At 70.7% G+C, this 56,753-nt stretch carries 48 protein-coding genes, 2 rRNA genes and 3 pseudogenes (2 of these 53 cut by a window edge); 12 read left to right on the forward strand and 41 right to left on the reverse strand.

All coding sequences use genetic code 11. The features are described from left to right. Positions 1-270 carry the beginning of an amino acid ABC transporter permease gene (locus ACY0PA_RS11105; protein ID WP_473084477.1) on the reverse strand. It extends 597 nt beyond the left edge of the window, so the window shows 270 of its 867 coding nt (coding positions 1-270); the start codon lies at positions 268-270; its stop codon lies off the left edge, out of view. A gap of 506 nt (positions 271-776) precedes the next feature. Between ACY0PA_RS11105 and ACY0PA_RS11110 the strand changes: the two genes are divergently transcribed. Beyond that, positions 777-1,724, forward strand: a complete 948-nt coding sequence (locus ACY0PA_RS11110; protein WP_473086289.1) for an ABC transporter substrate-binding protein — start codon at positions 777-779, stop codon at positions 1,722-1,724. A 29-nt stretch (positions 1,725-1,753) separates the two neighbouring features. Here ACY0PA_RS11110 and ACY0PA_RS11115 read toward each other — a convergent pair whose 3' ends face one another. Beyond that, the gene (locus ACY0PA_RS11115) at positions 1,754-3,109 is read right to left on the reverse strand and encodes a DUF5685 family protein (protein ID WP_473084478.1); all 1,356 of its coding nucleotides are present in this window, start codon (positions 3,107-3,109) and stop codon (positions 1,754-1,756) included. A gap of 289 nt (positions 3,110-3,398) precedes the next feature. Between ACY0PA_RS11115 and ACY0PA_RS11120 the strand changes: the two genes are divergently transcribed. Beyond that, positions 3,399-3,851 (forward strand): cell division protein SepF, encoded by a 453-nt coding sequence (locus ACY0PA_RS11120; protein ID WP_399970429.1) that lies wholly within the window; start codon positions 3,399-3,401, stop codon positions 3,849-3,851. Between the two features lie 56 nt (positions 3,852-3,907). On the opposite strand, the gene ACY0PA_RS11125 is transcribed toward ACY0PA_RS11120, so the two are convergent. Beyond that, the gene (locus ACY0PA_RS11125) at positions 3,908-5,539 is read right to left on the reverse strand and encodes an MFS transporter (RefSeq protein ID WP_473084479.1); all 1,632 of its coding nucleotides are present in this window, start codon (positions 5,537-5,539) and stop codon (positions 3,908-3,910) included. Between the two features lie 259 nt (positions 5,540-5,798). On the opposite strand from ACY0PA_RS11125, the gene ACY0PA_RS11130 reads away from it, so the two are divergent. Both ACY0PA_RS11130 and ACY0PA_RS11135 read left to right on the forward strand, forming a co-directional pair. Further along, entirely contained in the window at positions 5,799-6,956 is a 1,158-nt protein-coding gene (locus ACY0PA_RS11130; RefSeq protein WP_473084480.1) for a hypothetical protein, read from the forward strand. Between the two features lie 271 nt (positions 6,957-7,227). Further along, positions 7,228-8,256, forward strand: coding sequence for a phosphatase PAP2 family protein (locus tag ACY0PA_RS11135; protein ID WP_473084481.1), 1,029 nt, complete (start codon positions 7,228-7,230; stop codon positions 8,254-8,256). Between the two features lie 114 nt (positions 8,257-8,370). On the opposite strand, the gene ACY0PA_RS11140 is transcribed toward ACY0PA_RS11135, so the two are convergent. After that, positions 8,371-8,586, reverse strand: coding sequence for an I78 family peptidase inhibitor (locus tag ACY0PA_RS11140; RefSeq protein ID WP_473084482.1), 216 nt, complete (start codon positions 8,584-8,586; stop codon positions 8,371-8,373). A 411-nt stretch (positions 8,587-8,997) separates the two neighbouring features. Here ACY0PA_RS11140 and ctaD point away from each other — a divergent pair. Beyond that, positions 8,998-10,680 (forward strand): annotated as a pseudogene (gene ctaD / locus ACY0PA_RS11145) (aa3-type cytochrome oxidase subunit I); the annotation flags it as partial. On the opposite strand, the gene ACY0PA_RS11150 reads toward ctaD, so the two are convergent. From ACY0PA_RS11150 to ACY0PA_RS11165, 4 genes are all read right to left on the reverse strand, one after another. Beyond that, a complete protein-coding gene (locus ACY0PA_RS11150) occupies positions 10,580-11,623 on the reverse strand; it encodes a helix-turn-helix transcriptional regulator (protein ID WP_473084483.1) in 1,044 nt (347 codons plus the stop codon). The pseudogene ctaD and the gene ACY0PA_RS11150 sit on opposite strands and share 101 nt — an antisense overlap. 59 nt (positions 11,624-11,682) lie before the next feature. Then, complete coding sequence (locus ACY0PA_RS11155) at positions 11,683-12,555, reverse strand: hypothetical protein (protein ID WP_473084484.1); 873 nt, start codon at positions 12,553-12,555, stop codon at positions 11,683-11,685. After that, on the reverse strand, positions 12,552-13,820 hold the full coding sequence (locus ACY0PA_RS11160) for a glycosyltransferase family 4 protein (RefSeq protein ID WP_473084485.1): 1,269 nt from the start codon (positions 13,818-13,820) through the stop codon (positions 12,552-12,554). Before ACY0PA_RS11160 ends, ACY0PA_RS11155 begins: the two co-directional genes overlap by 4 nt. Positions 13,821-14,101: 281 nt before the next feature. Further along, on the reverse strand, positions 14,102-14,701 hold the full coding sequence (locus tag ACY0PA_RS11165) for a transglycosylase family protein (RefSeq protein WP_473084486.1): 600 nt from the start codon (positions 14,699-14,701) through the stop codon (positions 14,102-14,104). A 393-nt stretch (positions 14,702-15,094) separates the two neighbouring features. On the opposite strand from ACY0PA_RS11165, the gene ACY0PA_RS11170 reads away from it, so the two are divergent. Further along, positions 15,095-15,922: a hypothetical protein gene (locus tag ACY0PA_RS11170; RefSeq protein WP_473084487.1), complete on the forward strand. Its 828-nt coding sequence runs from the start codon at positions 15,095-15,097 to the stop codon at positions 15,920-15,922. A gap of 229 nt (positions 15,923-16,151) precedes the next feature. Next, on the forward strand, positions 16,152-16,469 hold the full coding sequence (locus tag ACY0PA_RS11175; RefSeq protein ID WP_473084488.1) for a hypothetical protein: 318 nt from the start codon (positions 16,152-16,154) through the stop codon (positions 16,467-16,469). Between the two features lie 8 nt (positions 16,470-16,477). Here the strand turns inward: ACY0PA_RS11175 and der are convergent, their stop codons facing one another. The 6 genes from der to ACY0PA_RS11205 form a co-directional block, all read right to left on the reverse strand. Further along, on the reverse strand, positions 16,478-17,950 hold the full coding sequence (gene der, locus ACY0PA_RS11180) for a ribosome biogenesis GTPase Der (RefSeq protein ID WP_100598999.1): 1,473 nt from the start codon (positions 17,948-17,950) through the stop codon (positions 16,478-16,480). Positions 17,951-18,031: 81 nt separating this feature from the next. Continuing rightward, a complete protein-coding gene (locus ACY0PA_RS11185) occupies positions 18,032-18,721 on the reverse strand; it encodes a lysophospholipid acyltransferase family protein (protein ID WP_442802645.1) in 690 nt (229 codons plus the stop codon). Next, on the reverse strand, positions 18,679-19,383 hold the full coding sequence (gene cmk, locus ACY0PA_RS11190) for a (d)CMP kinase (RefSeq protein ID WP_473084489.1): 705 nt from the start codon (positions 19,381-19,383) through the stop codon (positions 18,679-18,681). Before cmk ends, ACY0PA_RS11185 begins: the two co-directional genes overlap by 43 nt. 112 nt (positions 19,384-19,495) lie before the next feature. Next, positions 19,496-20,581, reverse strand: a complete 1,086-nt coding sequence (locus ACY0PA_RS11195; RefSeq protein ID WP_473084490.1) for a prephenate dehydrogenase — start codon at positions 20,579-20,581, stop codon at positions 19,496-19,498. After that, the gene (gene aroH, locus ACY0PA_RS11200; RefSeq protein ID WP_100599003.1) at positions 20,578-20,940 is read right to left on the reverse strand and encodes a chorismate mutase; all 363 of its coding nucleotides are present in this window, start codon (positions 20,938-20,940) and stop codon (positions 20,578-20,580) included. Before aroH ends, ACY0PA_RS11195 begins: the two co-directional genes overlap by 4 nt. A 130-nt stretch (positions 20,941-21,070) precedes the next feature. Further along, complete coding sequence (locus tag ACY0PA_RS11205; RefSeq protein WP_473084491.1) at positions 21,071-21,487, reverse strand: YidB family protein; 417 nt, start codon at positions 21,485-21,487, stop codon at positions 21,071-21,073. A gap of 188 nt (positions 21,488-21,675) precedes the next feature. Between ACY0PA_RS11205 and ACY0PA_RS11210 the strand changes: the two genes are divergently transcribed. Continuing rightward, entirely contained in the window at positions 21,676-22,422 is a 747-nt protein-coding gene (locus tag ACY0PA_RS11210; protein ID WP_473084492.1) for a nucleotidyltransferase domain-containing protein, read from the forward strand. Here ACY0PA_RS11210 and ACY0PA_RS11215 read toward each other — a convergent pair. The 13 genes and pseudogenes from ACY0PA_RS11215 to ACY0PA_RS11275 all read right to left on the reverse strand — a co-directional run. Beyond that, positions 22,348-22,557 (reverse strand): annotated as a pseudogene (locus ACY0PA_RS11215) (nucleotidyltransferase domain-containing protein); the annotation flags it as partial. The gene ACY0PA_RS11210 and the pseudogene ACY0PA_RS11215 overlap by 75 nt on opposite strands. Further along, positions 22,530-22,730 (reverse strand): hypothetical protein, encoded by a 201-nt coding sequence (locus ACY0PA_RS11220; protein WP_473084493.1) that lies wholly within the window; start codon positions 22,728-22,730, stop codon positions 22,530-22,532. The gene ACY0PA_RS11220 and the pseudogene ACY0PA_RS11215, both read right to left, overlap by 28 nt. Before the next feature lie 3 nt (positions 22,731-22,733). Then, entirely contained in the window at positions 22,734-23,738 is a 1,005-nt protein-coding gene (locus ACY0PA_RS11225) for an ADP-ribosylglycohydrolase family protein (RefSeq protein WP_473084494.1), read from the reverse strand. Beyond that, the gene (locus tag ACY0PA_RS11230; RefSeq protein ID WP_473086290.1) at positions 23,735-24,466 is read right to left on the reverse strand and encodes an NUDIX hydrolase; all 732 of its coding nucleotides are present in this window, start codon (positions 24,464-24,466) and stop codon (positions 23,735-23,737) included. The genes ACY0PA_RS11225 and ACY0PA_RS11230 overlap by 4 nt, the downstream gene beginning before the upstream one ends. A 104-nt stretch (positions 24,467-24,570) precedes the next feature. Beyond that, positions 24,571-25,791, reverse strand: coding sequence for a pseudouridine synthase (locus tag ACY0PA_RS11235; protein ID WP_356280071.1), 1,221 nt, complete (start codon positions 25,789-25,791; stop codon positions 24,571-24,573). Between the two features lie 12 nt (positions 25,792-25,803). Continuing rightward, the gene (scpB, locus tag ACY0PA_RS11240; RefSeq protein WP_473086291.1) at positions 25,804-26,448 is read right to left on the reverse strand and encodes an SMC-Scp complex subunit ScpB; all 645 of its coding nucleotides are present in this window, start codon (positions 26,446-26,448) and stop codon (positions 25,804-25,806) included. Positions 26,449-26,453: 5 nt separating this feature from the next. Then, positions 26,454-27,557 (reverse strand): segregation and condensation protein A, encoded by a 1,104-nt coding sequence (locus ACY0PA_RS11245; protein WP_473084495.1) that lies wholly within the window; start codon positions 27,555-27,557, stop codon positions 26,454-26,456. A gap of 16 nt (positions 27,558-27,573) precedes the next feature. Then, entirely contained in the window at positions 27,574-28,125 is a 552-nt protein-coding gene (locus ACY0PA_RS11250; protein WP_473084496.1) for a hypothetical protein, read from the reverse strand. Continuing rightward, a complete protein-coding gene (locus ACY0PA_RS11255; RefSeq protein ID WP_100599009.1) occupies positions 28,110-29,279 on the reverse strand; it encodes a ParA family protein in 1,170 nt (389 codons plus the stop codon). Before ACY0PA_RS11255 ends, ACY0PA_RS11250 begins: the two co-directional genes overlap by 16 nt. A gap of 346 nt (positions 29,280-29,625) precedes the next feature. Next, the gene (gene ald, locus ACY0PA_RS11260) at positions 29,626-30,741 is read right to left on the reverse strand and encodes an alanine dehydrogenase (protein WP_473084497.1); all 1,116 of its coding nucleotides are present in this window, start codon (positions 30,739-30,741) and stop codon (positions 29,626-29,628) included. Between the two features lie 144 nt (positions 30,742-30,885). Continuing rightward, entirely contained in the window at positions 30,886-32,925 is a 2,040-nt protein-coding gene (locus ACY0PA_RS11265; RefSeq protein WP_473084498.1) for a tetratricopeptide repeat protein, read from the reverse strand. 239 nt (positions 32,926-33,164) lie between these two features. Then, positions 33,165-33,794, reverse strand: a complete 630-nt coding sequence (locus tag ACY0PA_RS11270) for an NUDIX domain-containing protein (RefSeq protein WP_473084499.1) — start codon at positions 33,792-33,794, stop codon at positions 33,165-33,167. 111 nt (positions 33,795-33,905) lie between these two features. Further along, complete coding sequence (locus ACY0PA_RS11275) at positions 33,906-35,579, reverse strand: CTP synthase (protein WP_473084500.1); 1,674 nt, start codon at positions 35,577-35,579, stop codon at positions 33,906-33,908. Between the two features lie 456 nt (positions 35,580-36,035). Here ACY0PA_RS11275 and ACY0PA_RS11280 point away from each other — a divergent pair, with 456 nt between their 5' ends. Together ACY0PA_RS11280 and ACY0PA_RS11285 are read left to right on the forward strand one after the other, a co-directional pair. Next, complete coding sequence (locus ACY0PA_RS11280) at positions 36,036-37,844, forward strand: glycoside hydrolase family 15 protein (protein ID WP_473086292.1); 1,809 nt, start codon at positions 36,036-36,038, stop codon at positions 37,842-37,844. Positions 37,845-37,969: 125 nt separating this feature from the next. Further along, complete coding sequence (locus ACY0PA_RS11285; RefSeq protein ID WP_473084501.1) at positions 37,970-39,640, forward strand: PucR family transcriptional regulator; 1,671 nt, start codon at positions 37,970-37,972, stop codon at positions 39,638-39,640. A 243-nt stretch (positions 39,641-39,883) separates the two neighbouring features. Here ACY0PA_RS11285 and ACY0PA_RS11290 read toward each other — a convergent pair whose 3' ends face one another. The 6 genes from ACY0PA_RS11290 to ACY0PA_RS11315 form a co-directional block, all read right to left on the reverse strand. Further along, the gene (locus ACY0PA_RS11290; protein ID WP_473084502.1) at positions 39,884-41,053 is read right to left on the reverse strand and encodes a glycosyltransferase family 4 protein; all 1,170 of its coding nucleotides are present in this window, start codon (positions 41,051-41,053) and stop codon (positions 39,884-39,886) included. Between the two features lie 164 nt (positions 41,054-41,217). Further along, a complete protein-coding gene (locus tag ACY0PA_RS11295; RefSeq protein ID WP_473084503.1) occupies positions 41,218-41,997 on the reverse strand; it encodes a hypothetical protein in 780 nt (259 codons plus the stop codon). Between the two features lie 6 nt (positions 41,998-42,003). Continuing rightward, complete coding sequence (gene recN, locus ACY0PA_RS11300) at positions 42,004-43,731, reverse strand: DNA repair protein RecN (RefSeq protein WP_473086293.1); 1,728 nt, start codon at positions 43,729-43,731, stop codon at positions 42,004-42,006. Between the two features lie 185 nt (positions 43,732-43,916). Continuing rightward, positions 43,917-44,822: an NAD kinase gene (locus tag ACY0PA_RS11305; protein WP_473084504.1), complete on the reverse strand. Its 906-nt coding sequence runs from the start codon at positions 44,820-44,822 to the stop codon at positions 43,917-43,919. Further along, entirely contained in the window at positions 44,819-45,634 is an 816-nt protein-coding gene (locus ACY0PA_RS11310) for a TlyA family RNA methyltransferase (protein WP_384250983.1), read from the reverse strand. Before ACY0PA_RS11310 ends, ACY0PA_RS11305 begins: the two co-directional genes overlap by 4 nt. A gap of 7 nt (positions 45,635-45,641) precedes the next feature. Beyond that, on the reverse strand, positions 45,642-45,935 hold the full coding sequence (locus tag ACY0PA_RS11315) for a hypothetical protein (RefSeq protein WP_473084505.1): 294 nt from the start codon (positions 45,933-45,935) through the stop codon (positions 45,642-45,644). A gap of 42 nt (positions 45,936-45,977) precedes the next feature. On the opposite strand from ACY0PA_RS11315, the gene ACY0PA_RS11320 reads away from it, so the two are divergent. After that, positions 45,978-46,325, forward strand: coding sequence for a sterol-binding protein (locus tag ACY0PA_RS11320; RefSeq protein WP_473084506.1), 348 nt, complete (start codon positions 45,978-45,980; stop codon positions 46,323-46,325). On the opposite strand, the pseudogene ACY0PA_RS11325 reads toward ACY0PA_RS11320, so the two are convergent. The 4 genes and pseudogenes from ACY0PA_RS11325 to ACY0PA_RS11340 form a co-directional block, all read right to left on the reverse strand. Further along, a pseudogene (locus ACY0PA_RS11325) lies at positions 46,309-47,203 on the reverse strand (ABC transporter ATP-binding protein). The gene ACY0PA_RS11320 and the pseudogene ACY0PA_RS11325 overlap by 17 nt on opposite strands. Further along, positions 47,200-48,228, reverse strand: coding sequence for a FecCD family ABC transporter permease (locus ACY0PA_RS11330; protein WP_473084507.1), 1,029 nt, complete (start codon positions 48,226-48,228; stop codon positions 47,200-47,202). Before ACY0PA_RS11330 ends, ACY0PA_RS11325 begins: the two are co-directional and overlap by 4 nt. After that, positions 48,225-49,268, reverse strand: coding sequence for a FecCD family ABC transporter permease (locus tag ACY0PA_RS11335; protein WP_473084508.1), 1,044 nt, complete (start codon positions 49,266-49,268; stop codon positions 48,225-48,227). Before ACY0PA_RS11335 ends, ACY0PA_RS11330 begins: the two co-directional genes overlap by 4 nt. A gap of 164 nt (positions 49,269-49,432) precedes the next feature. After that, positions 49,433-50,461 carry an HAD hydrolase-like protein gene (locus ACY0PA_RS11340; RefSeq protein WP_473084509.1) on the reverse strand — a complete coding sequence of 343 codons (1,029 nt, stop codon included), beginning with the start codon at positions 50,459-50,461 and terminating at the stop codon, positions 49,433-49,435. 72 nt (positions 50,462-50,533) lie between these two features. Here ACY0PA_RS11340 and ACY0PA_RS11345 point away from each other — a divergent pair, with 72 nt between their 5' ends. After that, positions 50,534-51,823 (forward strand): DUF1015 domain-containing protein, encoded by a 1,290-nt coding sequence (locus ACY0PA_RS11345; protein ID WP_473084510.1) that lies wholly within the window; start codon positions 50,534-50,536, stop codon positions 51,821-51,823. Between the two features lie 127 nt (positions 51,824-51,950). Here the strand turns inward: ACY0PA_RS11345 and ACY0PA_RS11350 are convergent, their stop codons facing one another. The 4 genes from ACY0PA_RS11350 to ACY0PA_RS11365 all read right to left on the reverse strand — a co-directional run. After that, positions 51,951-52,778 carry a tetratricopeptide repeat protein gene (locus ACY0PA_RS11350; RefSeq protein WP_473086294.1) on the reverse strand — a complete coding sequence of 276 codons (828 nt, stop codon included), beginning with the start codon at positions 52,776-52,778 and terminating at the stop codon, positions 51,951-51,953. Next, positions 52,670-54,022: a hypothetical protein gene (locus ACY0PA_RS11355; protein ID WP_473086647.1), complete on the reverse strand. Its 1,353-nt coding sequence runs from the start codon at positions 54,020-54,022 to the stop codon at positions 52,670-52,672. Before ACY0PA_RS11355 ends, ACY0PA_RS11350 begins: the two co-directional genes overlap by 109 nt. A gap of 145 nt (positions 54,023-54,167) precedes the next feature. Beyond that, positions 54,168-54,284 (reverse strand): 5S ribosomal RNA (rrf, locus tag ACY0PA_RS11360). Between the two features lie 140 nt (positions 54,285-54,424). Further along, positions 54,425-56,753: ribosomal RNA gene (locus tag ACY0PA_RS11365) — 23S ribosomal RNA — on the reverse strand; it runs 795 nt beyond the window's last position.

Below are 56,753 nucleotides of genomic sequence, written 5' to 3' on the forward strand. Positions count from 1 at the left end.
GAGCGCCATGACGAGGGCGGTCAGCCAGAGGGTGAGTCCGAGTCCGCGCAGGACGGACGCCGATGTGAAGTAGTCGGCGACGACGTCCCACTGGAAGGCGTCGTTGCGGATCACCGAGCCCGCGGCGAGCGCGAGGAGTACGAGGACGACGGCGGCGGTGAGCCACTGGCCGGTGCGGGGCCGGCGGACGATGCGGGGCTGCGCCTCACCGGCGTCGGCGGGCGGTCCGGCCGCGGGAGGCGCGGTCTTTGCGAGTGTGTTCGAGGACATGCGAAGGCTCCGTGGGCACTGGAATCCAGCACGGTGTTGCCTTCACACGGAACATGCGGACCGAGCCCCTCAGCAGCGGTCCCTCACCGAGAGTACGGGGCTCGCTCCGCTCGCTGTCAAGGCTGTCCAGAGTGTGAGCTGTGCGTCTCAAGTGAGTTGACGCGGAAACGTATGCCTGTTCCACTTGGCCCATGCATCCGCAGCAGTGGCTGGTCACGCGCTCCCACATCGACTTCGGTCGAGTGTGGTCGGCGTCCTGTTGATGCCCTTCTGACGCCCGCTGCGCGTCTGTTTCTCTCTTCTCCACGCTTCCTGACGCTCGCCGCGTTCTGAGCGTTTCTGCGTTTTCTGCGTTTTCTGCGTTTCCCGGTGCGCCCAAGTGCGCGCACTCGTCCGCGCCTTCACACACCCACGCGTCCTCGCGTACCCCTCCCCTCTTTCTCTCATCACCCCTGCGTGCTTGTTGTCTTCGAAGGGCAGAACTCCACGCCATGCGTACGATTTTGATGACCCGTCAGCGCATTCCGGCCGCATTCGCGCTGATCACCGCGGCCACCCTGGCGTTGGCCGGCTGCGGCTCCGGCGACCCCGGAGCCTCCGCCGGCGGCGCCGCACCCGCGGGCAAGAGCGACAAGATCCCCACCACCGACGTGGTGAAGGCCGTCAGGAAGGACGCGGCCGCGGCGAAACTGCTGCCCGCCGGCGTTCGAGCGAGCGGCAAGCTGACCGTCGGCGCCTCCATCGGCGGCACCCCGCCCGGCGCCTTCTACCTGGAGGACGGCCGGACCGCCGCCGGCCAGGACATCGACTTCGCCGACGCCGTCGCCAAGGTCCTCGGGCTGAAGCTGAAGCGGGAGGCCGCCGGTTTCGAGGCGATCCTTCCCGCGCTCGGCAGCGGCAAGTACGACCTGGGCACAGGCAACTTCGGCGTCACGGACGAGCGGCGCAGGACGATCGACTTCGTCACGTACATCAATGACGGCCAGGGCTTCGCCGTGCGCGAGGACAGCGAGCTGAAGAAGGTCACGGACCTCAGGCAGCTGTGCGGCCTGAACGTGGCGACCGGCGCGGGCACCACCTTCGAGGCGACCCTGGAGGAGAACAAGCACCTCTGCACGGACGCCGGGAAGAAGGCGTACAGCGTGAAGACGTACGCGGACCAGAGCGCGATCTGGTCGTCCCTCCAGCAGGGCAGGTCCGACGTGGTGATGAGCACCATCAACGGGCTGCGGTACGCCGTCGCCCACCAGCAGGGGCTGAGGTTCCTCAACGAGTACCACCGCCTCGACGTCGGCTTCGCCTTCAAGAAGGGCACGAAGCTGGCGCCTGCGTTCCGGGCGGCGGTGAACAGGCTGATCGCCGACGGGACGTACGACAAGATCCTGAAGAAGTGGGGCACGAGCGAGTCCGCGATCGAGAAGTCACAGATCTCACCGCCCGAGATCAAGGACTGACGCCGGGCCCCGGACCCGGAACCGAGGCCTCAACAGTCGCAGCAGGAACAGCACTCACAGCATTCGCAGATGGAGCACGCCTCGCAGCAGCTGCAGTCGGTCGAGCAGCAGTCGCTGCACCAGCCGTCGCGCTTCTTCCGGGACCAGGGCCCCTCGAACTCGTCGGCACAGCACACCTTGCAGGTGCAGCAGAGCCCGATCGCCGCGGCGCACCCGGCGAGAAACCCGCGCTTGCCGGGCTTCGGCGGCTGAAAGGACGGCCCCCCACCGAAGCCGCCGGGCCCGCCCGGACCACCGGGACCGCCCTGCCCGCCGCCGTACGGATTCTGCGAGCCGTACGGCCCGGAGGACCCGGGTGGCACATACGGGCCCGATCCGGTGGGCACCCAGGGGCCGGGCGCACCCGGGCCCTGCTGCGGGCTGGACGCCGTCGGTGCGTGCGCGCCGTGTGAGGGGCCGGCTCCGTGAGAGGGATCGGTGCCGTGAGAGGGATCGGTGCTGTGGGACGCGTCGGCGCCGTGCGCGCAGCCCGACGTGCCGAAGGCGCGGTCGACCGAGCGGCGCAGTTCGTGGACGAGCAGCAGATGCGCGAGCGTGCCGTCGACGAATTCGGCCTCGCGCAGGGCGAGACGGATGCCGCGCAGTGCGTCGTCGGCGAGGCGGCGCGCCTCGGCGAGGTCCGTGCCCGTCGCCGTGAGCGGGTTCCAGGAATCCGACGCGGCGTCAGCTTCCTTGTCTTCCACGGCGTCCAGGAGGTGTGCGAGCCGCCCGAAGAGCCGGCCCGCCTCGGCGAGCGGCGCCGCGTTGCCGGGGCGTCCCGCGAGGACGGCGGTGTGCGCGAAGGCGGCGGCGGTCGCCGTCTCGGTCGGCTCGGTGACCGTGAGCACCGGGGTTCCGAGGCCGGCGAGCGACTCGATCCCGATCTGGCGCTCCACGGCGTCGACCAGGACGGCCGTATCGAACCCCACGTCAGAACCCGTACGGGACCCGGCCTTTCCCCACTTCGTGGCCACCCGGCGGGCCGCCGCGGCCACCGGCCTGCGGGCCAGGAGGCCGTCGCCGTCGGCGACGTGGTCGCGGACCTTCGCCGAGGCGAGGACCAGTGAGACGGCGGCGGCGAGCCGGGCGCCCTCGCCCTGCGCGACGGAGGCGGTGCGCATCCCGCGCAGTGGACAGGGCCCCGCCGTGCGCCGTCCCCCGGCGGCATGTTCGGCCTGAGCCTCCGTCAGAACCGAGATCAGCAAACCGTCGTAGTTCGTGACAACCCTCGCGAACTGCCCGTGGTCACCACGAAGCGCCAGGCAGAGTCCGCACAGATGAGCCATCCATTGCGCTGTGAGCCCCTCGCCGAGACGATGACTGCAGGGCCTGACTATTCCGAACAAGACGACTCCCCCGAGGGTCCTGAAGACGTAAGCTGCGGCATCGTATCGAGGTGCCGTTCACCCGTACGCACCGGTCGTCACCCGTACGCCGCGAAGAATCATATTTCACTCACTGTCAGCAGCCGTACGGGATACGACCCTTGGGATTCATGGGACAGCGCCGTGTTGACTCTGCACCAGTAGCGTCACGAAACCCCCGCGCGCCGACTATCCACTTGGCGCACCATCCGCATCATGGACGACCATAGGGATGCGAAACGCAGAGGAACCGCTGTGAGAGGAGGCGTCCATGGGATCGGTGCGCAAGGCGAGTGCCTGGCTTGGCCTCGTCGACGACAACGATGACGAGCGTTACTACGACGGCTACGACGACGACAGGGTCGAGGGGTCCGAGCCCCAGACCGGCGCCGCCTGGGTCACGGACCCGCGGGTGAAGGTGGCGGCCGACACCGCCGAGGAGCAGGGCCGCCGGATCGGCACGGTCACCCCGGACGGATTCCGGGACGCCCGTGGCATCGGCGAGATGTTCCGGGAGGGTGTCCCGGTCATCATCAACCTCACGGCCATGGAGCCCGGGGACGCCAAGCGCGTCGTCGACTTCGCGGCCGGGCTCACGTTCGGGCTGCGGGGTTCCATCGAGCGGGTGGCGAACCGGGTGTTCCTGCTGAGCCCTGCCGACACGCAGGTGGTCAACGGCGAGGCGGAGAGCCGTCCGACGGACGGCTTCTTCAACCAGAGCTGAGCGTCACGGGTGGGTAGGGCCCGGCCCCTCGGCCGGGTCACCGCCCGCGGCAGCCGTCACGCGACAGTCGACTCCACGCCGACCCGCTCGGGACCGCGCTGGGGCCCGATCTTCGCCGTGCCCTCAGCGTCCTGCGGGGCAGCGGCTTCGCACTCCATCCGCTTGGGCAGCCGCAGCGCGGCCAGCGCCCCGAGCAGCAGGAGTCCGGCGCTGACGAACAGCGTCACGTGCAGTCCGTGGACGAAGGCGACCCGGGCGGCGCTGCGCAGCGCCTCACCGGCGGTGCCGCCGAGCCGCGTCGCGACCTGGTACGCCTCGCCGAGCGAGTTGCCCGCGTGGGCGCTCGCGGATCCGGGCACTCCGGTGACCCGGGCGATCCCGGGTGCGTACGCGGCGTTCATCACCGAGCCGAGCAGGGCGATGCCCATGCCCGCGCCGAGCTGGTAGGAGGTCTCCCCGATCGCCGCGGCGCCGCCCGCGTCCTCCGCCGAGGCCTCGCTGAGCATCGACTCGTAGGCACCGAAGAGTGTGGTCTGCAGGCCGAAGCCGAGAAGGATGAAGCCGAAGGTGAGCAGCGACGGCCGGTCGTGCTGTCCCATCGGCGTGAGCATGAGCACCGCGGCCGCGGTGAGTACGAAGCCGGCCGAGACCATGCGCCGCGGTCCGAAGCGGCGCAGCTGGGCCGAGCCGAGAACGCCCGCAGCCATCGCCGCGAAGGTGAGCGGCAGCAGCCGTACGCCAGTCTCCAGAGGGCTCAGGCCAAGTACGAGCTGGAGGTACTGGACGGCGATGAGCTCCAGGCCGACCAGGGCGAGCATGGCGAGGACGATGCAGCCGACCGCGGTGGAGAAGGCGGGCCTCGCGAACATCTTCATATCGATGAGCGGGTGCTCGCGGCGCTTCTGCCGCCGCACGAACACGATCAGCACGGCCGCGCCGACGAGGAGGGGGCCGACGGCGGACGGGTCGAGCAGGTCGCGGTCGACGCCGAGCCGCTTCACGCCGTAGACGACACCGAGCATTCCGACGGCCGCCATGAAGGCGCCGACCACGTCCCAGGGCCCGCCGGAGCGGCCCTTGGACTCGGGAAGTATGAGACGGCCGAGGGGCAGCATGACGGCCATCAGCGGGATGTTGATCAGGAAGACCGAGCCCCACCAGAAGTGCTCGACCATGAAGCCGCCGAGTACCGGTCCGGTGGCGGCGCCTATCGCGGCGACCGCGGACCAGACGCCGATCGCGACGGCCCTCTCGCGCCGGTCGGGGAAGACCGCGCGCAGGATCGACAAGGTCGCGGGCATGATCATCGCGCCGCCGACGCCGAGCAGCGCGCGGGCCAGGATCAGGATGTGCGGTGTCGAGGCGAACACGGCGAGTGCGGAGGCCACGCCGAAGAGGCCGTATCCGAGGAGCAGTACGCGTCTGCGGCCGACACGGTCGCCGAGCGTGCCGAAGAGGATCAGGAGCGCCGCGCAGATCAGCGGATAGGCGTCGACGATCCAGAGCAGCTGGACGGCCGAGGGGCGCAGGTCCTGGGTGACGGCGGGGACGGCGACGTGCAGCACGGTCGCGTCGAGGGCGACGAGCAGCAGGCTGGTGCACAGAACGACGAGGACGACCCAGCGATTGGCGCCTGGCCCGGCGGTCCGCAGGCGAGAAGGCGCGGTGGCCGTGGTCGTCCCGGACATATGCGTACCTCCCAGTGGTCCCTCGCGCTCGGCGGATCCGCGGGGTGGGGACTTCCCCGCGGTTGCGGCCGGAAGGAGCGGACTCCCGTGCCCACGCAACGATTGGCGAGTGAGCCGCCAGAGTACGCGAGTCCATTGCGGTGACACGTGGCGGACCTCTCATGTGCTCGGCCGCGGAGTGTGGCGTACGCCACGCTCTGCTCCCGGACCACGCGCCGGGCGTGCGGTCCGGTTGCGCCCGGCGCCGATAATCGACGCCGTGACCGAAGTCGACCTGCAAGAACCGCGGAGCGCGCCGGCCCGGGTGACCGGTGCGCTGCGCCGCGCGGCGCCGGCGCTCCTTGCCTATGCCGGGGTGCGCGCCCTGGGCCTGGTCCTGCTCGCCGTGTGGAGCGCGGCGCAGGGGAAGAGCCCGCACACGCTGCTGACCGCCCGCTGGGACTCGCTCTGGTACACCCGCGTCGCCGATTTCGGCTACGGCTGGGAGGTGCGCCTGCCGGACGGCACGGTCCACTCGAACCTCGCGTTCTTCCCGCTGCTGCCGTGGCTGGAGCGGCTGGTGTCGGCGGTGAGCCCTCTGTCCTACGCGGACGCGGGCCTGGTGGTGAGCTGGCTCGCGTCGCTCTGCGCGGCCTGGGGGATCTTCCTCGTGGCCGAGCTGCTGTACGGGCGGCGGGCCGGCGTCTGCGCGGTCGCGCTGTGGGCGGTGCTCCCGGTCGGGATCGTGCAGTCGATGGCGTACAGCGAGTCACTGTTCACGGCGCTCGCGGCCTGGTCGTTGTACGCGGTGCTGACCGGACGGTGGGTGAGCGCGGGGCTGCTCGCCTCGCTCGCGGGTCTGACCCGGCCGGTGGGTGCGGCGGTGGTCACCGCGCTCTGGGCGACGGCCGTGGTCCAGGTCGCGCGCGAGAAGAGGATCTCCTGGCGCATGGCCGTCGGCGTGCTGCTCGCCCCCCTGGGCGCCGCCGCGTACGTCTTGTGGGTGGGGCATCGCACGGGGGGCGGCCTCCTCGGCTATCTCGACGTCCAGGGTCAGTGGGGCAACGGCTTCGACGGCGGTCTCGCCTTCGCGCGCTTCGTCGGCGACAAGTTCACGTCGTTCCCCTCGGCGCTCGCGGGGCTCGGCCTGATCGTCGGGGTCGCGCTCGTCATCTGGCTCTACGTGCTGTGCGTACGGCGAGGTCAGCCGCTCACGCTGCTCGTCTACTGCGGGATCGTCGTCGCGCTCGCGCTGTGCGCGTCGGGTTACTTCGGCTCGAAGCCGCGGCTGCTGCTGCCCGCGTTCCCGCTCCTGTTGCCGGTCGCGGTGGCGCTCGCCCGGCTGCGCACGAGCAGATCGGCGGCGGCACTCGGCGGCGTGGCCGTGGCGTCGGCGGTGTACGGGGCCTTCTGGCTGAACGGGTCGGGGCCTCCTTGACCGACCTGGTCGGCCCGGCGGGCCCGGGGAGGCCCGTCCGATCGCGGCGGGTGATCGGACAGGAAATTCCAGGGAAGCCGTCGGTGAACGAATTCGGGCGCGCCGAAAAACGAATGCGCGAAATGATCAATGTAATTGAAGGCAACGCTTCGGTCGGATAGTGATATCCGCAGGAATAAACGCCCCGCTGAGAGCAATCCCACATCACATCGTCATCACAAACCGAGTGATTCGGCCGGGTTCGGCACTCACCCGCTGTAGCGTCCATTGGGTGCGTACCGAACGAAACCTCACCCGTCTGGAGCGGCTCTTCGCCCGCCTCGACCGTGAGCCGGAACGACCGGTCAACCTGGATGTTCCCAGGATGAGCCGGCACAGGGTCGTGCTCTTCGGAGCCACCCTGTCCTTCTACCTCGCCATCGTGGTGGCCGTGCTGATCACGTCCTGGCTCGTCACGTTCGACTGGCAGGTCATGTTCTTCCGGCCCTACCAGCAGTGGCCCGAGATCCACGCGTTCCTGGACTACTGGGTCGTGCTCGGCCAGCGCGGGCCGACCGCGGTCATGGTCATGGCCTGGCTCGGCTGGCGCTCCTGGCGTCAGCACACGCTGCGGCCGCTGCTCACGTTCGGTGCCGCGCTGCTGCTCCTGAACATCACCGTGGGCGCCGCCAAGCTCGGCATGGGCCGCCTCGGCCCGCACTACGCGACCACGATCGGCTCGAACGAGATGTGGCAGGGCGGCGATATATTTCCTTCGGGGCACACCGCCAACGCCGTGGTGACCTGGGGAATCCTCGCCTATCTGGCCTCGACGCCGCGCGCCAGGCGCTGGCTGTCGGCCGCCTCCGCCGTGATCTCGCTGAGCGTCGGCCTGACCACCGTGTACCTCGGCACGCACTGGCTGAGCGATGTCTTCCTCGGCTGGGCCGCCGGTCTGCTCATCCTGCTCGCGCTGCCCTGGGTCGAACCGCTGATCACGCAGGTCGAGGCCTGGATCTTCGCGCTGCGCGAGCTGTGGCGCAGCCGCCGCTCCGGCGCGCTCCCGGTGCCCGCCCCGGCCGCCGCCACGCCCACGCTGGTTCCGCAGCGCACCGCCCCGCCGGCCTCGGAGGAGCCGCCGGTACGCGAACCGGTCGGCACCGCGCGGGCGGTGCGGCCTCCAGGGCTGCTCGCCCCGGGTCCGCACACCGCGCGCTCCGAGCGCACCCCGGTCACCCCGGCCGGCAGCCGCAGGCCGCCGCACGCGGACCGGGTGCCGCGCGGCACCACGTCGGCCGCACGCCCGGTCGCCGGCGGCTGACCGGCGTAAGCGCGAGAGCGCCGCAGGCCGCGGGGCCGGTACGCACAGCCTGATCCCCGCAGCGCCGAAGGCCCCCGGTTCCCACACGGAACCGGGGGCCTTCGCGTTGTCCCGTCAGCCCTTCCAGCAGCGGGTCACGGTGCCGTCGGACACCTCGAAGTTCAGCCGTCCCGCGCGGTACTCCATGGTGATGATCGCGCCCGGGGGCAGCGACCTGACCGTGGACCAGCCGCGCTCACGGGCCCGCGCCTCGGCGCCCGGCGCATCGAGGCCGACGTACGTGTCGAGGGAGTCCTGGGGGTCTGCGGGAGGGGTCGGAATGGGTGCCATGACCGCCACGTTAGGCGGCCGGGCCGCCTGACACCAGGGCGGCCACACGCCGTCACGGGTCCCCCTCCGGTCACGCTTCTGTCACAGGTCCACGACACGCGTTTCACTCGAACTCCTTCACACGTACGAGCGATTCGATGCTCCTTCTGCGCTTGTTCTGCGCGCGCCACGGCATAATTCCGCGACTTCACCGAAAGCGCCCGGATAACGTGCCCGGAAATAGCGTCACGGCAGCATCCGGGACCCGTCCAATTCGGATTCCCGGACGCTCTTCACCAGATGACGCCCCATCGGAATTGCATGAACGCGACACAGAGCTCCCGTACGCCCCCTGTCGGAGTCGGTGGGGAAGCAAGCATCATGGCGTGTGCTCGAGGCAGGCCCGGGGCGCGAGAAGCGAGGGGGCAAGCGATGGGTACGACGGACGTGCAGCCCGTGCAGCCGGCACCAGGAGCGGCGCGGACGAGGACGCCGGGCCGGATCGTCGTGGAGTGGCTGACCACCACGGACCACAAGAAGATCGGCCACCTCTACCTGATCACGTCGTTCGCGTTCTTCCTCGCCGGCGGCGTCATGGCGCTCCTGATGCGGGCGGAGCTCGCGCGGCCCGGGCTTCAGATGCTGTCCAACGAGCAGTACAACCAGCTCTTCACGATGCACGGCACGATCATGCTGCTGCTCTTCGCGACCCCGACCTTCGCGGGCTTCGCCAACGAGATCATGCCGCTGCAGATCGGCGCCCCCGATGTGGCGTTCCCCCGGCTCAACATGTTCTCGTACTGGCTGTTCCTGTTCGGCGGGCTGATCGTGATCGGCTCGCTGATGGTGCCCGGCGGGGCCGCGGACTTCGGCTGGTTCGCGTACGCCCCGCTCAACAGCCTGACGCGCTCACCGGGCATCGGCGCCGACATGTGGATCATGGGTCTGGCGCTCGCGGGCTTCGGCACGATCCTCGGCGCGGTGAACTTCCTGACGACCATCATCGGGATGCGGGCGCCCGGCATGACGATGTTCCGGATGCCGATCTTCACGTGGAACACGCTGTTCACGTCGATCCTGGTGCTGATGGCCTTCCCGGTGCTCGCCGCGGCGCTGCTCGTCCTGGAGGCGGACCGGCGCTTCGGGGCCGTGGTCTTCGAGGCCCAGTTCGGGGGTGCGCTGCTGTGGCAGCACCTCTTCTGGTTCTTCGGCCATCCGGAGGTCTACATCATCGCGCTGCCGTTCTTCGGCATCGTCTCCGAGATCCTCCCGGTCTTCAGCCGCAAGCCGATCTGGGGCTACTCGATGCTGGTCGGCGCCACGATGGCCATCACCGGGCTGTCGATCGTCGTGTGGGCGCACCACATGTTCGTGACGGGCGGGGTGCTGCTGCCGTTCTTCTCGTTCATGACGTTCCTGATCGCGGTGCCCACGGGCGTGAAATTCTTCAACTGGATCGGGACGATGATCAACGGGTCCCTGTCCTTCGAGACCCCGATGCTGTGGTCCGTCGGCTTCCTGGTGACGTTCCTGTTCGGCGGCCTGACCGGCGTCATCCTCGCCGTGCCGCCGCTGGACTTCCATGTGACGGACTCGTACTTCGTGGTCGCGCACTTCCACTACGTCGTGTTCGGCACGGTCGCCTTCGCGACGTTCGCCGGCTTCTACTTCTGGTGGCCCAAGTTCACCGGGAAGATGCTCGACGAGCGGCTCGGAAAGATCCACTTCTGGACGCTGTTCGTCGGCTTCCACACCACGTTCCTGGTGCAGCACTGGCTCGGCGCCGAGGGCATGCCGCGGCGGTACGCCGACTATCTGGCGGCCGACGGGTTCACGGCGCTCAACACGCTGTCGAGCATCGGCTCGTTCCTGCTCGGCTTGTCCACGCTGCCGTTCCTCTACAACATCTGGAAGACGTCCAGGTACGGCGCGAAGGTCGACATGGACGACCCCTGGGGCTACGGGCGTTCGCTGGAGTGGGCGACGCCGTGTCCGGCGCCGCGGCACAACTTCGTCACGCTGCCCCGGATCCGCTCCGAGTCCCCGGCGTTCGATCTGCACCATCCGGCGTTCGCGTCGTCGCGTCCGCTGAGCCGGCCCGTTCCAGGGCCCGGGACAGACGGTCCCGAGCGGTCCTGATCGCGTCCGTGAGCCCCTCGGGTTCGAGCACCTCGAACTCGAAGCCCATCAGGACCACGTGGATCACCATCACGTCGAGGCTCGCCGCCCCGGTGCGCAGCACACAGCTGTCGTCGCTGTCGGCCTCGAGCGTGCCCGCCGACGGGCTGATCCGCTGCCTCGCCTCCTCCAGGGGCACCAGGAGCCGGATCGTGGCGCCGGTGGCGTACGGGCCCTGCGAGACGCCCTTCGAGACATACGCGGCCAGGTCGTCGGCCGGTGGTGTGCGCGGGGTGAAGCGCGGGCCGTGCGGCGGCTTCGGCGTGATGCGGTCGACGCGGAACGTGCGCCAGTCCTCGCGGCCCGCGTCCCAGGCGACCAGGTACCAGCGGCGCTCGCTGCACACCAGACGGTACGGCTCGACGGTGCGGCGCGTGACGGCGCCGCCGTGGTCCTCGTAGGCGAAGCGCAGCCGCTCCGAGTCCCGGCAGGCGGTGGCGAGTTCGGTGAGGACGGACGGGTCGACGTCGGAGGGGCCCGGGCCGCGGAGCATCGGCACGGTGAACGCGTTGAGGGCAAAGACGCGGCGGCGCAGCCGGCTGGGGAGGACCTGTTCGAGCTTGGACAGGGCCCGTACGGACGCCTCGCCGATGCCCTCGATGCCCTGGCCGGCCGAGGTGCGCAGGCCGACGGCGACCGCGACGGCCTCGTCGTCGTCGAGGAGCAGCGGCGGCAGCTCGGCCCCGGCGCCCATCCGGTAGCCGCCGCCCGTGCCGGGGCTCGCGTCGACGGGGTAGCCGAGCCCGCGCAGCCGGTCGACGTCGCGGCGGACGGTGCGCGGCGTGACGCCGAGCCGGTCCGCGAGGTCGGCGCCCGACCACTCGCGGTGGGCCTGCAGCAGCGACAGCAGCCGCAGGAGTCGGGCCGAGGTCTCCAGCATGGGCCCGAGTCTGCCAGCCCTTGCGGACAGCCTGGGTCCGCAAAGGCGCCGCGCGCGGACTACCCGGCGGCGGCCGTGGTCACGAGGACCGCCAGGTCGTTGTCGCTCGTGTAGTACGGCTCGACCGCGATCCGGCCGCGCTCGGTGTCGAGATGCGCGGTCGGGTAGGTGAAGATCGGCTTCTTGTCGGCGACGTCGTCCAGGAGCCGGGCGACGCGTACCGCGAGTCCGTCCTCGCCCTCCGGGCGCACCCACAGGTCCCAGCGTCCCGGGTCCAGCTCCTCGTACCCGACGCGGAAGGTGAACTCATCGCCGCGCGGCGTCAGTTCGGTGCGCAGGGCGGGCCCGCCGTCCTTGCGTGAACGTATCTCCGCGTACGCCTTGGGGGTGATCGCGGTGCCGTAGACGCGGCCGCGGACCGTCATCTCGCCGTCCGCGATGAGCAGTTCGCCCGCCTCGGCGTGCGGGGCGCGCAACCAGCTGCGCACGGTGAGGTTGCCGTGCTTGGTCGCGTAGGGGATGCGGACGGCGACGAAGCCGCGGGAGCCGCTGGGCACGCGGTCGACGAGGGACCGCAGGTCGTTGAGGCCGGGCACCAGGCGCTGCGGCTCCTCGCCGGCCACCTGCGCGAAGACGTCCCAGCGCCCCTCGGGCAGCCGGACGCTGCTGGGCAGCGCCGCCCGCAGGCTGCCGTCGCCCGCCGGGGTCAGCGGCAGGCGCACGTCCTCGCCGCTGTCACGGTCGGTGAGGACCAGATGGGCCGGGCTGGGCCCGCCGTGGTCGGTGACGTCGAAGGTGAGACCGCCCGCCGCGTCGGCGATGCAGTCGGCGCGGGGCGCCGTGGCCCCGTCGCCCACGGAAGGCCCGGACGAAGCGGCCGAGGCGGCTGAGGCCGAGGCCGGGAAGTCTGCCGAAGCTGTCGGCGGCGTCATGCCGTGCGCCCCTTTCTCTGTGCCGTTCCCTGGGCCGTGAACGCGGAGCGTCCCGCGTCCCGCACCGCGTACGCGCCCCCGAGCAGCGCGCCGCGGGTGCGGTGCAGAAGGCCTCCGCCGCGGCGGGCCGTCAGCGAGCCGAACAGCGATTCGTAGCGCTCGGCGATGTGCGCCGGGTCGAACCGCTCGGAATCCTTGAGCGCGGCGCTCGCCATCCGGGCGCGCAGCGCGTCGTTGTTGATCAGTTCGAGGAGGCCGCCGGAGATCGCCTCGACGTTGCCCACCTCGACCAGGCGCCCGTCGACACCGTTGTCGATGATTTCGCCGGGGCCGTGCGGACAGTCGGTGGCGACCACCGGGAGGCCGCAGCGCATCGCCTCGACGATGGTCATGCCGAACGACTCCAGGCTGGAGGTGACGGCGGCGATGGAACCTTTAGCCCACTCCGGTTCGATGGGGTGGGCGGGGCCCATGAGGAACACGTGGTTGTACAGACCGAGGTCGTCGATCAGGGCGCGGAGCTTGTCCTTCTGCTTGCCGCTGCCGTAGATCCGCAGGCGCCAGTCGGGCCGCTCCGCGCGGACCCGGTCGAAGGCCCTGACCAGCAGGTCGTACCGCTTCACCGGCGCGAGCCGGCCGGCCGCGACGACCCACTTGCCCGAGCCGTCCGCGGGTTCGACGCCGGGCGCGGGCACGGGGTTCGGCACGGCCTCGATCCGTACGCCGGGCAGCCGCATCTTCGCGCGGTACGCCCGGGCGTCGGCCTCCGTGGTCGTGGTGAGCGCGTCGAGCCGCGGGTAGACCGCGCGCAACTGCCCGCGCAGCGCGGTCGGGTGGCTGTCGAGCGTGAGGTGTTCCTGGCCGACGCGCAGGGGGCCCCGCCGGGTCTGGCGGACCAGGTGCACATTGAGTCCCGGGCGGGTGCCGACGACGACATCGGCGTCGACCGCGCGCAAGTGCTCGGCGATCCGGCGGTCGGTGAGCGCGTTGTACTGGTCGTAGCGGCCCTCGGCGCGCGGGAACGTCGTGGCGGGGGTGCGGTATTCGGGGCTGTCGCCCTCGTAGCCCGGTGTGCCCTTGCGGAGGTCGACGAGGTGGCGGACCCGGACCCTGGGGTCGGGCCTGAAGACCGGCTCGTCACGGTGGCGCAGGACGGAGACCACCTCGACGTCGTGCTGTTCGGCAAGCGTGTTCGCGAGGTTGTACGTCGTCCGAATCGTCCCCCCGATTCCGTACGCGTTGTGAATCAGGAAAGAAATCTGCATGCGTCCCCGTATTCCACTGTTCCTCGCGGACAGTCCGTCTCGTCCGCCTACCGCGGGGTTAGACAGGGGTGCGGGGGCAGAGGTTGGGCTTCCTCACCATCTTGTTCCAGAACAGATGCGTGATTGAGAGACGATTTGTGGAACCTTTTGACGCTTTCCGACATCAAGGCAGGTAGGAGGGCTGAGGTTCCACGAAGCAGTTCGCGATGACATCACCCTCTTGAGTGACCCACCCGAACTGCGGCGCGGCGCTGACGTGTTCGCCGGTGGGGCCGCCGAACTCAGCTGACGCTCTTGGCCGATGCCGCCGATGCCTCCGGGATGAGCAGCATGGTGCCGCTGTTGAGGCGGTCGGGACGGTTGCCGACCATCTGCTGGTTGGCCTTGTAGAGCGCCTGCCAGCCGCCCTTGACTCCGTAGCGCGCGGCGATCGAGCTCAGGGTTTCGCCCCGCTCGACCACATGGACGCGGCCGTCGAGCTTGAGGACCTTGGAGCAGACGGGCCAGGCGCGCCAGCCCTGGGTGCCCAGCACCTTCACGGCGACCGCGATCTGCTCGGCGCGCGTCGCGAGATCCGCGCGCGGGGCGTACATGAGGCCGCCGTGCTCCGTCCAGGTGGGCTGCCAGAACTGCAGCCCTCCGTAGTAGCCGTTGCCGCTGTTGATGTGCCAGCGCCCGGCGCTCTCGCATTCGGCCAGGCAGCCCCACGGCCACTGGTCCTTGACGCACTCGGACAGCTTGAGGTTCAGACGCCCGGGGCCGGGAGCCGGTGGCGGCGAGGCGGCGGCCGCGGGGGCGAGCAGGGCGGTGAACAGGGCCGACAGGGCCGCGAGAAGGAAGCGGCGTGCGGGGCGCTTGCGGATCACGGGCATGGGGCGCATCGCGTCACGCTAGGCAGACGAGCCCAAGCCTGAGCCGAGCCGCGCCCGGCGCCGGACCCGGCCCCACCCGGTCAGCCGCCTCCCGGACCGTCTGAGACACATATGCGCCAACGACTATTTTCAGCCAACTGCTTCATTGCGCGATTTCAGGATTTGTCGACCTGTGGGCATGCCGACCTGGAACCCACCAGCCCGTATCAATCCCCTTACGCCCAACGGGAGTTGATGTGGAGCGATTGATTCCGGCCGCCGGTCCGCGCCGTGCGCCGGATGGGTCGATTCCGTCCCCTTCCGGGCGTGACCCGCGGCACAGATCATCCGTTGTCTTCTTTATGAGCCGGGGGCCGCCCGGCCGCATTCGACGCAGCAACACACCGAATCCGAGGAGCCACCGTGCCGCGCATGCTCGACGTCAGCGACGACGTACGCGCCGAGATCGGCGACGCAGAAGCCGACCGGCTGCTCGCCGGAGAGAACGCCCCGGGCACGTACGACTGCACGTCCTGCCGCACTCCGGGCGATTCGGAACAGGAGCGCACCAGCACCGTCCTGTTCATCGGCGACGAGACCGCCGTCCTCGCCTTCGCCCACTACACCTGCCTGCCCTCGCAGGTCGTTCAGGTGTCCGAGGAGCAGTTGCAGGGAGCCGTACGTTCCATCACCGGCGACGGCGGGGCACCCGTCGCAGCGTCCCCCGTCCCCTCCCCCGCGGCGCAGCCCGCTCCCGGGCAGGCCGCCCCGCAGCCGCAGCAGGCCGTGCTCGGCGTGACCAGTGGGCTCGTCCTGATCGCAGGTGAGCTGCACCCCGCGCTCGTCGTCGAGCCGACCGGGCCGATCGCCCGCCCCGGCGCGACGGGCGGCATCGACGAGTTCCTGACCCTCCTCGTGGAGCAGGGCTTCATGCCGACCGCCCAGGTCGGCGAGGTGCCGCCGGTGCTGCACGGCTGGTCCGTGCTGCTCGCCATGGGCCAGCTGCACGCCGTACTGCAGCCCGGCACCGCCGGTGCGGGTCAGGTCGCGTGGTGGCAGGCGCACCAGCCGCTGCACGTCACCGACAGCTGGCGCGCCGCGGCGAACAAGACGAACTCCGTCCTCGTCTTCGCCGCCCCGTCCGGCACGATCGGCCGCCAGCCCCGCGAGGACCTGCTCCGCGACGCCCTCGACAAGGCCGCAGTGAACGGACTGCTCGTCGGCGCGACGATGCCGCTGGCCGGTACGTGACGTTCCGTCACGAGCCGCGGTGACCGTGGGCCGGGCACGTGCCCGGCCCACGGTCGTACCCGGCAACCCGGACGCCGCCGCGTGCACCTCCGCGTGCGCCGCCCGTACCCCCCTCGGCCTGCGAAAGCGCAGTCCAGGCCGCATCCGTGAGGGTGTGCGGGTCGTTGGCACCTACGTGCACGCATACGACCTCCCTCGCCGCCCGCAGTATCCGACCCCCATCCCCGCCATGCGCGGGACGCACGAATCGGCGGGTGGCCGCTCGGCCACACCGATCTACGACGCCCTGTACTCGGAGTACCGCCGGTCCTTCCGGGCCCTGCCGGGCGACCGCAGCGGCGAGGAGAACCTCTCGTTCTCCGCGTTCGGCTCGGGCCCGTACGCCGTGCACCACAGCACCAGCGGCCGGCCCAGCGCGTCGTACCACGAACCGCAGCACGTCCACAGCTCGCCGCCGACCGGCTCCTGGCACACGAACGGGCGGCAGCACAGCACCGGGAGCAACCTCCCTGCCGCACTGCCGCCCGGTCCACGCCGCGAACACTAGGCGCTAGCTCACTTCTTGCGGCCGCGCTTCTCGCGCACCCGGACCGAGATATGGATCGGCGTCCCCTCGAAACCGAACTCCTCGCGAAGGCGCCGCTCCACGTACCGCCGGTAGCCGGCCTCGATGAAGCCGGAGGCGAAGAGCACGAACCGCGGCGGCTTCGTGCCGGCCTGCGTACCGAAGAGGATGCGGGGCTGCTTGCCGCCGCGGATCGGGTGCGGGTGCGAGGCCACCAGCTCACCCAGGAAGGCATTGAGCCGGCCCGTCGGAACGCGCGTCTCCCAGCCGTCGAGTGCCGTCTCGATCGCGGGGACGAGCTTCTCCATGTGGCGCCCGGTCGTCGCCGACACGTTCACCCGGGGCGCCCACGCGACCTGCGCGAGCTCCGTCTCGATCTCGCGCTCCAGGTAGTAGCGCCGCTCCTCGTCGAGCGTGTCCCACTTGTTGTACGCGACGACGATCGCGCGGCCCGCCTCGACGGCCATCGTCACGATGCGCTGGTCCTGGATCGAGATCGACTCGGACGCGTCGATCAGGATCACCGCGACCTCCGCCTTCTCGACGGCGGCGGCGGTGCGCAGCGAGGCGTAGTAGTCCGCGCCCTGCTGGAGGTGGACCCGCTTGCGGATGCCCGCCGTGTCGACGAACTTCCAGGTCTTGCCGCCGAGCTCGATCAGCTCGTCGACCGGGTCGCGGGTGGTGCCCGCCAGTTCGTTCACGACGACGCGGTCCTCGTTCGCCACCTTGTTCAGGAGGGAGGACTTGCCGACGTTCGGGCGGCCGATGAGGGCGATGCGGCGGGGGCCGCCGATCGCGGTGCCGAAGGTCTGCGCCGGGGCGTCGGGGAGCGCCTCGATGACGGCGTCCAGCATGTCGCCGGTGCCGCGGCCGTGCAGGGCCGAGACCGGGTACGGCTCGCCGAGACCGAGGGACCACAGGGCGGTGGCGTCCGCCTCGCCGCTCGGTCCGTCCACCTTGTTGGCGCACAGCACGACCGGCTTGCCGGCCTTGCGCAGCAGCCGTACGACCGCGAGGTCGGTGTCCGTCGGGCCGACCGTCGCGTCGACGACGAAGACGACCGCGTCGGCGGTCTCGATCGCGTACTCGGCCTGCGCGGCCACGGACGCGTCGATGCCGAGGACGTCCTGCTCCCAGCCGCCCGTGTCGACGAGCCGGAAGCGGCGGCCCGCCCACTCGGCCTCGTACGAGACGCGGTCGCGGGTGACGCCCGGCTTGTCCTCGACGACGGCCTCGCGGCGGCCGATGATGCGGTTCACCAGGGTCGACTTGCCGACATTGGGGCGGCCGACGACGGCGAGTGCGGGCAGCGGGCCGTGGCCCGCCTCCTCGATCGCGCCCTCGACGTCCTCGATGTCGAAGCCCTCTACCGCGGCGAGCTCCATGAACTCCGCGTACTCCGCGTCGCCAAGGGCCCCGTGCTCGTGCTCGGCCGAGCCCTCGGGCTGGATCTGGTCGTTCATGAAGTCCGTACCTCGTCGTTCATCGTGGTGATCGGTGGACCGTCTGAATCACTTACGGCGGTCCACTACTGAAAGTCTCGCTCAGTGCCCGGTCAGGCGCCTGGCGTTTTCCAGGTGGGCGGTGAGCCGCTCCTGGATGCGCACGGTCGCCTCGTCCAGCGCCTTGCGCGTACGCCGCCCGCTGCCGTCGCCCGCCGGGAACGGGTCCCCGAAGACGACGTCGACGCGGCTGCGCAGTGGCGGCAGCGCCTTTATCAACCGGCCGCGCCCCTTCGTGCTTCCCAGGACCGCCACCGGCACGATGGGCGCCCCGCTGCGCACGGCGAAGTAGGCGAGACCGGCCCGCAGGGACGCGAAGTCGCCGCCCCCTCGGGTGCCCTCCGGGAAGATCCCGAGGACTCCCCCCTCGTCGAGCACGCTCAGCGCACGCGTGATCGCCGTACGGTCCGCCGTCGACCGGTCCACCTCGACCTGGCCGATGGCGCCCAGGAACGTGCCGAGCGGCCCGATGAACGCTTCCTTCTTGATCAGGAAGTGCGTCGGCCTGGGCGCGACGCCCATGACCATCGGCCCGTCCACGTTGTGCGCGTGGTTGACGGCCAGGATCACCGGGCCGGTCGCGGGGACCTTCCAGGCGCCGAGGACGCGGGGCTTCCACAGCCCGTACATGAGGCCGACCCCGATGCGGCGGCCGACCTCCGCGCCTCTTTCCGAGGGGGAAGCCGCGGTCACTTCGCTGCCCGCTTCTCCCCGATGAGGGTGACGACGCACTCGATGACCTGCTGGAGCGTGAGCTCGGAGGTGTCCACCTCGACGGCGTCGCCGGCCTTGGCCAGCGGGGACGTCTTGCGGCTGGAGTCCGCGGCGTCCCGCTTGATCAGGGCCTCCTGGGTCGCCTTCACGTCGGCGCCCTTGAGCTCACCGCTGCGGCGGGCCGCGCGGGCCTCCGGCGATGCGGTGAGGAAGATCTTCAGGTCGGCGTCGGGCAGGACGGTCGTACCGATGTCACGGCCCTCGACGACGATGCCCTGCTGCGCCGAGGCGGCGATGGAGCGCTGCAACTCGGTGATGCGGGCACGCACCTCGGGGACGGCGCTGACGGCGCTGACCTTCGAGGTGACCTCGGTGCTGCGGATGGGAGCGGCGACGTCGACACCGTCGACAGCGATCGTCGGGGCGGACGGGTCGGTGCCGGAGACGATCTCGGCCTTGCCGGCCACGGCGGCGATGGCCGTCGGGTCGGTCAGGTCTATGCCGTTGTTCACCATCCACCAGGTGATCGCCCGGTACTGGGCGCCGGTGTCCAGGTAGCTGAGCCCGAGCTGGGCGGCGACGGCCTTCGAGGTGCTCGACTTGCCCGTGCCGGAGGGGCCGTCGATGGCGACGATCACTGCTGCCGGGGCGGCGCTTGCGGCGGTTGCGGCGGTTTCCACGGGGCTGCGGACACCTTTCTCAGTGCACGGGACAGGGAGGCGGGGCGCAAAGGCGCCCCGCACAAGGTTACTGGCTCAGGCACCCTGCCCTTACAGCCCCTGACGACAGGCCCTACTGGCGCATCGCCCAGCCGCGGTCGCGCAGCGCGGCCGTCAGTTTCGGGGCCGCGGCCGGCTGGACCAGAAGCTGGACGAAGCCCGCCTGCTGGCCGGTCGCGTGCTCGATGCGGACGTCCTCCACGTTGACGCCCGCGGCGCCCGCGTCGGCGAAGATCCGGGCCAGCTCGCCGGGCTGGTCGGAGATGAGGACCGCCACGGTGTCGTACGCCGCCGGGGCCGCGCCGTGCTTTCCGGGGACGCGGACCTGGCCCGCGTTCCCGCGGCGCAGGACTTCCTCGATGCCGGTGACGCCCTCGCTCCGCTTCGCCTGGTCCGAGGACTGGAGGGAGCGCAGGGCGCTCACCGTCTCGTCGAGGTCGGCGGAGACAGCGGAGAGCAGGTCGGCGACCGGGCCCGGGTTCGCGGAGAGGATGTCGATCCACATGCGGGGGTCGGAGCCCGCGATGCGCGTCACATCCCGGATGCCCTGGCCGCACAGGCGTACGGCCGACTCCTCGGCGTGCTCAAGGCGCGCCGCGACCATGCTGGAGACCAGATGCGGCATGTGGGAGACGAGGGCGACGGCGCGGTCGTGGGCGTCCGCGTCCATGACGACGGGGACGGCCCGGCACAGCGCGACCAGTTCCAGCGCGAGGTTCAGGACCTCGGTGTCGGTGTCGCGGGTGGGGGTCAGCACCCAGGGGCGGCCCTCGAAGAGATCCGCGGTGGCCGCCAGGGGCCCGCTGCGCTCGCGGCCCGACATGGGGTGCGTACCGATGTAGGGGCTGAGGTCGAGGCCGAGTGCCTCAAGATCGCGGCGCGGGCCGCCCTTGACGCTGGCGACGTCGAGGTATCCACGGGCCACTCCGCGCCGCATCGCGTCGGCCAGGGTCGTCGCTACGTGCGCGGGCGGCACGGCCACCAGGCACAGGTCCACGGGTCCCGCGGGCGCCTCGTCGGTGCCGGCTCCGAGTGCGGCGGCGGTGCGGGCCTGCGTCGGGTCGTGGTCGGCGAGGTGCACGTGCACGCCGCGCGAGGCGAGCGCCTGGGCGGCGGAGGTACCGATGAGGCCGGTGCCGATGACGAGGGCGGTTCTCACTGGGCGATGTCCTTGCGCAGGGCGGCCGCGGCACCGAGGTACACGTGCGCGATCCCGGACTTCGGCAGCTCGGACTCGATATGGGCGAGGACGCGCACGACGCGTGGCAGCGCTCCCTCGATGTCGAGCTCCTGCGCGCAGATCAGCGGCACGTCGACGATGCCCAGCTTGCGCGCGGCGGCGGCCGGGAAGTCGGAGTGCAGATCGGGGGTGGCCGTGAACCAGATCGAGATCAGGTCGTCGGAGGTCAGCGCGTTCCGCTCAAGGATGGCGGTGAGCAGCTCGCTGACCTGCTCATCCATGTGTCCGGCTTCGTCCCGTTCGAGTTGGACGGCGCCCCGGACCGCTCGTACCGCCACGGTGTCGCTCCTTGCTCGCGTACGTACAGGCTGATGAGGTGCCAAGCCTAGCCAGCCCCCCGGACACCGGCGCGCGGCGCCCGCCTGCCGAGACGGGACACCGCGCCGGGGTGCGATGCGGTGCGCTGCCTCAGAACTTCTGCTCCTTGACCAGCTCGTCGAGCGAGACGCTCGGCACCTCGCCCTGCGGGGTCAGCTTGTCGACGGCGGTGGGCAGGGCGCTCGCGATGTCGTGCGCCGCCCGGTCCGGGGTGACGCCCGACTCGGCCGCCACCTTCTGGAGCGTGGCGTCGGGCAGGGCCTCCTTGCCGTGGTCCGGGGTCAGCTGCTCGTTCGACCCGGTGCCGACCCAGGACTGCGCCTGCCCGCCGAGGCCCGACTTGGCGAGTGTCTCCAGGAGGCCGCCCAGCGGGTTGCCGCCCGCCGAGCCGCCCTGGCTCTTGGCGAACGCGGCCAGGAGCGTGGTCAGGTCCCCACCCGCCGAGCCGCCCGCCTTGTCACCGAGGAGGCCGCCGAGCAGGCTTCCCAGATCGCTGTTACCCGCCATGGTCACGCCTTTCAGGACGTTCTTGGAGTCTTGCGTGGGCCCACTTCTGGAGTCCACGGACCATGTCAATGTGACCCGAACCACATCCGGTCGCCACTCAGGCGGCCCTCGCCGGCCCGCCCTCCCGTAGATCACGGACGCCGGAAATTCGCTCCGCCCCGGCCGGGCGCAGCCCGTACGCTCCGTCCATGACAGAGGCCCTCGACCTGGTGCGCGACCACACGATCTACTCCTGCGTGATGGGGTCGCGGGCGTTCGGCCTGGCCACGGACAGCAGCGACACCGACCGCCGGGGCGTCTTCGTGGCGCCGACGCCGATGTTCTGGCGGTTCGAGAAGCCGCCGACGCATGTCGACGGTCCGGCGGACGAGCAGTTCTCCTGGGAACTGGAGCGCTTCTGCGAGCTCGCCCTGCGGGCCAATCCGAACATCCTGGAGTGCCTGCACTCACCGCTCGTCGAGCACGTCACCGACACCGGTCGCGAACTGCTCGACCTGCGTGAGGCGTTCCTGTCCCAGCAGGTCCACGCCACGTTCACGGGCTACGCGCTGGGCCAGCGCAAGAAGCTCGACGCCGATGTCCGCCAGTACGGCGCTCCGCGCTGGAAGCACGCGATGCATCTGCTGCGGCTCCTCGCCTCCTGCCGCGATCTGCTCCGCACCGGCCGACTGACCCTCGACGTGGGTGATGACCGTGAGGCGCTGCTCGCGGTGAAGCGGGGCGAGGTTTCCTGGGACGACGTGGTGGCCCGGATGGCGCGCCTGGGCGCCGAGGCGGAGGAGGCCGCCGTCCGCACCCCGCTGCCGGCCGAGCCGGACCGGGCGCGGGTGGCGGACTTCCTGTTCGAGGTCCGGCAGGCGTCAGCCCTTCAGCCGGAGCCGTACGACGAGGTCGTGCAGGGCGTCGTGGACGGTCGGGGCGTCCGGCAGCGCTGAGCCCTCCTGCGCGGCGTCGAGGACGGCGTGCAGCGCCTCTCTGTCGTCGGCCACGCGCGCGTGGCCGACGTCGGCCGCCCCGTGCTCTGCCTCCGCCTTCGCCGCGATCAGCTCCGGCAGATATGAGGGTGCCTCCAACTCGCCCAGGAGACCGTCGCGAACAGCAGCGGGTCCGCCTGCTCGGCGACGATCCGCCCGAGCTCGGCGTCGGGCACGCCCGCGGCGCGCAGGGCGCCCGAGTCGCCCGCCGGCGGGGACCCGTACGTCGTCCTGGCTTCGTCCGTCGTCCTGGCTTGATCCGTCGTCATCGATCAAGCGTCCCAGAGCGCGCCGAGCGACAGCAGGTCGCTCCGGTACTCGATCCGTTCCGACCAGTCCGCCGGCCACACCTCGGCGCCCAGGTACGCCCCGGCGAAAGCCCCCGTGAGGCAGGCGATCGAGTCCGAGTCGCCCGAGGTACAGGCGGCGCGGCGCAGGGCGGTGACGGGTTCGTCGACGAAGAGCAGGAAGCACAGCAGGCCGGTGGCGAGCGCCTCCTCGGCGATCCAGCCCGCCCCGGTGGCCAGGCACGGGTCGGTCTCGGGCGACGGCGAGCGCAGCGCCTCCTGGAGCCGTTCGAGCGCGGCCAGGCAGTCCTCCCAGCCGCGCGCGATGAAGTGCTCCGGGCTCGGGTCGGCGGCGTGCGCCCACAGGTCGCCGAGCCACGGCTCGTGGTACTTCTGCCGGTTCTCGTACGCGTACGAGCGCAGCATCCCGACGAGGCCGGCCGGCTCGGCGCCCTGGGCGAGGAGGTGAACGGCGTGCGCGGTGAGGTCGGACGCGGCGAGGGCCGTGGGGTGGCCGTGGGTGAGCCCTGACTGCAACTGGGCGGCGCCCGCGCGCTGTTCGTCGCTGAGGCCGGAGGCGAGGCCGACCGGCGCGACGCGCATGTTGGCGCCGCAGCCCTTGGACCCGATGCGGCTGGCCTCCTGCCAGGGCCTGCCGCGCGTGAGGAGGTCGCAGGCCTGGAGGCAGGTGTTGCCGGGGGCGCGGTTGTTCTCGGGCGACTGGTACCAGTCGATGAACTCCTCGCGCACGGGCCGCGTCATGCGCAGCGGCGCGAGCACGCCACGGTCCATCGCGGTGCGCAGGCCGCGCCCGAGGGCGAGCGTCATCTGGGTGTCGTCGCTGACGATCGCGGGCCTGGTCAGGGCCATCTGCCGCCAGGGCCCGCACTTGGCGAGGATCGACGGCACGTCGTTGAACTCGGTCGGGAAGCCGAGCGCGTCCCCCAGGGCGAGCCCCAGGAGAGAGCCGGTCGCCGCACGCTTCGTCATGAGGGTCGTCCTTCCGCGGGGGGCCTGAGCAGGGGCGGGTGCAGGGCGGTGGCGGGCCCTGCCTTGTAGAGCGCGGCGGGCTTGCCGCGGCCGCCGGTGAGCCGGGCGGCCCCGTGTACCGGTTCGACGAAGCCCGGGGTGGCGAGGACCTTGCGCCGGAAGTTGGCGGGGTCGAGGCCGGCGCCCCACACCGCTTCGTAGACCCCCCGCAGCTCGCCGAGGGTGAACTCGGGCGGGCAGAAGGCCGTGGCCAGGCAGGTGTTCTCGATGCCGGCGCCGACGCGGTCGTGCGCGTCGGTGAGGATCCGGTCGTGGTCGAAGGCGAGCGGGCCGTATGCGCCCGTGCCGTACGGCAGCCAGTCCGCGCGGGCGGCGTCACCGCCCCCGCGCACCTCGGGCGGATCGGGCACCAGGGCCGCGAACGCGACGGAGACGACCCGCATGCGGGGGTCGCGGTCCGGGTCGCTGTAGGTGCGCAGCTGTTCCAGGTGCAGTCCGGTGACGTCGGACAGGCCGGTCTCCTCGGCCAGTTCGCGCGCCGCCGCCGTCTCCGCGGACTCGTCGGGCAGGACGAAACCGCCGGGCAGCGCCAGGCGTCCCGCGTACGGGTCCTGTCCCCGCTCGACGAGCAGCACCCTCAGCGCGCCGTCCCGGATCGTGAACACGGCCAGATCGACGGTGACGGCGAAGGGCTCGAAGGCGTACTTGTCATAGTCCCGCACGCACACCACCCCCCTCTCTTTATGGTCTTACCGACTATAAAGAGAGGGGGGTGGCACACACAAGAGCCAGGCACCGCCACAGCGGCGGGCTCGGCGCTTCAAGAGACCGCTCAGAGGTCGACGTCCTGCATCAGCATGCCGACCTCGGTGTTGGACAGGCGCCGCAACCAGCCCGACTTCTGGTCGCCCAGCGCGATCGGCCCGAAGGACACCCGCACCAGCTTGTCGACCGGGAACCCGGCCTCCGCGAGCATGCGCCGCACGATGTGCTTGCGGCCCTCGTGCAGGGTGACCTCGACGAGGTAGTTCTTGCCGGTCTGCTCGACGACGCGGAAGTGGTCCGCCTTCGCGTACCCGTCCTCCAGCTGGATGCCGTCCTTGAGCTGCTTGCCCAGATCGCGCGGGATCGGGCCCACGATGTGCGCGAGGTAGGTCTTCTTCACGCCGTACTTGGGGTGCGTGAGGCGGTGGGCCAGCTCTCCGTGATTGGTGAGCAGGATGATGCCCTCGGTCTCGGTGTCGAGCCGCCCGACGTGGAACAGCCGCGTCTCGCGGTTGTTCGTGTAGTCGCCCAGGCACTGGCGGCCGTCGGGGTCCTCCATGGTGGAGACGACACCGGCCGGCTTGTTCAGCGCGAAGAACTGGTACGACTGCGTGGCCACCGTCAGGCCGTCGACCTTGATCTCGTCCTTCTCGGGGTCGACGCGCAGACCCTGCTCGAGCACGATCTGGCCGTTGACCTCGACCCTGGCCTGCTCGACGAGCTCCTCGCAGGCGCGCCGGGAGCCGTAACCGGCCCGCGCGAGCACCTTCTGGAGCCGCTCGCCCTCCTGCTCGGCGCCCGGGAAGGTCTTGGGGGTCTTGACGGTGGGCTTGCCCGCGTAACGGTCGCGGTTGCGCTCCTCCTGCCGGGCGTCGTACTCCCGAGAGGTCGACGGGGCGCCGCGACCGCTGCCGCGGGCACCGGTGCCCTGAGAGGTACGGGGGCCGCCCTTGGCGCCGCCGCGCGCTGCCGCGCCCCGGCCCCTCCTCGGCCCGGCGCCGCCGCTGTCCCCGGGGCTCACGTCGTAGCGACGCTCCTCGGGACGCGGCTTGCTCGGCCGGCCCTGCTTGTCGTCACGGTCGTTGCCGGCACCCCGGTAGTTCCCGCGACCGCCGCCGGCGCTGCCGCCGCGAGCACCGCCGCCACCACCGCTGCCGCCGCGGCCACCGCCGCCGGCGCTGCCGCCGCGACCGCCACCGCCGCCACTGCTGCCGCGGCCGCCGCTGTTGCCACCACGGCTCCCGCCGTTGTTTCCGCTGCTGTTCCTGCCGCTGCTGCTGCTTCGCATCAAAAGTTCCGTCTAGTCGTCTGCGTCCTCGTAACCCGGCGCATCGGGTGCGTCCGGGTCGAACGACGGGACCCCTTCCTGCGTCTCGGCCTCGATCGCGTCCGCCTCCGGAAGGAAGGGCGCGAGTTCCGGGAGCTCGTCCAGGCCGCGCAGGCCCATCCGCTCCAGAAAGTAGTTCGTCGTCCTGTACAGGATCGCACTTGTTTCGGGTTCCGCGCCCGCCTCCTCCACGAGGCCCCTCTGGAGGAGGGTCCGCATCACGCCGTCACAGTTCACTCCGCGCACCGCGGAGACCCGCGAGCGGCTGACCGGCTGGCGGTACGCGACGACCGCGAGCGTCTCCAGAGCCGCCTGGGTGAGCCGGGCCTGCTGCCCGTCGAGCACGAAACGCTCCACGGCCGCCGCGTACTGCGGCCGGGTGTAGAACCGCCAGCCGCCCGCCACGAGCCTCAGCTCGAAGCCGCGGCCCTGAACCGTATACTCGTCCGCCAGCGCCCGCAGGGCGTCCGCCACGGCCCTTCGGGGCCGGTCCAGGATCTTCGCCAGGTGCTCCTCGGTCGCCGGCTCGTCGACGACCATCAGTACGGCCTCCAGGGCCGGCCTGAGATCCAGCTCGGCGACCCGGTCGGCCCCGGCGGCGAATTCCTGCCCGCTCATGCCCGTCATGCCTGCTTCTCCTCCGCCCCGCCCCGCTCGGCCTTTGTCTCTCCACCGTCTTTGCCGGCCGTCTCGGGAGGCCTGTCGAACTCGTCCGTGACGGTCGGCTCCCCCTCGCTCTCCCCGCCCGTCCAGCGCACGAGAAGCTCCCCCAGTGCCTCCTCCTGCTCCAGGCTCACGGCCTTCTCCCGGTACAGCTCGAGGAGCGCCAGGAAGCGGGCCACGACGGTCAGGGTGTCGTCGGTGTCCTCCACCAGCACCCGGAAACTCGCCTCGCCCAGCTCCCGCAGCCGCGCCACGACGAGCCCGGCCTGCTCGCGCACGCTGACCAGCGGGGCGTGGATGTGGTCGACGTACACCTGGGGCTTCGGCCTGGGCTGCATGGCCTTCACCGCGAGCCGGGCGAATCCTTCCGCCCCGATGCTGATGACGACTTCCGGCAGCAGCTCGGCGTGGTGCGGCTCCAGACCGACGGTCCGCGGATAGCGCCGCGCCTCCTCGTCGAGCCGCTCGCTGAAGATGTCGGCGATCTTCTTGTACGCGCGGTACTGGAGCAGCCGGGCGAACAGGAGGTCACGCGCTTCGAGGAGCGCGAGGTCGGCCTCGTCCTCGACCTCGGCGGTCGGCAGCAGCCGGGCGGCCTTGAGATCGAGGAGCGTGGCGGCGACGACGAGGAACTCGGTCGTCTGGTCGAGATCCCACTCGGGCCCCATGGCGCGGATGTGCACCATGAACTCGTCGGTCACTTTGGACAGGGCGACCTCGGTGACGTCCAGCTTGTGCTTGGAGATCAGCTGGAGGAGCAGATCGAAGGGCCCCTCGAAGTTCGCCAGCCGTACCTTGAACCGCCCGTCATCGTCATCGGGAACAGGCTGCTCATGTTCCGGTTCCGGGTCGGAGGCCGCGGGCTCCTGGACCTCCAGATCCGGGCCGGGACCCGCGAGCTCCCGAACTTCCGGCTCCGGGTCGGCATCCGGCTCGGGAACGAACTCCGGCTCGGGAACAGCCTCCGGCTCCGGCGCCGGCAGCGGCGTCGTCCCCGGCCCCCGGCCCAGGGCGCGTCGCCGCGCGCCCCGGCCGGGCGTGGAGGAGTCGTCGTTCGCGGGCATCAGGCGGACGTTACCGCTACCGCCCGCGCAGTCGGCGTACGAGAATGCTCGCGTCTCCGCGCGATTCGAGGTCGGCCAGCACGACGGCGACCGCTTCGCGGACGATGCGGCCGCGGTCCACGGCGAGCCCGTGCTCCCCGCGGAGCACGAGGCGCGCGTGCTCGAGGTCCATCAGCTCCTCGGCGGAGACATACACCGTGATCTTCTCGTCGTGGCGCTCACGCCCGCTGGGCCGCCGATTGGCGGCCGCCCGGGAGCGCTTGCGCGACGACCCCGCGGAGGCAGCACCTTCCTGCCCCTGCGGCGGGCGGCGCCCCGCGGGCTTGTCGCCCTCGGTGGCGCGGCTGCGGGACTCGCCCGACTCGTCGTCCGCCGCCGCGTGTTCGGCGCTCTCACCGCCCTCGCCGCGCTGCTTCTCCTCGGCGGCGACGGCGTCGCTCTCACCCGCCGGCGCGGGCACCCGCGCCTCGCCGTTGACCGGGCGCCTCGGGGAGGAGGCCTGGAGCCCCATCCCCCCGGTCGTACGGAACAGTTCGTCGGCCCCCGGCAGACTCACTCGGCGTGACACCGGGCGAGCACCTCCCTGGCGAGCTGGCGATAGGCGGCCGCACCGACCGAGTTGGAGGCGTACGTCGTGATCGGCTCACCGGCGACCGTGGTCTCCGGGAAGCGCACGGTCCGGCCGATCACGGTGTGGTAGACGTGATCGTCGAACGCCTCGACCACACGCGCGAGCACCTCACGGCTGTGCACCGTGCGGGAGTCGTACATCGTGGCGAGGATGCCGTCGAGCTCCAGGTCGGGGTTGAGCCGCTCCTGGACCTTCTCGATGGTCTCCGTGAGCAGCGCGACACCGCGCAGCGCGAAGAACTCGCACTCGAGCGGCACGATCACCTTGTGAGCCGCCGTCAGGGCGTTCACGGTGAGCAGGCCGAGCGAGGGCTGACAGTCGATCACGATGTAGTCGTAGTCGGCCATCAGCGGCTTCAACGCCCGCTGGAGCGTCGACTCGCGCGCGACCTCACTCACCAACTGCACTTCGGCGGCGGACAGGTCGATGTTGCTCGGCAGCAGGTCCATGTTCGGGACCGCGGTCTTCAGGAGGACCTCGTCCGCGGCCATACCCCGCTCCATGAGCAGGTTGTAGACCGTCAGGTCGAGTTCCATCGGGTTCACGCCGAGACCGACCGAGAGCGCGCCCTGCGGGTCGAAGTCGACGAGCAGGACCCGGCGTCCGTACTCCGCGAGCGCGGCACCCAGGTTGATGGTCGACGTGGTCTTGCCGACGCCGCCCTTCTGGTTGCACATCGCGATGATCTTTGCGGGGCCGTGGTCGGTCAGCGGGCCTGGGATCGGGAAGTACGGGAGCGGGCGTCCGGTCGGGCCGACACGCTCGCGGCGCTGACGGGCAGCGTCGGGCGCGAGCGTGGCCGCGTACTCGGGGTCCGGCTCGTACTCGGCGTCGGGGTCGTAGAAGTGCCCCTCGGGCAGTTCGTCGTAGTCGGCGAAGTGGGTGCGTTCGCCACTTCGGTCGCCGGCCATGGCGTTCACGTGATGGCCATCCATGCTCTGGGGTGCTGTCTGCGTCTGCAGGGGGCTGCTCTGACGGGCGGCAAAGGTACGGACCGCGACGGAGCCGACAGCCTCGAGCCCCGCGGGACCTTGCTCCCTCGCAACCGTTCCTGGTTGACCACCCCCGGGAGTAAATGTCGACTCATTCACAAGTCGTCTTACCTCCTTGGTGACCAGGAAACTTCTAGATAGGTCAGCGTGGCACCATGCCGACGGTTGGCGACTCTATGGCGTGTCACCGGTCCGCAGCAACACAATCCGCCGTACCCGGCCCGATGTGTCGGCAACGGAACACCCTTGTGTCAAGGGCGTGCGGCGTCGGTTCGAAGCGTTTCGCGGGTGCGCGAATCGGTTAAAGGGTTACGTTCGAGGCGAGTTGACCAAGTCCGCATTGATGCGTAAGTGATACGCATACGGCCGGACCCTTCACAAGGTCCGGCCGCAGGCGTGAGATTGACGACTTCCGTTGACGGAAGTGGTCGATGAGTCGTCGGCGTCAGCCGAGCAGGGACTCCAGCTCGGTGTACTCGAGGCCGTGGGACTCGGCGACCTCGCGGTAAACGACCTTGCCGTCATGGGTGTTGAGGCCCAGGGCGAGCGCCGGGTCGCGGCGCAGGGCCTCGACCCAGCCGCGGTTCGCGAGCTCGACGATGTACGGCAGCGTGGCGTTCGTCAGCGCGTACGTCGACGTGTTGGGCACGGCGCCGGGCATGTTGGCGACGCAGTAGAAGACCGAGTTGTGGACCGGGAAGGTCGGCTCGGCGTGCGTCGTCGGGTGCGAGTCCTCGAAGCAGCCGCCCTGGTCGATCGCGATGTCGACAAGGACACTTCCCGGCTTCATACGGGAGACGAGCTCGTTGGTGACCAGCTTCGGGGCCTTGGCGCCCGGGATGAGGACGGCACCGATGACGAGGTCGGCCTCGAGGCACGCCTTCTCGAGCTCGAAGGCGTTGGAGACGACGGTCTGGATCTTCGTACCGAAGACCTTGTCGGCTTCCTTGAGCTTGTTGATGTCGCGGTCGAGCAGGGTCACGTGGAAGCCCATGCCGATGGCGATCTGCGCGGCGTTCCAGCCGGAGACGCCGCCGCCGATGACGACGGCCCTGGCGGCGAGCACGCCCGGGACACCGCCCGGCAGGACACCGCGGCCGCCGTTGGCGGCCATCAGGTGGTAGGCGCCGACCTGCGGGGCCAGGCGGCCCGCGACCTCGGACATCGGGGCGAGCAGCGGGAGCGCGCGGTTCGGGGTCTCGACCGTCTCGTACGCGATGGCGGTGGTGCCGGACTCGAGGAGCGCGTCCGTGCACTCCTTGGAGGCGGCGAGGTGCAGGTAGGTGAAGAGCGTCTGGTCCTTGCGGAGGCGGTGGTACTCCTCCGCGATCGGCTCCTTGACCTTCAGGAGCAGGTCAGCGGTGGCCCAGACCTCGTCGGCGGTGCCGAGGATCTGCGCACCGGCCGAGACGTACTCGTCGTCCGTGATCGAGGAGCCGACTCCGGCGTTCTGCTCGACGAAGACCTGGTGGCCGTTGCGCACGAGCTCGTGCACACCGGCGGGGGTGATGGCCACCCGGAACTCGTTGTTCTTGACCTCGCGGGGGATGCCGACCTTCATCGTCGATCACGGTCCTTGGCTCAGGGATTTCTCGGGCAATGCACTACATACCAGTGCGTTAGGGGGCGCACCGGGAGACACCACGGAAGTACGTGGCGGAGCCAGTCTAATGAAGGATTTCTAGCTGTCTAGCCTTTCAAAGCATCAATCTTCTTCGGATGCACTGCGGATTTCGTAGGTGTCAGCGCCCTGTTCTGGGGACTTTCCTTCGATCGGCAGCTCCTCTCCCAGCATGCGCTCGGCCGCACCACGGTGCAGTTTGGCGGCCGCGGGGTCGCCGAGCCGGTCGAGCGTGTCGGCCAGGCGGAGCTGCAGCGCGGCCTGCAGTCGCACGTCCTTGGCCTGGCGCGCCCACTCGACCGCTTCATGGCAGGTGCGCAGCGACTCCTCGGGCCGGCCCGCGTACTCCTGGACACGCGCCATCTCGCTCAACGCCCGCGCCTGAGCCGCGACATCACCCTCCTTGCGGTACCCGGCGGCGGCCGAGCGCCAGCTGCGCAGCGCGTCGCCGTAGCGGCCCGCGTACGTGTTCACCGTGCCGATGCGTCCGTGCAGCCGCGCGGCGTCGGCGCGCTCGCCGCGGGTGAGCCGCTGGGCGAGGGCGCGCCCGTACCAGTCGGCGGCCCGGTGCCAGTCCCCCAGCTCCTGGTACGTGCCGCCTACGGATTCCATCGCGCGGCCGGTCGCGTACGGGTCCCTGGCCTCGCGTCCGGCGTCCAGAGCGGCCCGGTAGCGGGCGAGCGCCTCCCGGGTGCGGCCGGTCCGCGCGTCGAGGTCGGCGAGGTTCAGGAGGGCCGCGGCCTTCTCGCGGGGCAGCTTCCTGCGCTCGGCGACGTCGAGGACGAGGCGGTGGATGCCGTAGAGGTCGGGGGCGGCGGCCTCCGCGCCGACGTGGGCGGCCAGGGCCCGCGTCAGGGCCGCCATCAGGCGCCTGGCCAGGGTGTCGAGCTCGCCGTCGGCGACGGCGAGGCGGGCGGCGGCCAGGAGCGCGGGCCGCCGGACCCGCAGCCACTCGGCGCCCGCAGCGGGGCTGGGGAAGCGCAGGGCGCGGGGCAGCCCCGCGAGCTTCGTGCGGGCGGGCGAGCCTTCCGGTTCGGTGATCGCGCGGCAGGACTGGAGCAGGCGCACCGTGCGCTCCAGCATCCGGGCGCGGGCGAGCTGCACCTCGCCGGGCCGGTCGTGGGCCTCGGTCAGGCCCCGCAGCAGCGGCATCAGGCAGCCGGGCACCTCGTACTGCGGCAGCTCGGAGTCGATCCGCCGGACCAGGCCCAGCACGGTGAAGTCGTCGAGGGTGGTCTGGGCGGCGGAGACGGAGCAGCCGGCCAGCGCGGACGCGGTGTGCGGGTCGACATGGCCCTCGGGGGCGAGGGACAGGTAGCGCAGTATCCGGGCGGCGGGCACCGGCAGGGACGCGTAGGCGTGCTGGAAGACGCGGGCGAGCGCGGGCCCGTCGTCGGTCTGGGCGTGCAGCTGCTTGGCCAGGTCCGCCACGGCCTCCTTCGGACGTACGGCGAGCCAGCCGCCCGCCAGCATCAGCGCCGCGGGCTGGGACCCGCACTCCTCGACGAGGGACTCCGCGGAGCGCGGGTCGACGGTGATGCGGACCGATCCGGTGTGCCGGCCGAGCAGCTCGAGGGCGGATTTCGTGTCGAGGCCGCCGAGCGTGCAGGGCCGCACGTCGGAGATTCCGGTCAGCGGCCCCTCGGACACGGCGACGACCAGACAGCCGGGGGTTTCGGGGAGCAGCGGGTCGACCTGTTCGGCGTCCGCCGCGTCGTCGAGGAACAGCACGGCCCGGCGTACGGAGAGTCCTTCGCGCAGCCTCTCGGCGAGGTCGTCCTCGCCCTCGCCGGGGGGCGCCGGGAGGTCGATGCTGTCGAGGAGTTCGCGCGCGGTGCGTTCGGTGGGGACGCGGGTGCCGTCCGGGGCGGTGAGGCGGGTCCGCAGGATGCCGTCCGGGTAGTCGGCGGCGACCTGGCTCAGGAGTTCCTCGGCGAGCGCGGTGCGACCGGATCCGGGGCGGCCCGCGATGAGCAGCACGCGCGCGCGTGGCGCTTTGCGTCCGGCGATCGTGTCGAGGCCCGCGCGCTCGATGTCTGTGCGCAGTTCCTTCAACTCACGGCTGCGGCCCAGGAATTGACTGCCCTTCAGTCTGTCCTTCGGTTCGACCGCCTGATCCGTCACGGGCCACGCTCCGTCCACCTGTGCCGAACCCGCCGGGGGTTCGGGCGGGACGCTTTGAGAGCCTAGTTCAGGGCGAACGGGGTTCTCGGGCGGGCGGCACGGCGAAGTCGCCCGATCGGATCAACGGATCGTAGGACCAGTCGTTTCAGCCCGTCCGGCGCTTGAGGACGAGCCCGAAGGGCGACAGCGGGGGTCTGGGGGCGGCAGCCCCCAGAACACCAGCCACCGACGATCTGCAGCTACACCTCGAACGGACGCGCAGGCCACGGCGCCTCGGCGGGCCGCAGCGACTCCACTCCGCTCCCGCCCAGCGCAGCGGTGAGCGCGAGCGCCCCCACCACCAGGCAGTTGTTGTGCAGCTCGCCGGCCAGCACGCCGCGTACGAGCTCCTCCAGGGGGACGCGGGCCAGCTCCATGTCGGCCTCCTCGTCCTCCACCTCGAAGCGCTCGCCCTCCGCCTCGGACAGGTCGCGGGCCAGGAAGACGCGGACGGCCTCGGAGCAGCCGCCGGGGGTCGTGTAGACGTCGGTGAGGACGCGCCAGTCCTCGGCCTTGACGTGCGCCTCCTCGTAGAGCTCGCGCTGAGCCGCGTGCAGCGGGTTCTCGCCGGGGATGTCGAGCAGTCCGGCCGGGATCTCCCAGAGCTTGTGCCGCACGGGGTGGCGGTACTGCTTGAGGATCAGGACGCGGCCGTGGTCGTCGAGGGCGAGGACGGCGACGGAGCCGGGGTGGACCTGGTAGTCGCGGCGGACGACCGAGCCGTCGGGCATGACCACGTCGTCGGTGCGCACAGAGGTCTTGTTCCCGACGAAGGGGGTCGCGGTCGCCCGGACCTCCCACTCCTCGGCGTTGTCCTTGATCGTCGTCATGTCGACAGGTCCTCCTACGCGCATAAAAAAGAAACCGGGGCAACAGAAACCGGGGCACGCACCCCAAAAGGCACGTACCCCGGCAACCGTACAACCCATGTCCTACATGGCTTACTTGGCCTTCTTGCCGTTCGCCGCGCCGCCGGTCTTGCGCTCGACGGCCGCCTTCACCAGGCCCGCGAAGAGCGGGTGCGGGCGGGTCGGGCGGGAGCGGAGCTCGGGGTGCGCCTGGGTCGCGACCAGGTAAGGGTGCACCTCGCGCGGGTACTCCACGTACTCGACGAGCTTGCCGTCCGGCGACGTGCCGGAGAACTGCAGACCGGCCTTCTTCTCCAGCTCGGCGCGGTAGGCGTTGTTCACCTCGTAGCGGTGACGGTGGCGCTCCTCGACGTACTCCTTGCCGTCGTACACCTCGCGCGCGATGGAGCCCTCGGCGAGCTTCGCCGGGTACATGCCCAGGCGCATCGTGCCGCCCATGTCGCCCTCACCGGCCACGATGTCGAGCTGTTCGGCCATCGTGGAGATGACCGGGTGGGCGGTGGCGGCGTCGAACTCGGTGGAGTTCGCGTCGGGGATGTCGGCCAGGTTCCGCGCGGCCTCGATCACGATGCACTGCAGGCCGAGGCAGAGGCCGAGCAGCGGGATCTTGTTCTCGCGGGCGTACTGGATCGCGCCGACCTTGCCGGACACGCCGCGGTCGCCGAAGCCGCCGGGGATGCAGATCGCGTCCACCTCGCCGAGCTGCTTCTTGGCGCCGGCCGCGGTCTTGCAGTCGTCGGACGTGACCCACTTGATCTTGACGCGGGCCTTGTTGGCGAAGCCGCCGGCGCGCAGCGCCTCGGTCACCGACAGGTAGGCGTCGGGCAGGTCGATGTACTTGCCCACGAGCGCCATGACGATCTCGTGGTCGGGGTTGTGGACGCGGTCGAGCAGGTCGTCCCAGGTCGTCCAGTCCACGTCACGGAACGGCAGGTCCAGCTTGCGCACGACATAGGCGTCCAGGCCCTCGGTGTGCAGGACCTTCGGGATGTCGTAGATCGACGGGGCGTCGATGGCCGCGACGACGGCCGCCTCGTCGACGTCGCACATCAGGGAGATCTTGCGCTTGATCGCGGTGGGTACCTCGCGGTCGGCGCGCAGGACGATCGCGTCCGGCTGGATACCGATGTTGCGCAGGGCGGCGACCGAGTGCTGGGTCGGCTTGGTCTTCAGCTCGCCGGAGGGGCCGATGTAGGGCAGCAGCGAGATGTGCACCACGAAGACGTTGTCGCGGCCCACCTCGTGGCGGACCTGGCGGACGGTCTCCAGGAACGGCAGGGACTCGATGTCACCGACCGTGCCGCCGACCTCGGTGATGACGACGTCGACGTCGTCCGTGGCCATGCGGCGGATGCGGTGCTTGATCTCGTTCGTGATGTGCGGGATGACCTGGACGGTGTCGCCGAGGTACTCGCCGCGCCGCTCCTTGGCAATCACCTGGGAGTAGACCTGGCCGGTGGTGACGTTGGCCGTGCCGTCCAGATCCACGTCGAGGAAGCGCTCGTAGTGGCCGATGTCCAGGTCGGTCTCGGCGCCGTCGTTGGTGACGAACACCTCACCGTGCTGGAAGGGGTTCATCGTGCCGGGGTCGACGTTCAGGTACGGGTCGAGCTTCTGCATCGTGACCCGCAGACCACGCGCCTTGAGGAGCGCACCCAGGCTGGAGGCCGTCAGGCCCTTGCCGAGGGAGGAGGCGACACCCCCGGTGACGAAGATGTGCTTGGTCGTCGTGGATTTGGGCGTCATGGCCAAGAGGGGGCTCCCGTGGTCGCGGTCTGGAATGCGTACCGGCTTGCCTGGTCCGGAGATTTCCGGGGGTGCCGTCGCTGCGGTTCGGGGGCTTCGACTGCTTGCAGAAGCGCACCGGTCCACGGGCTACCAGGGTAACAGCGAGTGGGCGAGGCCGCTTCCGGCCACGCTCCGCACATGCCTCACCACAGGATCACCGGAGCCTCACCCACCGCTCACCCTTTCGGCCCATCTTGGTTGCCGGGACGGGCGCGCGGATCACTGCGCTGCGTCGTATCCTGCTCGGACACTCGCTGCCGAGCCAGGCCGGCAAACGGCACTTCCCCCGCCCGTTACTCCCGGAACAAGAGCTCGTCAGTTCGTTTTTATGACGACGCACCAACACGAACCCTTGACCGCAGAGACCGCAGAGCGATCGCCCTTCCGGGCGCGTACGTGGCCGTTCGACTGGAGATGCACGTGGCCGGGCGCATCGAGGACTACGCACTCATCGGAGACATGCAGACCGCTGCCCTGGTCTGCCGGGACGGAACAGTCGACTGGCTGTGCCTCCCACGCTTCGACTCGCATGCCATTTTCGCCGGCCTGCTCGGCACGGAGGAACACGGCTTCTGGCGGCTGGGACCGGCACACGCCGCGGAGGCCCAACCGCCGACCGCGGCGCGCCGGACGTACCGCGGCGATTCACTGATCCTCGAATCCGAGTGGGACACCCCCCGCGGGACGGTCCGAGTGACCGATTTCATGCCGCCGCGTGACGGCGCACCGCAGCTGATCCGGATCGTGGAGGGCATCAGCGGCCGCGTCCCGATGCGCTCGGCGCTGCGCATGCGTTTCTCGTACGGGCGGATCGTGCCGTGGGTGCACAAGGTCGACGGTCGCACGGTCGCGGTCGCGGGCCCCGACTCCGTGTGGCTCGACTCGACCACGGAGACGTACGGCAAGGACCTGACGACGTACTCCGACTTCACGGTGGCGCCGGGTGACCGGATCGCGTTCACCCTCTCGTGGCAACCCTCACACCAGAAGCCTCCGGCCCTCCCCGATCCCGAGGGGTCACTTGAGGCGACGGAGGAGTTCTGGGGCGAGTGGGTCGAGCACTGTACGTACCACGGGCCCTACCGCGAGGCCGTGGTCCGTTCGCTGATCACGCTGAAGGCACTGACGTACGCGCCGACCGGCGGCATCGTCGCCGCGCCGACGACGTCGCTGCCCGAGGAGATCGGCGGTGTCCGCAACTGGGACTACCGCTACACCTGGCTGCGCGACGCGGCGATCACCCTCTCGTCCATGCTGCGCACCGGCTACCGCGAAGAGGCCCGCGCCTGGCGCGACTGGCTGCTGCGCGCGGTCGCGGGAGACCCCGAGAACCTGCAGATCATGTACGGGATCGCGGGCGAGCGCGAGCTGGGCGAGGCGGAACTCGACTGGCTGCCCGGCTACGAGAACTCGGCGCCGGTGCGGGTCGGCAACGGCGCGGCGCACCAGCTCCAGCTGGACGTCTACGGCGAGGTCACTGAGGCGCTGCACCTGGCGCACATGACGGGCCTGACCCGCAACGACTACGCGTCCCTGCTCCAGCTCAAGCTGATCCGCTACCTGGAGAAGCACTGGGACGAGCCGGACGAGGGCATCTGGGAGGTACGCGGGCCTCGCCGGCACTTCGTTCACTCGAAGGTGATGGCGTGGGTCGCCGTGGACCGCACGATCAAGCTGATCGAGTCGGGTGACGCGGACGGGCCGCTGGAGAAGTGGCGCGGGCTGCGCGACGACATCCACCGGGACGTGTGCGAGCGGGGCTACGACAAGGAACGCAACACGTTCACCCAGTCGTACGGCTCGAAGGAGCTGGACGCCTCGCTGCTCCTGATCCCGCAGATGGGCTTCCTGCCGCCCGACGACAAGCGCGTCATCGGCACGATCGAGGCGATCCAGCGGGAGCTCTCGACGCCGGACGGTTTCATCCTGCGGTACCCGACGACGGGCGAGGACGCGGGCGTCGACGGCCTGGAGGGCGACGAGGGCGCGTTCCTCGCCTGCTCGTTCTGGATGGCCGACGACCTGGCGATGATCGGCCGCGTGGACGAGGCCCGCACGCTCTTCGAGAAGCTCCTGTCGCTCCGCAACGACCTGGGGCTGCTCGCCGAGGAGTGGGACTCGCGTCTGCAGCGCCAGGTCGGCAACTTCCCACAGGCGTTCAGCCACGTGCCGCTGATCGACACGGCACTGCGGCTGACGGCCTCGGGGGCGTACGGCGGCTAGCGCGACTCCCTGATCACCTTTCCGGCGGCGCGTTCCCTCTGCGGACGCGCCGCCGGCGGCGTCAGCGCGTCCTGCCTGGTGGCCGGAGGTTTTCCAGGAACGTGCGCGCAGGTAGCGTCCGCACCATGGACACTCAGGCCCCCCACAGCAGCGTGCCCGGCACCCAGGGCGGCATCACCGTGCAGCGGGCCCTGGAACTGCCGGGTCTGCGCAGCGGGCTCCCGGAAGTGGTGGCGGGCGCGGACCGGCTGCAGCGCACGGTGCGCTGGGTGCACGCCGGCGAGGTGCCCAACATCGCCTCGCTCCTCAAGGGCGGCGAGCTGCTCCTGACCACCGGGTTCGGCATCGGCACGCGCCCCGCCGAGCAGCGGGCCTTCGTCCGCAAGCTCGCCGACCGCGGCATCTCCGCCCTCGTCATCGAGCTGGGCCAGCGCTTCGCACGGCTGCCGGCCGCACTCGTGGAGACCGCGCGCACGGCCGGCCTCCCCCTGGTGCAGCTGCACCGCGAGGTGCCGTTCGTGACGGTCACCGAGGAGGTCCACACCGAGATCGTCAACGGGCACTACGCGCTCCTCCAGCGCGCCGAGGAGGTGCACCGGCGCTGCACCGAGGCCCTGCTCGGCGGCGGCGGAGTGCCCCAAGTCCTGCGCATCCTCGCGGAGTTCAGCGGCAACCCGGTGTTCCTGGAGACGGCCGACGGGCAGCTCCTGTACGCGGCCGGGGGCGAGCCCGAGGTCGCCGACCCGCTCCAGGTGTGGGAGGGGATGCGCGGCAAGCCCGCCGACCGGGACGAGCCCCCCGCCGGTGCCGTGCTCGTCGACGTGCCGGGCGGCGGGCCCGGCACCGGGTCCGTGCGGGCACGCCTCGTCCTGCTGCCGGTCGCGGCACCGCTGGCGCCCGTGCACCGGATCGCGGCGGAACGGGCGGCGAGCAGCCTCGCCGTCGTGCTGATGCAGGCCCGCCAGGAGGAGGAGCTGGCGGCGCGCGGCCGCGGTGACTTCCTCACGGATCTCGCGGAGGGCCGGATCACGCCGGACGACGCCCCGGCGCAGGCGCGCGTCCTCGGGTTCAAGCCGGGTGGCCAGGGGCCGCTGCTGCCGGTCGTGATGCGGCTGCCCGAGGCGTCGGTGGGCTCGGTGGGCCTCTCCCCCGGCGGCGGCTGGGCGGTCCTCGCCAGGGCGGTCGCCGAGGAGCTGGCCGCGGTGGGCGTTCCGGTCCTGCTCGGCGTACGGCCCGTCGAGGGGCGCGTTCCCCTGCTGCTCGGGCTGCGGTCGGACTCGGAGCGCACGGCGGTCGCGGACCGGGTGGCCGCGGCGCTGCGGGCGGGGGCCGAGCGGGCGGGCATGCAGCGCGCCGGGACGCAGCCGCCGGTCGTCGTGGTCGGCGGCGCGGGCGGCTGGGCCGCGGCCGCGGCCGGCCTGCGGCACGCAGCCGAGACGGCCACGGCGGCGCAGGGCCTGTCGGACCGGCCCTGGTACGACGCGCGGCGCCTCGACATCGACCTGCTGCTGTGGCGGCTGCGGGACCATCCGGACCTGGCGGCGTTCGTGGAGCGCGCGATCGGCCCCCTCCAGGCCCACGACCGCCGCGCCAAGCCCCCGCTGCTTCCCACGCTCCAGACGTATCTGGCGCACGCGGGCCGCAAGGCGGAGACGGCCCGCGAACTCCATCTGAACCGCCAGACGCTCTACAACCGCCTCGCCCGCATAAGCGAGTTGCTCGGCACGGACCTCGACGACCCGCAGACGGTGCTCGCGTTGAGCCTCGCGCTGCGGGCGCGCAGGCATGTGGGGTGAGCGTGCCGCCAATGCCTGTCTTCACATTCCCGTCGTCCGCCCGGAGGGCGGGCCCCTCGGCGTCTGGTGCGTGCAGCTGCAAGGCGGAGGAGGGCGTCGATGCGGAGCATCGGCAACCGACGACAACGCCGATGGGGGTCCCCCCTGCTCGAGCGAAGCCGAGAGCTTGGGGGAGTGTGTGCCGGACGCCGCGGGGCAGGCGGGAATGTGAAGACAGGCCCTCGGGGCCTGTCGCAGGTCGCCCTACGCCCGTGCGCCCGTCAACTCGTCGTAGATGCTGAGTACTTGGGCCACCGTCTCGTCCTCCGTCGGCCACGACGCCGCCTGTACGGCGCCGCGCTCCCTGAGCTGGTCGCGGCGCGCGGGGTCGGCCAGGAGGCGGGTGACGGTGTCGGCGAGGGCGCGTGCGTCGCCGTAGGGGACGAGTTCCGCGGCGTCGCCGACGAGTTCGCGGATGCCGCCGACGTCGGTCGCGACGAGCGGCACGCGCGCGTGGAGCGCCTCCTGCGCGAGGATCGACCGGGACTCCCAACTGCTGGTCAGCAGAGCCACATCGGCGGACGCGAGCAGCTCGGAGACGTCGTCACGGCGCCCCACGAGCCGTACCGGCAGCTGCTCGCTCTCGATGCGGCGCTGGAGCGCGCCCCGCTCCGGCCCCTCGCCCGCGATGACGAGCAGCGGCACCGGGTCGAGATGGCGCCAGGTGCGCGCGGCGTCCAGCAGCGTCCCGTACCCGCGGTGTTTCACGAGGCTGCCGACGGCCATCAGCAACGGCCGGTCCACGGCGCCGAGTTCGGCCCGTGACTTGTGCCGCAGGCGCTCCGGGTCCTCGGGCCCCTCGGGTCCCGGCACCGGCACCGGCACGGCCTCCGATGCATCGGGGCGGCGCGGCGCCGGGAAGGCGACAGCGGCCAGCCTTGCGTCGCGGGCGCCGCGGACGCGGGCCCGCTCGACGAGGTCCGACGAGGTGCCGAGGACCACGGACGCGGCCCTGACCACGCGCCGTTCGAGCAGACGCAGCAGATGGGCGCGGGCGCCCTCGGCGTGGGAGCGGGTGTGCCAGGTGACGACGAGGGGCGTGGTCCTGCCGCTGAGCGCGAGGGAGGCCCGCAGCGCGGCGTGCAGCCCGTGCGCGTGGACGAGGTCGGCGTCGGCGCACGCGGCCCGGAGCGCCGCGACGGACCCGGGGTCGCTGCTGCGGGGCACGGTGACGTGCTGCGCGCCGACGTCCGCGAAGCCGTAGACGTGTGCCACCTCGACGGGTGCGCACACCGTGACGCGTACTCCTCTGGCGACGAGCCCGGCGGCCAGCGACCTGACGTGCGTGCTGCTTCCGGCGCTGCCGCCGCCGAGCACTTGCACGGTGCGCAGCGGTGACTGGCCGTGCGCTGGCTGGCTGCTCACGTGACTCACGTGGCCGGGGCTCCTGGGTCGGTCGGTGCGGGACGCGCGGGATGTCGCGCCGTAACGGTCTGGGCCAAGGATGCCAGCCCGTACGGGCGTTCCGGCACCGGCCCGGAGTCCCCACCGTGTCGGAGTGGGCAACACGTCGTACGGGATCACTCACACGCGTGAATTCAGGCGTGTCGAACTGACTCCGCCCCGCGGGCCATTGCGGTCACTTTGTCCCCGTATGCCGCGGCGAGGACCAGTCCGGCCGCGTGTGCGAGGAGTCCGGCGCGCCCGTTCCCCGCGACGACGGCGACGCCGAGCGCCGCGCCCAGCGCGTGTGCCCCGGTGTCGCCGATCATGGTGCGCCCGTCGAGATCCTCCGGCAGGACGGCGGCCACCGCGCCCATGGGGGCCGCGGCGATGGCCCCCTTCAGCAGTCCGGGCGCCCCGAGCGCGAGCACGGCCGCGGCCGCCCGCCCGGGCCGTACGTCCACCAGGTTCACGAAGTGCGCCGCGCCGGCGATCACGACACCGGCGAGCGCCTTGTCCACGATCCGTTCCTCGAGCAGCGAACCCGCGGCGAGCGCCGCGGCGGAGATTCCGATCAACTTCACGGCCCCGCTGGTCAGTTCACCGTCGCGCAGCGCCGACAGATGGGCCCGGAACCCGCTGCGCGGATCACCGGCACCCGCCACGTCGTCGTACGCGCCGCACGCCCCGGCGGCCAGCACGGCCAGAACTGCGGCCCGGCGATCCCGGCCCGAGGTGGCGGCGGCCGCACCGGCGACGGCCCCGGCCACGACGGCCGGCCCGGCGCACAGGTCGACGGCCCGGCCCGCGAAGTTCGTCCGCTCCCACAGCCCCGGCCCACCCGGCCTGGCCCGCCGCAGCGCCGCAAACCCGGCCCGGGCCACGACGGCACCGGCCACGAGGGCCGCGAACCGGCCCACCACACGCTTTTCCATGGGCGGTTACGCGTCCGCTCGGGCGGTGGCGAGCAGTTCCTCCGCGTGCGCCCGCGCCGTCTCGGAGTCCTCCTGGCCCGCCAGCATCCGGGACAGTTCGCGGATCCGGTCCTCGCCCTCGAGGACGGTGACGCCGGACCGGGTCACGGTCCCGTCGTTCGTCTTCTCGACGAGGAGCTGCCGGTCGGCGAACGCCGCCACCTGCGGAAGGTGCGTGACGACCACGACCTGCGCCGACTTGGCGAGCTTGGCGAGACGCCTGCCGATCTCCACGGCAGCCTTGCCGCCGACGCCCGCGTCGACCTCGTCGAAGAGATACGTGGGCACGGGGTCGGTCCCGGCGAACACGACCTCCACGGCGAGCATCACGCGCGACAGCTCACCGCCCGAGGCCCCCTTGGCGATCGGCCGCGGCGGGGCGCCGGGGTGCGGGGCGAGCAGCAGCTCGACCTCGTCCACGCCCGAGGGGCCGTACGCGACCGTGCGCCCGTCGAGCTCGACGCCGTCCGGGTCGTCGGTGCGGCGGATGTCGAAGGACACGCGCGCGTGGGGCATGGCGAGCGAGGCCAGCTCCTGCGTGACGGCCGCGGCGAAGCGTGACGCCGCTTCCGTGCGGGAGTCCGTCAACGCCTGTGCCAGGGCGCCCAGTTCACCGCGGAGTCCGTCCCGCTCGGCGGTCAGCTCACCGATCCGGTCGTCGTCGCCGTCGAGTTCGAGCAGCCGCGCGGAGCCCTGCTCGGCCCAGGCGAGCACCTCGTCCGTACCCCCGCCCGGCCCGCCGTACTTGCGCGTCAGCTGCGTCAGCGCCGCCCGCCGCTCCTCGACCGCGGCGAGCCGCAGCGGGTCGGCGTCGAGGTCGTCGGCGTATCCGGCGAGTTCTCCCGCCACGTCGGACAGGAGGATACCGATCTCGCCGATCCGGTCGGCGAGCGCGGACAGGGCCGGGTCGTGCGAACGTACGGCGTCGAGCGCCCGGTTCGCGCCGCCCACGAGGGTGGTGGCGTCGACGCCCTCGGGGTCCTCGGGGTTGCCCGCGAGCGCGGCGTGCGCGGCGGAGGCGGCCGAGGCGAGTGCCTCCGCGTGACCGAGCCGCTCGGCCTCCGCCGACAGCTCGACGTCCTCGCCGGCGCGCGGCTCGACGGCCGCGATCTCGTCGAGTCCGAAACGCAGCAGATCGGCTTCCTGAGCACGTTCACGCGCGCGGGTGACGATGGTGTCGAGCTCGGCGCTGACGGCCCGGAGCCGGCGGTACGCGGCCTGGTACTTGGTGAGCGGCACGGCGACCGCGTCTCCCGCGTACCGGTCGAGGGCCCCCCGCTGCCGGGACAGCTTGAGCAGCCCCTGCTGGTCGGTCTGGCCGTGCACGGCGACGAGCTCGTCGGCGAGCTCGGTCAGCATGCCCACCGGCACCGAACGCCCGCCGAGATGCGCTCGTGAGCGCCCCTCCGCCGAGACGGTACGGCTGATGAGCAGCGCCCCGTCGTCGAGCTCGGCACCCGCCTCCTGGGCGCGCACGATGGCCGCGGTGCCCTCGGGCACGGTGATCCGGCCCTCGACGACCGCCGCCTTGGCGCCGATCCTTACGAGGGCTGGGTCCGCGCGCCCGCCGAGCAGCAGGCCGAGGCTGGTGACCACCATCGTCTTGCCCGCACCGGTCTCGCCCGTCACGGCGGTGAATCCCGGCGACAGCTCGACCACCGCGTCGTCGATGACTCCGAGCGACCGTATCCGCATCTCCTCCAACACGGACACGACCTTACGAGGTCGGGGGCCATGTGTGCGACGGGCCCTGCCCCGCTTCCCGGCCCACGGGCCGAATTCGCAGGTCGTGAGCGGCTCCGCCCGGCCCTTTTGTCGCCCCTTGTCACCCGCGAGGGCGTACCGGACCGGCGGGCTGCCTGCGCTACCGCTGGGCGCCCTCAGTGGGGCTTGCCGCGCCAGCCTGAGACGGGCAGCGCGAACTTGGCGACCAGTCGATCCGTGAACGAGGCGTGGTGCAGCCGTGCGAGCCGCACCGGCACCGCCCCGCGCCGCACTTCGACGCGCGCCCCCGCGGGCAGTTCCACGGTCCGCCGCCCGTCGCACCACAGCACGCCGTGCGGAGTGTGGTGCTGCACCTCGACGGCGAGCACCGACTCCGGCGACGTCACCAGCGGCTTGGCGAACAGGGCGTGCGCGCTGATCGGCACCATGAGGAGCGCCTCGACCTCGGGCCACACGACGGGCCCGCCGGCGGAGAACGCGTAGGCCGTGGAGCCGGTGGGCGTCGCGCACACGATGCCGTCGCAGCCGAAGGCGGTGACGGGACGCCCGTCGATCTCCAGGACGACCTCGAGCATCCGCTCGGCCGACATCTTCTGCACGGCGGCCTCGTTGAGCGCCCAGTCGCGGTGCACGACATCGCCGTTGCTGTGCACGACGACGTCGATCGTCATGCGCTCCTCGACCTCGTACGCCTTGGTGACGACGCGGTCGACGACCTTGTCGAGGTCGTCGCGCTCGGCCTCGGCGAGGAAGCCGACGCGGCCGAGGTTCACCCCGAGCATCGGGACGCCGGAGGCGCGGGCGAACTCGGCGCCGCGCAGCAGCGTCCCGTCGCCGCCGAGGACGACGAGCAGCTCACAGGCGTCGAGGCACTCCGGAGTCGCCTCCTTCACGAGCTCCACCGAGGCCGGGAGCGGCAGGTCCGCCGCCTCCGACTCCAGGACCCGCACGCCGATGCCGCAGCGCAGCAGCCCCTCGACGACGAGCTCGGCACTCCGGATGGCGGCGGGCCGCCCGGTGTGCGCGAGCAGGAAAACAGTTCGAGCTCGAGTCTGTGTCAACGCGGTCCCTCCGCCACTGCACGGTCAACGTCCGCCGGGTCGAGTTCGGGCGCACCGGCGCGGAGCCACAGAAAATACTCGACGTTTCCGGACGGCCCGGGCAGCGGGCTCGCCGTCACACCCCGTACGCCGAGGCCGAGTTCGAACGCCTGCCGGGCCACCGTGCGCACCGTCTCGGCCCGCAGTTCCGGGCTCCGCACGACGCCGCCGCTGCCGAGCCGCTCCTTGCCGATCTCGAACTGCGGCTTCACCATGAGCACCAGGTCCGCGTCGGGCGCCGCGCACCGCGCGAGGGCGGGCAGCACCAGGCCGAGCGGGATGAAGGACAGGTCTCCGACGACCAGGTCCACGGGTTTTCCATCGATCGCCTCCAGCGTCAACTCGCGTACGTTCGTACGGTCCTTGACGGTGACGCGTTCATCGCTCTGCAGCGACCAGGCGAGCTGCCCGTACCCGACGTCGACGGCGACGACATGGGCGACGCCGGCCCTCAGCAGTACATCGGTGAACCCGCCCGTGGACGCCCCCGCGTCTAGCGCGCGGCGTCCCTCGACGGCGAGCCCCTGCGGCACGAAGGCCGCGAGCGCCCCCGCGAGTTTGTGGCCGCCGCGCGAGACGTAGTCGGGGTCGCTGTCGTCCTGCGTGACCACGATCGCGGCGGCCGTCTCCACCTGCGTGGCGGGCTTGGTCGCGGTGGTCTTGCCGACCGTGACGCGCCCCGCGGCGATCAGCTGGCTGGCGTGCTCGCGCGAGCGGGCGAGCTTCCGGCGGACGAGCTCGGCGTCGAGGCGGCGTCGTGCCACTCCTGCCACGTTCGGTTCAGCTCCTGTGTCGGTTCAAGGGTGAGGGCTCGGGGCGTGCGTCCAGCGCGGTCAGCGCGTCACGCAGGCCCCCGTGTACATCCTCGTACACCTCGATGTGTCCGTCGGCAGTGAGGTGGTCGACGTCGGCGAGCCGGTCGAGCCCGGTGTCCACGTCCGCGTTCCCGGTGGGGATGCGCGGGACCCCGAGGAGGGCCGGCGGCGCAGGCTCGTACGACGGTTCGTCCTGGACCTCCGGGGCCCCGGCCGCCTGGTCCGGCACCTGGTCGGGGTCCGGATGAGAGTCGTTCATGCCACGACGCTACCCCGTAGCACTGGGGTACGGTCGATCGCGATGGCGACGACGCAGGAGTGCCGTGCCGCACTCGACACACTCTCGGACAATCTGGCGGGCGCGGAGGGCGGGGTACGCAGCGCTGCTGCGCTCGACCGCTCTCTGAGCTGCCATGTCACGGACCTCGAGATCACGTTCACGGGCCGGCTCGAGAACGGCCGGATCGAGGTGCTCGACACGGTCGACGGGCCGCCGCCCGACCGGGCGCAGATCCGGCTCGCGATGACCGGCGACGACCTGGTCGCGATGGTCGACGGCAGACTGAACTTCGCGAAGGCCTGGGCCTGTGGCCGGATCAGGCTGGAGGCCGGCTTCCGCGACCTGCTGCGGCTCAGGACGCTGCTTTAGCCACCGCTTTCGCGGGCGCCTCCGCGTCCCGCACCCGACCCTTCCCGGCCTTCCGCGCGGCCGGCACCACCAGCGGAGTACCGGTCTCCGTGATCGTCGATGACCTGGCACTTCATCCCGAAGAGCCGCTCGACGAGGTCCACGGTGACGATGTCGCACGGCGCTCCCTCGGCGATGACCTCACCGCCGCGCAGGGCGATCAGGTGGGTGGCGTAGCGGGCCGCGTGGTTGAGGTCGTGCAGGACCGCGACCAGCGTCCGCCCCTGCTCCTCGTGCAGCTCCGCGCAGAGGTCGAGCACGTCGATCTGGTGCTGGATGTCGAGATACGTGGTCGGCTCGTCGAGGAGGAGCAGCGGGGTCTGCTGGGCGAGCGCCATCGCGATCCATACGCGCTGGCGCTGGCCGCCGGACAGTTCGTCGACAAAGCGATCGGCCAGTTCGGCGACTCCGGTGGAGGTCATCGACTCCTGCACGATCCGCTCGTCCTCGCTGGACCACTGGCGCAGCAGGCCCTGGTGAGGGTAGCGGCCGCGGGAGACGAGGTCGTCCACGGTGATGCCGTCGGGCGCGATCGACGACTGGGGCAGGAGCCCGAGCGTGCGCGCCACCTTCTTCGCCGGCATCGACTGGATGGCCTGCCCGTCGAGGAGCACCCGGCCCGCCGAGGGCTTCAGCATCCGCGACAGCGCGCGCAGCAGCGTGGACTTGCCGCACGCGTTCGGGCCGACGATCACGGTGAAGGAGTTGTCGGGGATCTCGACCGAGAGCTCCGACGCGATCACACGCTGGTCGTAGCCCAGAGTGACGTTCTCGGCGGACAGTCGGTTCACGGTGTTGCTCCTCCGCTTGTTGCTCAGGCTGGGGTTGCTGTCGCTCATATCCGGCCGGCCTTCCGCTCGGAGACCAGGAGCCACAGCAGATAGACACCGCCGACGACTCCGGTGACCACCCCGACAGGCAGCTGGCCGGCGCCGAAGGCGCGCTGCGAGATCCAGTCGGCGGTGACGAGCAGGGCCGCGCCCATACACATGGACGCAGCGACGTTCGGGCCGGGCGAGCGGGTCAGCCGCCGGGCCAGCTGGGGGGCGGTCAGCGCGACGAATCCGACGGGTCCCGCGGCGGCGGTGGCCGCGGCGGTGAGCAGCACGGCGGCCACGAGCAGGACGAGCCGCGTCCGCTCGACCCGCACCCCGAGCGCGTTCGCCACGTCGTCGCCCATCTCCAGCATGCGCAGCGGACGCGCGTACGTGAGGACCACGGGTACGAGGACGGCGCACAGGGCGAGCAGGGGCCAGACCTGCTTCCAGTCGCGGCCGTCGAGGGATCCCGTCATCCAGACCGTCGCGCGGGCGGCGTCGACGATGTCGGCCTTGGTCAGCAGATAGCCGTTGACCGCCGTCATGATGGCGGACATTCCGATGCCGACCAGGACGAGCCGGTATCCGTGCACGCCGCGCTTCCAGGCGAGAAGATAAATGCCGAACCCGGTCACCAGGCCGCCAACGAGCGCCCCGAGCGCGACCTGGGCGGCTCCTCCCGAGAACAGCACGATCATGACGAGCGCACCGGCCGTGGAACCCTGGCCGAGGCCCAGAATGTCCGGACTGCCCAGCGGATTACGGGAGATGGCCTGGAAGAGCGCGCCGCCGAGCGCGAGCGCCGCGCCCACGAGGAGGCCCACGAGGACCCTGGGCAGCCGCAGGTCGTTGACGATGATCTCCTGCCCCGGATCACCGTTGCCGAGCAGCGTACGGATCACGTCGGTGGCGGAGATGGGGAAGTCACCGGTGCCGATCAGCGCGACGCTCGCGGCGAGCGCTACACACAGCAGCACGAGGACGACGACGAGCGCGCGGATGTCGAGGCGCAGGGAGATACCGCCCCGGGTACGGATCGCCTTCACAGCTGGGTGACCTTCCGCCGGCGCACGAGGTAGATGAAGACCGGGCCGCCGATGATCGCGGTGACGATGCCGACCTGGATCTCGGCGGGCCGTGCCACGAGGCGGCCGACGACGTCGGCGCCGAGCAGCAGTACGGGCGACAGGACGGCCGAGAACGGCAGGATCCACCGCAGGTCGGGGCCGGTGAAGGAGCGCACGACGTGCGGCACCATGAGACCGACGAACACGATGGGCCCGCAGGCGGCGGTCGCGGCGCCGCACAGCAGCGTGGCGGCCGCCATGGACAGCGCGCGCGTCCTGTTCAGGTTCGCGCCGAGGGCACGGGCCGTGTCATCGCCCATCGCCATGGCGTTGAGCGGCCGCGCGAGCGCGAGGGCGAGCACCGTACCGACGGCGATGAACGGCAGCACCTGCCGGATCGTCGGCATGTCGGCGGAGACGAGCGAACCCACCGTCCAGAAGCGCATCCTGCCGAGCGCCGCGTTGTCCATGATCATCACGGCTTGGAGATAGCCGTAGAGCGCTGCGCTGACGGCGGTCCCGGCGAGCGCGAGCCGCACCGGCGTCGCGCTGCGGGTCCCCCCCAGGACGTAGACGAGAACGCCCACGGCCGCGGCGCCGAAGAAGGCGAACCACACATAGCCCGTCAGCGAGCTGACGCCGAAGAAGCTGATGGCGGTGACGACGGCCGCCGAGGCGCCCATGTTGATGCCGAGGAGTCCTGGGTCCGCCAGCGGGTTACGGGTCAGCGCCTGGAGGACCGCGCCGGAGAGTCCGAGCGCGACACCGGCGAGGAGCCCGAGCAGCGTACGCGCGAGCCGCTCGCCGACCACGACGTCGCTGAACGTCCCGGTGTCATCGAACAGGCCGTGCCACACCTGGTCGACGGACAGAGGTTTCGCCCCGATCGCGATGCTCACGACCAGGAGCACGAGCAGTACCACGACGGCTCCGAGGAGCCCGACCGTACGTATCGCCCAGCGGTTCGGGGGCGCGGCGGCGGTGTCCGCGCGCTGTTCGGGGGGACTGTCGACCAACACGTGGTTAGGTTAGCCTACCCTGCCTGCCTTCTTCGAGGTCGCTACCGGCATCGCTGCCGACGGGAGCTGCGCGGGGAAGCAGGGAAGCGGGGAAGCGGGGAAGCAGGGATAGGAAAGCGCGGGACAAGCCGCACCCATCGGCACGCCTCCCCGCCCCCGCCGCCTCAAACCCCCAGCCGCGCCAGCGACTTCGCCCCGTCGAGCCCGCAGGTCCCGTCCCCGGCCGCCGTCCACGCCGCCGCGCACAGGGCACGCAGCCCGTCGATCGCCTCGCCGTCCCCCTCCAGCTCAAGATGCTCGTCCCGCGCGGTCGCGACCCAGCCCCCGCACGCGAACCCGTCCCCCTGCGCCACGACATCCGGCTGCCCGGTGAGCAGGCCCCGCAGGTCGACGTCGACATACGTGGGCCGGTGCTGGGGCGGCGCGGCGAGCAGCTGCGCGCCGTCGGTGACGCCGGTCAGGACGAGCAGCGAGTCCACCTCCCCGTTGAACGCGCCCTCGATGTCCGTGTCGAGGCGGTCGCCGATCACCAACGGCCGCCCCGCACCGGTCCGCAGGATCGTCTCGCGGTGCATCGGAGGCAGCGGCTTGCCGGCCACCTGCGGCTGCGCACCCGTCGCGATTCGGACGACCTCGACCGCCGCGCCGTTGCCCGGAGCGATGCCGCGCGCGCTCGGAATGGTCAGGTCCGTATTGGACGCGAACCACGGCACACCACGCGCGATCGCGTAACAGGCCTCCGCGAACCGCCCCCAGGCCAGGTCGGGCCCGCCATACCCCTGCGCCACCGCCACCGGCTCGTCGTCGGCCGAGTCCACCGGCTCGAGCCCGCGCTCTCTCAGCGCGACCCGCAGCCCCTCCCCGCCGATCACCAACACCCGTGACCCGTCCGGCACTTGCTCACTGATCAGACGCGCCACGGCCTGCGCCGACGTGATGACATCCGCCCCCACCGTCGGAATTCCCAGCTCCGTCAGATGCTCGGCCACCGCGTCCGGCGTACGCAGCGCGTTGTTCGTGACATACGCGAGCCCCATGCCCGCGGCGCGCGCCACAGCGAGCGACTCGGGGGCGTGCGCGATGGCGTCACCGCCCGCGTACACCACCCCGTCGAGGTCGAGCAGCGCCGTGTCGTACGCCTCGTTCAGCGCCCGCTCACTGCCTTCGGGCCGCGTCCTGACGGTCTGGCTCATTACACATCGCTCCTCGTTCGATCCCACTCCCCCGATCATCGCTCATGCCACTGACACACATACGATGCAGCAATGAACACTGCAGGTCCCCCAGGTCCGACAGCCGGCGACGGCCTCGACCTGATCCCGTTCAGGGGTGTGCGGTACGTCCCCGAGCGCGTGGGCAGCCTCGCCGCCGTGACGTCACCGCCGTACGACGTGGTCGTACGCCCCGACGGTCTGCACCATCTGGAGTCCGCGGACCCGCACAACATCGTCCGCCTGATCCTCCCGCAGGCCGTCTCCCCGGACACCCGAAACGCCCTCGCGGCCGACACTCTGCGCCGCTGGCTATCCGAGGGCGTCCTGGCCCCCGACGAGACCCCTGCGCTGTACGTCTACGAGCAGCGCGACGGCGACCACCTCCAGCGCGGCGTCATCGGTGCCCTGCGCCTGTCCGAGCCGTCCGAAGGGGTCGTCCTGCCCCACGAGGACGTCATGCCGCACGTGGTCGCCGACCGCGCGGGCCTGATGCGCGCCACGGCCGCCAACCTCGAACCCCTGCTCCTCACCTACCGCAGCGAGGGCAACGCGACCGGCACGACCGCGGTCGTCGAACGCACGGTGAAACGCCCCCCGCTCCTCGCGACGACCACGGAGGACGGCTTCGGCCACCGCATGTGGTCGGTCACCGACCCGGCCGAGCTGGCGGAGATCCGCGCGGACCTCGCCCACCACCAGGCCCTGATCGCGGACGGTCACCACCGCTGGGCGACGTATCTGCGCCTGCGCTCCGAACAGCCGTCCCCCTCCCCGTGGGACTTCGGCCTGGTCCTCCTCGTGGACACGGCCCGCTACCCGTTGCGCGTCCGCGCCATCCATCGCCTCCTGCACCGCCTCGCGGTCCCGGACGCCCTGGCCGCCCTGAAGGACTCCTTCCGCCTGCGTGAGGTCCCCGGCCCGCTGTCGCACGCCCTGGACGCGCTCGCCGACGCGGCCGCCCACGGCAACGCGTTCCTCCTCGCCGGCGCCGGCTCCTTCCACCTCACGGACATCCCGTCCCCGGACCTCCTGGCCCGTACAATCCCTGCCCACCGCCCGGAAGCCTGGCGCACGCTGGACGCGACGGTCCTGCACTCCACGCTCCTGAACCATGTCTGGGGCATCCCCGAGGACGCGCCGGAGCACATCGCGTACATCCATGACGCGGCCGCCACGGTCGCGAAGGCGGAGCGTGACGGCGGCACGGCGGTCCTCATGCACCCGGTCCGCGAGGAAGTGGTCCGCGACCTGGCACGACAGGGCGTGACGATGCCCCGCAAGTCGACGTCGTTCGGCCCGAAGCCGGCGACCGGTCTGGTGCTGCGCACGCTCGCGGACTGACCGCGAGGCACGCGCGCGTAGGCCGCAGGCGCATACGACGAACGGGCGGGACCCCATCGCTGGGATCCCGCCCGTTCGTCATGCTGCGTCATGCGCGGCCGTCGGTCAGCCGCTCACAGCGCCGAGCTCAGCCCTTGTCGTCCTCGGGCTCGAACTCCTCGTCGTCCTCGTCGTAGAACTCTTCGACGTCCTCGTCGTCCTCGACCCAGGGCTCGTCGTCGTCACCCGCGGGAGCCTTGGGCCCCGCGGCTGCGGCGGGCGCCTCGTCGGACTCGTCCTCGAAGGCGTCGACGAACTCGACCCCGTCCATCTCGGCGAGCCGGTCGGACGCGTCGGTGCTGGCGTCCCGGTCGGACTCGACGGCCTTCGCGAACCACTCGCGCGCCTCGTCCTGACGACCGGCCGCGAGCAGCGCATCGGCGTACGCGTACCGCAGACGCGCGGTCCACGGCTGTACGGAGTTCGAGGCGAGCTCGGGGCTCTGCAGCGTCACGATGGCCGCGTCGAGCTGGTCCATGTCACGCCGGGCACCGGCCGCCACAAGCCTCATCTCGACCTGCCCGGCCTTGTCCAGCTTGGCCACCTCGGGCCCACCGGCCATGTCGAGGGCCTTCTCGGGCCGCCCGAGACCGCGCTCGCAGTCCGCCATGACGGGCCACAGCTCGACGTTGCCGGTCATGCGCCGGGCGGCGCGGAACTCGGCGAGCGCCTCGCTGTACTTCTGGTTCGCGTACGCGGCGAAGCCGGCGGCCTCGCGCACGGCGGCGACCCTGGAGGCGAGCCGCAGCGCGATCTTCGAGTACTCGTACGCCTGCTCGGGGTCCTCGTCGATCAGCTTGGCGACCATCACCAGGTTCTTGGCGACGTCCTCGGCCAGGCCCTTCGGCAGGCTCTGGAGCTCCTGCCGTACGTCCTTGTCGATCTCGTCGCCGGTGACGTCCTCGGGGATCGGCAGCCGGCGGATGGGCTCGCGGTCGCGGTCACGCTCGTCGCGGTAGCGCCCGCCACCACGGCGGTCGTCGCCCCCACGGTCGTCACGCCCACGGAACCCGCCGGGACGCCCACCACGGTCGTCGCGGCGCGGCCCACGGTCGCGGTCGTCACGCGGCCGGTACCCGCCACCGCGGCTGTCGTCGCGACGGAAGCCACCGCCGCGGCTGTCATCGCGCCGGTCATCACGGCGGTCGTCGCGACGGAAGCCGCCACCACGACTGTCACCACCGCGATCGTCACGACGGTCATCGCGGCGGTCGTCACGGGGACGGAACCCACCGCGGTCGGTGTCGCGACGCTCGTCGCGTCGGAAGGCGGGGCGATCGCCGCCGGGACGGTCACCATCACGACGCGGCCCACGGTCACGGTCGTCACGCGGACGGAAACCGCCACCACGGGTATCGCTACCGCGGTCGTCGCGACGGTCGTCACGGCGGAAGCCGCCACCACGGGTGTCACCACCACGGTCGTCGCGGCGGTCGTCACGGGGACGGAACCCACCGCGGTCGGTGTCGCGACGCTCGTCGCGTCGGAAGGCGGGGCGATCGCCGCCGGGACGGTCACCATCACGACGCGGCCCACGGTCACGGTCGTCACGCGGACGGAAACCGCCACCACGGGTATCGCTACCGCGGTCGTCGCGACGGTCGTCACGGCGGAAGCCGCCACCACGGGTGTCACCACCACGGTCATCGCGACGGTCGTCACGGCGGAAACCGCCACCACGACTGTCACCACCGCGATCGTCACGGCGGAAACCGCCACCACGACTGTCACCACCGCGGTCATCGCGGCGGAAACCGCCACCACGACTGTCACCACCGCGGTCATCGCGGCGGTCGTCACGACGGTCATCGCGGCGGAAGGGGGGACGGTCACCGTCACGACGGGGACCACGGTCGCGATCGTCACGCGGGCGGTAACCGCCACCGCCACGGTTGTCGCCACCGCGACTGTCGTCACGGCGGAAGCCGCCGCCACGGTTATCGCCACCGCGGTCATCGCGACGGAAGGGGGGACGGTCACCGTCACGACGGGGACCACGGTCGCGATCGCCGCCACGGTCCCGGTCGCCGCCGCGATCGCGGTCGTCCCGGCGGGGCGCGTAGCCACCGCGGTCGCTGTCGCGTCGCGGTCCGCCTCGGTTTCCGCCCCGGTCCCGGTCACCACTGTCCCGGCGTCGCTGGTCGCGTTCCGGTCGCTCATCGGGAGAGTTGGTGGACATGGGTGACTCCTGTCTTCGGTACCGCAGTCATTCTCGCGCAGCCGGGTAGCCGGCGCGCTTCGACAAAACAAAGAAGGACCCTTGGTCCCAGCATGTGTGCTGGGACCAAGGGTCCTCTTAAAAATTGTTCGGCGGCGTCCTACTCTCCCACAGGGTCCCCCCTGCAGTACCATCGGCGCTTTGAGGCTTAGCTTCCGGGTTCGGAATGTAACCGGGCGTTTCCCTCACGCTATGACCACCGAAACCCTATCAGTGTCCCGTTTCAAGGAAACGGGTTCCCGAACAAGGCAGCGAACAAGCACACTCTTCAATTAAGTGGTGCAGCCGTTCAGCCGACACAACTGTTCGTTATCTGAGAACAAACACAGTGGACGCGAGCAACTGAGGACAAGCCCTCGGCCTATTAGTACCAGTCACCTCCACCCGTTACCGGGCTTCCAGATCTGGCCTATCAACCCAGTCGTCTACTGGGAGCCTTAACCCCTCAAAGGGGGTGGGAGTCCTCATCTCGAAGCAGGCTTCCCGCTTAGATGCTTTCAGCGGTTATCCTTTCCGAACGTAGCCAACCAGCCATGCCCTTGGCAGGACAACTGGCACACCAGAGGTTCGTCCGTCCCGGTCCTCTCGTACTAGGGACAGCCCTTCTCAAGACTCCTACGCGCACAGCGGATAGGGACCGAACTGTCTCACGACGTTCTAAACCCAGCTCGCGTACCGCTTTAATGGGCGAACAGCCCAACCCTTGGGACCGACTCCAGCCCCAGGATGCGACGAGCCGACATCGAGGTGCCAAACCATCCCGTCGATATGGACTCTTGGGGAAGATCAGCCTGTTATCCCCGGGGTACCTTTTATCCGTTGAGCGACGGCGCTTCCACAAGCCACCGCCGGATCACTAGTCCCGACTTTCGTCCCTGCTCGACCCGTCGGTCTCACAGTCAAGCTCCCTTGTGCACTTACACTCAACACCTGATTACCAACCAGGCTGAGGGAACCTTTGGGCGCCTCCGTTACTCTTTAGGAGGCAACCGCCCCAGTTAAACTACCCATCAGACACTGTCCCTGATCCGGATCACGGACCCAGGTTAGACATCCAGCACGACCAGAGTGGTATTTCAACGACGACTCCCCCTGAACTGGCGTCCAGAGTTCACAGTCTCCCACCTATCCTACACAAGCCGAACCGAACACCAATATCAAACTGTAGTAAAGGTCCCGGGGTCTTTCCGTCCTGCTGCGCGAAACGAGCATCTTTACTCGTAGTGCAATTTCACCGGGCCTATGGTTGAGACAGTCGAGAAGTCGTTACGCCATTCGTGCAGGTCGGAACTTACCCGACAAGGAATTTCGCTACCTTAGGATGGTTATAGTTACCACCGCCGTTTACTGGCGCTTAAGTTCTCAGCTTCGCACACCCGAAAGTGCACTAACCGGTCCCCTTAACGTTCCAGCACCGGGCAGGCGTCAGTCCGTATACATCGCCTTACGGCTTCGCACGGACCTGTGTTTTTAGTAAACAGTCGCTTCTCGCTGGTCTCTGCGGCCACCCCCAGCTCATGAAGTAAATCCAATCACCGGTGATGGCCCCCCTTCTCCCGAAGTTACGGGGGCATTTTGCCGAGTTCCTTAACCATAGTTCACCCGAACGCCTCGGTATTCTCTACCTGACCACCTGAGTCGGTTTAGGGTACGGGCCGCCATGAAACTCGCTAGAGGCTTTTCTCGACAGCATAGGATCATCCACTTCACCACAATCGGCTCGGCATCAGGTCTCAGCCTTAATGTGTGACGGATTTACCTGCCACACGGCCTACACCCTTACCCCGGGACAACCACCGCCCGGGCTGGACTACCTTCCTGCGTCACCCCATCACTCACCTACTACAAGTCTGGTCCGTCGGCTCCACCACTTTCCTTTCCCCGAAGGGTCCGGAACGGCTTCACGGACTTAGCATCGCCTGATTCAATGTTTGACGCTTCACAGCGGGTACCGGAATATCAACCGGTTATCCATCGACTACGCCTGTCGGCCTCGCCTTAGGTCCCGACTTACCCTGGGCAGATCAGCTTGACCCAGGAACCCTTAGTCAATCGGCGCACACGTTTCTCACGTGTGTATCGCTACTCATGCCTGCATTCTCACTCGTGAACCGTCCACAACTCGCTTCCGCGGCTGCTTCACCCGGCACACGACGCTCCCCTACCCATCCCAGCAGGCGTTGGCCCTATAGCTGGAATGACACGACTTCGGCGGTACGCTTGAGCCCCGCTACATTGTCGGCGCGGAATCACTAGACCAGTGAGCTATTACGCACTCTTTCAAGGGTGGCTGCTTCTAAGCCAACCTCCTGGTTGTCTGTGCGACTCCACATCCTTTCCCACTTAGCGTACGCTTAGGGGCCTTAGTCGATGCTCTGGGCTGTTTCCCTCTCGACCATGGAGCTTATCCCCCACAGTCTCACTGCCGCGCTCTCACTTACCGGCATTCGGAGTTTGGCTAAGGTCAGTAACCCGGTAGGGCCCATCGCCTATCCAGTGCTCTACCTCCGGCAAGAAACACACGACGCTGCACCTAAATGCATTTCGGGGAGAACCAGCTATCACGGAGTTTGATTGGCCTTTCACCCCTAACCACAGGTCATCCCCCAGGTTTTCAACCCTGGTGGGTTCGGTCCTCCACGAAGTCTTACCTCCGCTTCAACCTGCCCATGG

It is taken from the genome of Streptomyces sp. DS1-CR2, from assembly GCF_055760475.1.

Bases quoted from the DNA above. Each gene is read 5' to 3' on its own strand.
- ACY0PA_RS11140 (WP_473084482.1), bottom strand. From the start codon at position 8,586: ATGGCACCCATTCCGACCCCTCCCGCAGACCCCCAGGACTCCCTCGAC.
- ald (WP_473084497.1), bottom strand. From the start codon at position 30,741: ATGAAGGTCGGCATCCCCCGCGAGGTCAAGAACAACGAGTTCCGGGTG.
- ACY0PA_RS11225 (WP_473084494.1), bottom strand. From the start codon at position 23,738: ATGACGAAGCGTGCGGCGACCGGCTCTCTCCTGGGGCTCGCCCTGGGG.
- recN (WP_473086293.1), bottom strand. From the start codon at position 43,731: ATGCGGATACGGTCGCTCGGAGTCATCGACGACGCGGTGGTCGAGCTG.
- ACY0PA_RS11280 (WP_473086292.1), top strand. From the start codon at position 36,036: ATGCACGTGGCCGGGCGCATCGAGGACTACGCACTCATCGGAGACATG.
- ACY0PA_RS11235 (WP_356280071.1), bottom strand. From the start codon at position 25,791: ATGCGAAGCAGCAGCAGCGGCAGGAACAGCAGCGGAAACAACGGCGGG.
- ACY0PA_RS11165 (WP_473084486.1), bottom strand. From the start codon at position 14,701: ATGCGCCCCATGCCCGTGATCCGCAAGCGCCCCGCACGCCGCTTCCTT.
- ACY0PA_RS11285 (WP_473084501.1), top strand. From the start codon at position 37,970: ATGGACACTCAGGCCCCCCACAGCAGCGTGCCCGGCACCCAGGGCGGC.
- ACY0PA_RS11270 (WP_473084499.1), bottom strand. From the start codon at position 33,794: ATGACGACGATCAAGGACAACGCCGAGGAGTGGGAGGTCCGGGCGACC.
- scpB (WP_473086291.1), bottom strand. From the start codon at position 26,448: ATGAGCGGGCAGGAATTCGCCGCCGGGGCCGACCGGGTCGCCGAGCTG.
- ACY0PA_RS11340 (WP_473084509.1), bottom strand. From the start codon at position 50,461: ATGAGCCAGACCGTCAGGACGCGGCCCGAAGGCAGTGAGCGGGCGCTG.
- ACY0PA_RS11220 (WP_473084493.1), bottom strand. From the start codon at position 22,730: ATGACGACGGATCAAGCCAGGACGACGGACGAAGCCAGGACGACGTAC.
- ACY0PA_RS11355 (WP_473086647.1), bottom strand. From the start codon at position 54,022: ATGAGCGACCGGAACGCGACCAGCGACGCCGGGACAGTGGTGACCGGG.
- ACY0PA_RS11125 (WP_473084479.1), bottom strand. From the start codon at position 5,539: ATGTCCGGGACGACCACGGCCACCGCGCCTTCTCGCCTGCGGACCGCC.
- ACY0PA_RS11275 (WP_473084500.1), bottom strand. From the start codon at position 35,579: ATGACGCCCAAATCCACGACGACCAAGCACATCTTCGTCACCGGGGGT.
- ACY0PA_RS11120 (WP_399970429.1), top strand. From the start codon at position 3,399: ATGGGATCGGTGCGCAAGGCGAGTGCCTGGCTTGGCCTCGTCGACGAC.
- ACY0PA_RS11160 (WP_473084485.1), bottom strand. From the start codon at position 13,820: ATGCAGATTTCTTTCCTGATTCACAACGCGTACGGAATCGGGGGGACG.
- ACY0PA_RS11345 (WP_473084510.1), top strand. From the start codon at position 50,534: ATGAACACTGCAGGTCCCCCAGGTCCGACAGCCGGCGACGGCCTCGAC.
- ACY0PA_RS11315 (WP_473084505.1), bottom strand. From the start codon at position 45,935: ATGAACGACTCTCATCCGGACCCCGACCAGGTGCCGGACCAGGCGGCC.
- ACY0PA_RS11320 (WP_473084506.1), top strand. From the start codon at position 45,978: ATGGCGACGACGCAGGAGTGCCGTGCCGCACTCGACACACTCTCGGAC.
- ACY0PA_RS11295 (WP_473084503.1), bottom strand. From the start codon at position 41,997: ATGGAAAAGCGTGTGGTGGGCCGGTTCGCGGCCCTCGTGGCCGGTGCC.
- ACY0PA_RS11155 (WP_473084484.1), bottom strand. From the start codon at position 12,555: ATGACGCCGCCGACAGCTTCGGCAGACTTCCCGGCCTCGGCCTCAGCC.
- ACY0PA_RS11110 (WP_473086289.1), top strand. From the start codon at position 777: ATGACCCGTCAGCGCATTCCGGCCGCATTCGCGCTGATCACCGCGGCC.
- ACY0PA_RS11150 (WP_473084483.1), bottom strand. From the start codon at position 11,623: ATGCTGGAGACCTCGGCCCGACTCCTGCGGCTGCTGTCGCTGCTGCAG.
- ACY0PA_RS11175 (WP_473084488.1), top strand. From the start codon at position 16,152: ATGCGCGGGACGCACGAATCGGCGGGTGGCCGCTCGGCCACACCGATC.
- der (WP_100598999.1), bottom strand. From the start codon at position 17,950: ATGAACGACCAGATCCAGCCCGAGGGCTCGGCCGAGCACGAGCACGGG.
- ACY0PA_RS11245 (WP_473084495.1), bottom strand. From the start codon at position 27,557: ATGCCCGCGAACGACGACTCCTCCACGCCCGGCCGGGGCGCGCGGCGA.
- ACY0PA_RS11210 (WP_473084492.1), top strand. From the start codon at position 21,676: ATGACAGAGGCCCTCGACCTGGTGCGCGACCACACGATCTACTCCTGC.
- ACY0PA_RS11205 (WP_473084491.1), bottom strand. From the start codon at position 21,487: ATGGCGGGTAACAGCGATCTGGGAAGCCTGCTCGGCGGCCTCCTCGGT.